General features: G+C 68.3%; 56 protein-coding genes, 1 tRNA gene and 1 pseudogene (1 of these 58 running past the window's edge). 30 read left to right on the forward strand and 28 right to left on the reverse strand.

Annotation, left to right across the window (positions count from 1 at the left end; genetic code table 11):
* Positions 1–289: 289 nt before the first annotated feature.
* Both Q5696_RS02370 and Q5696_RS02375 read left to right on the forward strand, forming a co-directional pair.
* A complete protein-coding gene (locus tag Q5696_RS02370) occupies positions 290–1,102 on the forward strand; it encodes a metal-dependent hydrolase (protein ID WP_305093643.1) in 813 nt (270 codons plus the stop codon).
* A gap of 168 nt (positions 1,103–1,270) precedes the next feature.
* A complete protein-coding gene (locus Q5696_RS02375; protein ID WP_305095105.1) occupies positions 1,271–2,992 on the forward strand; it encodes a cholesterol oxidase substrate-binding domain-containing protein in 1,722 nt (573 codons plus the stop codon).
* Between the two features lie 178 nt (positions 2,993–3,170).
* Here the strand turns inward: Q5696_RS02375 and Q5696_RS02380 are convergent, their stop codons facing one another.
* The 3 genes from Q5696_RS02380 to Q5696_RS02390 all read right to left on the reverse strand — a co-directional run bounded on the left by Q5696_RS02380 (position 3,171) and on the right by Q5696_RS02390 (position 5,523).
* Positions 3,171–4,205 (reverse strand): ABC transporter substrate-binding protein, encoded by a 1,035-nt coding sequence (locus tag Q5696_RS02380; protein ID WP_305093644.1) that lies wholly within the window; start codon positions 4,203–4,205, stop codon positions 3,171–3,173.
* A gap of 205 nt (positions 4,206–4,410) precedes the next feature.
* Positions 4,411–4,487, reverse strand: a tRNA-Pro gene (locus tag Q5696_RS02385).
* A gap of 55 nt (positions 4,488–4,542) precedes the next feature.
* A complete protein-coding gene (locus tag Q5696_RS02390) occupies positions 4,543–5,523 on the reverse strand; it encodes a metallophosphoesterase (protein WP_305093645.1) in 981 nt (326 codons plus the stop codon).
* A gap of 66 nt (positions 5,524–5,589) precedes the next feature.
* On the opposite strand from Q5696_RS02390, the gene Q5696_RS02395 reads away from it, so the two are divergent.
* Positions 5,590–6,066, forward strand: coding sequence for a GatB/YqeY domain-containing protein (locus tag Q5696_RS02395; protein WP_305093646.1), 477 nt, complete (start codon positions 5,590–5,592; stop codon positions 6,064–6,066).
* A gap of 7 nt (positions 6,067–6,073) precedes the next feature.
* Here Q5696_RS02395 and Q5696_RS02400 read toward each other — a convergent pair whose 3' ends face one another.
* Entirely contained in the window at positions 6,074–6,715 is a 642-nt protein-coding gene (locus tag Q5696_RS02400) for a hypothetical protein (protein WP_305093647.1), read from the reverse strand.
* 139 nt (positions 6,716–6,854) lie between these two features.
* On the opposite strand from Q5696_RS02400, the gene Q5696_RS02405 reads away from it, so the two are divergent.
* The 5 genes from Q5696_RS02405 to Q5696_RS02425 all read left to right on the forward strand — a co-directional run bounded on the left by Q5696_RS02405 (position 6,855) and on the right by Q5696_RS02425 (position 14,932).
* Positions 6,855–8,150 (forward strand): metal-dependent hydrolase family protein, encoded by a 1,296-nt coding sequence (locus Q5696_RS02405; protein WP_305093648.1) that lies wholly within the window; start codon positions 6,855–6,857, stop codon positions 8,148–8,150.
* Positions 8,144–8,884 (forward strand): hypothetical protein, encoded by a 741-nt coding sequence (locus Q5696_RS02410; protein WP_305093649.1) that lies wholly within the window; start codon positions 8,144–8,146, stop codon positions 8,882–8,884. The genes Q5696_RS02405 and Q5696_RS02410 overlap by 7 nt, the downstream gene beginning before the upstream one ends.
* Before the next feature lie 3 nt (positions 8,885–8,887).
* Positions 8,888–10,867 carry a YhgE/Pip domain-containing protein gene (locus tag Q5696_RS02415; protein WP_305093650.1) on the forward strand — a complete coding sequence of 660 codons (1,980 nt, stop codon included), beginning with the start codon at positions 8,888–8,890 and terminating at the stop codon, positions 10,865–10,867.
* Between the two features lie 48 nt (positions 10,868–10,915).
* Entirely contained in the window at positions 10,916–12,298 is a 1,383-nt protein-coding gene (gene gad / locus Q5696_RS02420; protein WP_305093651.1) for a glutamate decarboxylase, read from the forward strand.
* A 252-nt stretch (positions 12,299–12,550) separates the two neighbouring features.
* Positions 12,551–14,932 carry a helix-turn-helix transcriptional regulator gene (locus tag Q5696_RS02425; protein WP_305093652.1) on the forward strand — a complete coding sequence of 794 codons (2,382 nt, stop codon included), beginning with the start codon at positions 12,551–12,553 and terminating at the stop codon, positions 14,930–14,932.
* Between the two features lie 16 nt (positions 14,933–14,948).
* Here Q5696_RS02425 and Q5696_RS02430 read toward each other — a convergent pair whose 3' ends face one another.
* From Q5696_RS02430 to Q5696_RS02440, 3 genes are read right to left on the reverse strand one after another with little or no spacing between them, the layout of a single operon-like run.
* Entirely contained in the window at positions 14,949–15,500 is a 552-nt protein-coding gene (locus tag Q5696_RS02430) for a type 1 glutamine amidotransferase domain-containing protein (RefSeq protein WP_305093653.1), read from the reverse strand.
* A complete protein-coding gene (locus Q5696_RS02435) occupies positions 15,497–16,135 on the reverse strand; it encodes a DUF2231 domain-containing protein (protein ID WP_305093654.1) in 639 nt (212 codons plus the stop codon). Before Q5696_RS02435 ends, Q5696_RS02430 begins: the two co-directional genes overlap by 4 nt.
* A 45-nt stretch (positions 16,136–16,180) precedes the next feature.
* Positions 16,181–18,475, reverse strand: a complete 2,295-nt coding sequence (locus Q5696_RS02440; protein WP_305095106.1) for a penicillin-binding protein — start codon at positions 18,473–18,475, stop codon at positions 16,181–16,183.
* Between the two features lie 312 nt (positions 18,476–18,787).
* Between Q5696_RS02440 and Q5696_RS02445 the strand changes: the two genes are divergently transcribed.
* The gene (locus Q5696_RS02445; RefSeq protein WP_305093655.1) at positions 18,788–19,111 is read left to right on the forward strand and encodes a WhiB family transcriptional regulator; all 324 of its coding nucleotides are present in this window, start codon (positions 18,788–18,790) and stop codon (positions 19,109–19,111) included.
* Between the two features lie 23 nt (positions 19,112–19,134).
* On the opposite strand, the gene bagB is transcribed toward Q5696_RS02445, so the two are convergent.
* On the reverse strand, positions 19,135–20,292 hold the full coding sequence (bagB, locus tag Q5696_RS02450; RefSeq protein WP_305093656.1) for an ATPase BagB: 1,158 nt from the start codon (positions 20,290–20,292) through the stop codon (positions 19,135–19,137).
* Complete coding sequence (gene bagA, locus Q5696_RS02455) at positions 20,289–21,314, reverse strand: ATPase BagA (RefSeq protein WP_370654845.1); 1,026 nt, start codon at positions 21,312–21,314, stop codon at positions 20,289–20,291. The genes bagB and bagA overlap by 4 nt, the downstream gene beginning before the upstream one ends.
* Before the next feature lie 49 nt (positions 21,315–21,363).
* Between bagA and sp36 the strand changes: the two genes are divergently transcribed.
* On the forward strand, positions 21,364–21,528 hold the full coding sequence (gene sp36, locus Q5696_RS02460; RefSeq protein ID WP_305093658.1) for a Sp36 family protein: 165 nt from the start codon (positions 21,364–21,366) through the stop codon (positions 21,526–21,528).
* 5 nt (positions 21,529–21,533) lie between these two features.
* Entirely contained in the window at positions 21,534–22,019 is a 486-nt protein-coding gene (locus Q5696_RS02465) for a RidA family protein (RefSeq protein ID WP_305093659.1), read from the forward strand.
* Positions 22,020–22,062: 43 nt separating this feature from the next.
* On the opposite strand, the gene Q5696_RS02470 is transcribed toward Q5696_RS02465, so the two are convergent.
* Positions 22,063–22,746 carry a TetR family transcriptional regulator gene (locus Q5696_RS02470; protein WP_305093660.1) on the reverse strand — a complete coding sequence of 228 codons (684 nt, stop codon included), beginning with the start codon at positions 22,744–22,746 and terminating at the stop codon, positions 22,063–22,065.
* 138 nt (positions 22,747–22,884) lie between these two features.
* Here Q5696_RS02470 and Q5696_RS02475 point away from each other — a divergent pair, with 138 nt between their 5' ends.
* A complete protein-coding gene (locus Q5696_RS02475) occupies positions 22,885–23,652 on the forward strand; it encodes an SDR family NAD(P)-dependent oxidoreductase (RefSeq protein ID WP_305093661.1) in 768 nt (255 codons plus the stop codon).
* Between the two features lie 29 nt (positions 23,653–23,681).
* The gene (locus Q5696_RS02480; protein ID WP_305093662.1) at positions 23,682–24,467 is read left to right on the forward strand and encodes an MBL fold metallo-hydrolase; all 786 of its coding nucleotides are present in this window, start codon (positions 23,682–23,684) and stop codon (positions 24,465–24,467) included.
* On the opposite strand, the pseudogene Q5696_RS21400 reads toward Q5696_RS02480, so the two are convergent.
* Together Q5696_RS21400 and Q5696_RS02485 are read right to left on the reverse strand one after the other, a co-directional pair.
* Positions 24,389–24,637 (reverse strand): annotated as a pseudogene (locus tag Q5696_RS21400) (hypothetical protein); the annotation flags it as partial. The gene Q5696_RS02480 and the pseudogene Q5696_RS21400 overlap by 79 nt on opposite strands.
* A gap of 168 nt (positions 24,638–24,805) precedes the next feature.
* A complete protein-coding gene (locus tag Q5696_RS02485) occupies positions 24,806–25,018 on the reverse strand; it encodes a heavy-metal-associated domain-containing protein (RefSeq protein WP_305093663.1) in 213 nt (70 codons plus the stop codon).
* A 336-nt stretch (positions 25,019–25,354) separates the two neighbouring features.
* Here Q5696_RS02485 and Q5696_RS02490 point away from each other — a divergent pair, with 336 nt between their 5' ends.
* Entirely contained in the window at positions 25,355–25,558 is a 204-nt protein-coding gene (locus Q5696_RS02490) for a CDGSH iron-sulfur domain-containing protein (protein ID WP_305093664.1), read from the forward strand.
* Between the two features lie 465 nt (positions 25,559–26,023).
* Here the strand turns inward: Q5696_RS02490 and Q5696_RS02495 are convergent, their stop codons facing one another.
* Entirely contained in the window at positions 26,024–26,698 is a 675-nt protein-coding gene (locus Q5696_RS02495) for a Crp/Fnr family transcriptional regulator (RefSeq protein WP_072845440.1), read from the reverse strand.
* A gap of 161 nt (positions 26,699–26,859) precedes the next feature.
* Positions 26,860–27,177 carry a hypothetical protein gene (locus Q5696_RS02500; RefSeq protein WP_305093665.1) on the reverse strand — a complete coding sequence of 106 codons (318 nt, stop codon included), beginning with the start codon at positions 27,175–27,177 and terminating at the stop codon, positions 26,860–26,862.
* 175 nt (positions 27,178–27,352) lie between these two features.
* Here Q5696_RS02500 and nth point away from each other — a divergent pair, with 175 nt between their 5' ends.
* The 4 genes from nth to marP are packed head-to-tail and all read left to right on the forward strand — an operon-like array spanning position 27,353 to position 30,622.
* Positions 27,353–28,033: an endonuclease III gene (nth, locus tag Q5696_RS02505; protein WP_305095107.1), complete on the forward strand. Its 681-nt coding sequence runs from the start codon at positions 27,353–27,355 to the stop codon at positions 28,031–28,033.
* 5 nt (positions 28,034–28,038) lie between these two features.
* Positions 28,039–28,704: a TlpA family protein disulfide reductase gene (locus Q5696_RS02510; RefSeq protein ID WP_305093666.1), complete on the forward strand. Its 666-nt coding sequence runs from the start codon at positions 28,039–28,041 to the stop codon at positions 28,702–28,704.
* On the forward strand, positions 28,701–29,435 hold the full coding sequence (locus Q5696_RS02515) for an NUDIX hydrolase (protein WP_305093667.1): 735 nt from the start codon (positions 28,701–28,703) through the stop codon (positions 29,433–29,435). Before Q5696_RS02510 ends, Q5696_RS02515 begins: the two co-directional genes overlap by 4 nt.
* On the forward strand, positions 29,432–30,622 hold the full coding sequence (gene marP, locus Q5696_RS02520; protein WP_305093668.1) for an acid resistance serine protease MarP: 1,191 nt from the start codon (positions 29,432–29,434) through the stop codon (positions 30,620–30,622). Before Q5696_RS02515 ends, marP begins: the two co-directional genes overlap by 4 nt.
* A gap of 26 nt (positions 30,623–30,648) precedes the next feature.
* Here marP and Q5696_RS02525 read toward each other — a convergent pair whose 3' ends face one another.
* Positions 30,649–31,308, reverse strand: coding sequence for a response regulator (locus tag Q5696_RS02525; RefSeq protein WP_305093669.1), 660 nt, complete (start codon positions 31,306–31,308; stop codon positions 30,649–30,651).
* Between the two features lie 16 nt (positions 31,309–31,324).
* Positions 31,325–32,566 carry a sensor histidine kinase gene (locus tag Q5696_RS02530; protein ID WP_305093670.1) on the reverse strand — a complete coding sequence of 414 codons (1,242 nt, stop codon included), beginning with the start codon at positions 32,564–32,566 and terminating at the stop codon, positions 31,325–31,327.
* A 218-nt stretch (positions 32,567–32,784) separates the two neighbouring features.
* On the opposite strand from Q5696_RS02530, the gene Q5696_RS02535 reads away from it, so the two are divergent.
* Complete coding sequence (locus tag Q5696_RS02535) at positions 32,785–33,933, forward strand: alpha/beta hydrolase (protein ID WP_305093671.1); 1,149 nt, start codon at positions 32,785–32,787, stop codon at positions 33,931–33,933.
* Positions 33,934–33,937: 4 nt separating this feature from the next.
* On the opposite strand, the gene Q5696_RS02540 is transcribed toward Q5696_RS02535, so the two are convergent.
* Genes Q5696_RS02540 through nhaA form a run of 3 tightly spaced genes read right to left on the reverse strand, consistent with a single transcriptional unit; the run spans position 33,938 to position 36,649 of the window.
* On the reverse strand, positions 33,938–34,873 hold the full coding sequence (locus Q5696_RS02540) for an alpha/beta fold hydrolase (RefSeq protein WP_305095108.1): 936 nt from the start codon (positions 34,871–34,873) through the stop codon (positions 33,938–33,940).
* A gap of 19 nt (positions 34,874–34,892) precedes the next feature.
* A complete protein-coding gene (locus tag Q5696_RS02545; protein ID WP_305093672.1) occupies positions 34,893–35,417 on the reverse strand; it encodes a phage holin family protein in 525 nt (174 codons plus the stop codon).
* 23 nt (positions 35,418–35,440) lie between these two features.
* Complete coding sequence (gene nhaA, locus Q5696_RS02550) at positions 35,441–36,649, reverse strand: Na+/H+ antiporter NhaA (protein ID WP_305093673.1); 1,209 nt, start codon at positions 36,647–36,649, stop codon at positions 35,441–35,443.
* 227 nt (positions 36,650–36,876) lie between these two features.
* Between nhaA and Q5696_RS02555 the strand changes: the two genes are divergently transcribed.
* Complete coding sequence (locus Q5696_RS02555; RefSeq protein ID WP_370654846.1) at positions 36,877–38,274, forward strand: MFS transporter; 1,398 nt, start codon at positions 36,877–36,879, stop codon at positions 38,272–38,274.
* A 15-nt stretch (positions 38,275–38,289) separates the two neighbouring features.
* Here Q5696_RS02555 and Q5696_RS02560 read toward each other — a convergent pair whose 3' ends face one another.
* From Q5696_RS02560 to acs, 3 genes are all read right to left on the reverse strand, one after another.
* On the reverse strand, positions 38,290–38,640 hold the full coding sequence (locus tag Q5696_RS02560; protein WP_305093674.1) for a Zn-ribbon domain-containing OB-fold protein: 351 nt from the start codon (positions 38,638–38,640) through the stop codon (positions 38,290–38,292).
* A 149-nt stretch (positions 38,641–38,789) separates the two neighbouring features.
* Positions 38,790–41,120: an ATP-binding protein gene (locus tag Q5696_RS02565; RefSeq protein ID WP_305093675.1), complete on the reverse strand. Its 2,331-nt coding sequence runs from the start codon at positions 41,118–41,120 to the stop codon at positions 38,790–38,792.
* 69 nt (positions 41,121–41,189) lie between these two features.
* Complete coding sequence (acs, locus tag Q5696_RS02570; protein WP_305093676.1) at positions 41,190–43,118, reverse strand: acetate--CoA ligase; 1,929 nt, start codon at positions 43,116–43,118, stop codon at positions 41,190–41,192.
* 187 nt (positions 43,119–43,305) lie between these two features.
* Here acs and Q5696_RS02575 point away from each other — a divergent pair, with 187 nt between their 5' ends.
* Positions 43,306–44,055, forward strand: a complete 750-nt coding sequence (locus tag Q5696_RS02575; protein ID WP_305095110.1) for a Fic family protein — start codon at positions 43,306–43,308, stop codon at positions 44,053–44,055.
* A 467-nt stretch (positions 44,056–44,522) separates the two neighbouring features.
* On the opposite strand, the gene Q5696_RS02580 is transcribed toward Q5696_RS02575, so the two are convergent.
* Positions 44,523–45,350, reverse strand: coding sequence for an HAD family hydrolase (locus tag Q5696_RS02580; protein ID WP_370654898.1), 828 nt, complete (start codon positions 45,348–45,350; stop codon positions 44,523–44,525).
* Between the two features lie 467 nt (positions 45,351–45,817).
* Between Q5696_RS02580 and ssd the strand changes: the two genes are divergently transcribed.
* From ssd to Q5696_RS02620, 8 genes are all read left to right on the forward strand, one after another.
* Positions 45,818–46,936 carry a septum site-determining protein Ssd gene (gene ssd, locus Q5696_RS02585; RefSeq protein ID WP_305093678.1) on the forward strand — a complete coding sequence of 373 codons (1,119 nt, stop codon included), beginning with the start codon at positions 45,818–45,820 and terminating at the stop codon, positions 46,934–46,936.
* On the forward strand, positions 46,933–48,111 hold the full coding sequence (locus Q5696_RS02590; protein ID WP_305093679.1) for a TadA family conjugal transfer-associated ATPase: 1,179 nt from the start codon (positions 46,933–46,935) through the stop codon (positions 48,109–48,111). The genes ssd and Q5696_RS02590 overlap by 4 nt, the downstream gene beginning before the upstream one ends.
* On the forward strand, positions 48,108–48,929 hold the full coding sequence (locus tag Q5696_RS02595) for a type II secretion system F family protein (protein ID WP_305093680.1): 822 nt from the start codon (positions 48,108–48,110) through the stop codon (positions 48,927–48,929). The genes Q5696_RS02590 and Q5696_RS02595 overlap by 4 nt, the downstream gene beginning before the upstream one ends.
* Positions 48,929–49,510: a type II secretion system F family protein gene (locus Q5696_RS02600; RefSeq protein WP_370654847.1), complete on the forward strand. Its 582-nt coding sequence runs from the start codon at positions 48,929–48,931 to the stop codon at positions 49,508–49,510. Before Q5696_RS02595 ends, Q5696_RS02600 begins: the two co-directional genes overlap by 1 nt.
* A gap of 60 nt (positions 49,511–49,570) precedes the next feature.
* Positions 49,571–49,696 (forward strand): hypothetical protein, encoded by a 126-nt coding sequence (locus Q5696_RS02605; protein WP_305093681.1) that lies wholly within the window; start codon positions 49,571–49,573, stop codon positions 49,694–49,696.
* Between the two features lie 48 nt (positions 49,697–49,744).
* Positions 49,745–49,990 carry a hypothetical protein gene (locus tag Q5696_RS02610; protein WP_305093682.1) on the forward strand — a complete coding sequence of 82 codons (246 nt, stop codon included), beginning with the start codon at positions 49,745–49,747 and terminating at the stop codon, positions 49,988–49,990.
* Between the two features lie 596 nt (positions 49,991–50,586).
* Positions 50,587–51,846: a DNA cytosine methyltransferase gene (locus Q5696_RS02615; RefSeq protein WP_305093683.1), complete on the forward strand. Its 1,260-nt coding sequence runs from the start codon at positions 50,587–50,589 to the stop codon at positions 51,844–51,846.
* A 77-nt stretch (positions 51,847–51,923) separates the two neighbouring features.
* Positions 51,924–52,913: an ApaLI family restriction endonuclease gene (locus Q5696_RS02620; RefSeq protein ID WP_305093684.1), complete on the forward strand. Its 990-nt coding sequence runs from the start codon at positions 51,924–51,926 to the stop codon at positions 52,911–52,913.
* Positions 52,914–53,042: 129 nt separating this feature from the next.
* Here Q5696_RS02620 and Q5696_RS02625 read toward each other — a convergent pair whose 3' ends face one another.
* The gene (locus tag Q5696_RS02625) at positions 53,043–53,444 is read right to left on the reverse strand and encodes a Gp19/Gp15/Gp42 family protein (RefSeq protein WP_305093685.1); all 402 of its coding nucleotides are present in this window, start codon (positions 53,442–53,444) and stop codon (positions 53,043–53,045) included.
* 265 nt (positions 53,445–53,709) lie between these two features.
* On the reverse strand, positions 53,710–53,994 hold the full coding sequence (locus Q5696_RS02630) for a hypothetical protein (protein ID WP_305093686.1): 285 nt from the start codon (positions 53,992–53,994) through the stop codon (positions 53,710–53,712).
* Positions 53,995–54,145: 151 nt separating this feature from the next.
* Here Q5696_RS02630 and Q5696_RS02635 point away from each other — a divergent pair, with 151 nt between their 5' ends.
* Positions 54,146–54,499, forward strand: a complete 354-nt coding sequence (locus Q5696_RS02635) for a hypothetical protein (protein WP_305093687.1) — start codon at positions 54,146–54,148, stop codon at positions 54,497–54,499.
* Positions 54,500–54,506: 7 nt separating this feature from the next.
* Here Q5696_RS02635 and Q5696_RS02640 read toward each other — a convergent pair whose 3' ends face one another.
* The 3 genes from Q5696_RS02640 to Q5696_RS02650 all read right to left on the reverse strand — a co-directional run.
* Positions 54,507–54,809 carry a hypothetical protein gene (locus tag Q5696_RS02640; protein ID WP_305093688.1) on the reverse strand — a complete coding sequence of 101 codons (303 nt, stop codon included), beginning with the start codon at positions 54,807–54,809 and terminating at the stop codon, positions 54,507–54,509.
* A gap of 107 nt (positions 54,810–54,916) precedes the next feature.
* On the reverse strand, positions 54,917–55,741 hold the full coding sequence (locus tag Q5696_RS02645) for a phage major capsid protein (RefSeq protein WP_305093689.1): 825 nt from the start codon (positions 55,739–55,741) through the stop codon (positions 54,917–54,919).
* 156 nt (positions 55,742–55,897) lie between these two features.
* A protein-coding gene (locus Q5696_RS02650) for a hypothetical protein (RefSeq protein ID WP_305093690.1) crosses the window boundary here: on the reverse strand, positions 55,898–55,939 show its 3' portion. Its footprint extends 450 nt past the window's final position; only the last 42 of its 492 coding nucleotides appear in the window; its start codon lies off the right edge, out of view; the stop codon is at positions 55,898–55,900.

Below are 55,939 nucleotides of genomic sequence, written 5' to 3' on the forward strand. Positions count from 1 at the left end.
CCGTTCCGGAATGTTTCCGGGACGGGCCCTTCCCCTCTCACTCGCCGGTCAGGGGAGCATGCTCCACCAATAGACGAGTGTCGCCGCCACCCACAGCAACACAGTGCTCATGGCCGCCTCCCGTGCGTTCGATCGGACTCGGAGAACCTTCCTCCATCATGCCTGCCGAGTGCGTGAAGCGGAACGGCGGTCGACCTGTCGGTGGACGTTGCTAGCGTCTGCCGCGAGGGGCCGAGTGGTCGGGCCCCTCGCATCGTCTGTGCTCGGCGCTCGAAAGGTACGTTCCCCCATGGTGATGGGTGCAACCCATGCAATGTCCGGTGCCGCGGTCGGCCTCGCCGTCGCGGATCTACTGCCCGCGGACTGGGGAGGGCCCACCTCGACCGCCGAGACGTTCGCGTTCGCCGGGGTGTGCGCCGGCGCGGCGCTGCTACCGGATCTCGACACCGCCCAGTCCACCGTCGCCCGCTCGTTCGGCCCCGTTTCGAAGGCGCTGGCCTCCGGGGTCGACACGGTCTCGCTCGCCGTGTACCGGGTGACGAAGGGGCGCAAGGACCCCAACCGGCGCGGCGGGCACCGCACGTTCACCCACACCGCACTGTTCGCGGCCGGGCTCGGTGCAGGTGTGTCGGCGCTGGTCGGCCAGTTCGGCCGGCCGGCCCTGATCGTCACCCTGTTCTTCACGCTCGGGCTGGCGTTGCGCGGACTGTTCGGGCACTGGGCCCGGGACAAGGGCTGGCTCGCGGTCACCGTGGCCGCCGCGTTCCTGTCGATCCTCACGTGGCAGTGGTTCCCCGACGAGGTGGGCTCGACCGGACTCGGGGTCGCGGTCGCCCTCGGCTGCGCCGTGCACTGTCTAGGAGACATGATCACCAAGGAGGGGGTGCCGTTCCTGGCCCCGTTCGTGCCGTTCGGGGGACGGCGGTGGTGGGAGCTGCGGTTGCCGTCGTTCCTGGCGATCCGGGCCGGCGGCGGTGTCGAACGAGCGTTCCTCGGCCCGGCGCTGACGATCGTGACCGTCGCGCTCGCGGTGTGGTCGATCGACGGCGCACCCGAGGCGATCACCGACGCACTCCGGAACTCGGTGCAGATGTCCGAGTGACGGCGCTCCCGACGAATATTACGGAACCACTGGCATCGAAAGGGGATGTGCCCTAGTTTGGGCTCGTTGTCCCCGAGCGAGCGGAGTGAAGAAGTGGGTACCGACCGGCACGACGATCTCGAATCCGCCCCGCGGAACCTGCTGTCCCGCAGAGGCTTCCTCGGCGGCATGGCCGGAGCTGGTGCCGCCGCCGGTGCTGTCGCTCTCGGCGGGTGGACGCCCGCCGTCGCGCTGCCGGCCCCCGGCTCGGCCGGCAGCAGCCAGGCCTCGACGCTGCCCGTCCCGCCGGCCTTCCCCGACGACGTCCCACTCGTCCAGCAGGGCTACGTGAACTGGGCCGGGGACATCCGGTTCGACGCCGTCTGGACCGCCACCGCCCGCACCCCCGACGACGTCGTCCGGATCGCGAACTGGGCTCTCGACCACGGCTACCGGGTCCGGGCCAAGGGCACGATGCACGGATGGAGTCCGCTCACCGTGGTGCCGGGCGAGAACGTCGAGCGGACGGTGCTCGTCGACACCATGACGCACCTGAACGCGGTGACCGTGCACCCCGGCGCCGTGCCCGCCACCGTCACCGCGGCCGGCGGCGCGAGCCTCGAAGCGATCCTCACCGCACTGCAGGACCACGGGCTCGGCTGGGCCAATTCACCCGCGATCGGCGACCTCTCCATCGCCGGGGTCCTCGCGATCGGTGCGCACGGCGCCACCTACCCGGCGGCGGGCGAGACCGTCGTCCCCGGCCAGTCGTTCGGGTCGCTGTCCAACCTCGTCACCGCCCTCACCGCCGTCGTGTGGGACGCCGACGCCGCCCGGTACGGGCTGCGCGAATTCACCCGCGCGGACCCCGAGATCACCGCACTGCTGACCCATCTGGGCCGCAGCTTCGTCACCTCGGTGACGCTGCAGGCCGGGACGAACACGCGACTGCGGTGCCGCAGCATCATGGATGTTCCGTGGCAGGAACTGTTCGCGCCGCCGGGCGCCCCGGGCCGGACGTACGAGAGTTTCGCCGAGCAGACCGGACGTGTCGAGGCGATCTGGTTCCCGTTCACCGACAAGCCGTGGCTCAAGACGTGGACCCCCACCCCGGTCCGCCCGTCGGAGTCGCGAGAGGTGTTCGGCCCCTACAACTATTTCTTCACCGACCGGCTGCCCGAACCGCTCACCGACCTGCTCGGGCAGGTGGCGTCGGGTATCGGGGCGGCGACGCCGGCGTTCGGCATCGGCCAGCTGGCGGCCGTGCAGGCCGGGCTCGCGCTCACCGACACCGACGACCTGTGGGGCTGGTCCAAGGACGTGCTGTTCTATCTGCGGCACACCACGATGCGGGTCACCGCGGGTGGTGGCGTCGTCGTCACGGCCCGCAAGAACATCGCCCGCGTGATCCACGAGTTCACCACGTGGCACAACGAACGGATGACGGAGCTCGCGGCCCGCGGCGAATACCCGATCAACGGCCCGTTCGAGGTCCGCATGTGCGGCGTCGACGACCCGGCCGAGGTACTCGTCGACTCGGCCGGCCCCCCGAACCTGTCGCCCGTGCGCCCGCGCCCCGACCGTCCCGAATGGGACACCTGCATCTGGATGAACGTCGTCACCCTGCCCGGCACGCCCGGCGCGTCCGCGTACTTCCGGGACATGGAGCGGTGGATGGCCCGGAACTACTCGGGCGACTACGCGACGTTCCGGTCCGAATGGTCCAAGGGCTGGGCGTTCACCGGCGACGGCGGCTACCGCGACCCCGAATGGCTCACCGAAACCCTGCCCGCCGCCTACACCACCGGCATCCCCGCAGCGGGCGGGTGGACGGCCGCGACGGAGTCACTCGACGCCCACGACCCGCACCGGATCTTCGCGAACAGCTTCCACGACCGGCTGCTGCCGTAGATCGGGAAGGAAAAAGAAGTAGGGGACCGGCGGTTCGGTCGCCTCTCGGCGAAAGGCGCAACGCAGCTCCAGCCGAACGGAACTCTGCGAAGGCGGTAATTTTGAGCCCGGGGGACACGAACCGCCGATCCGGCCTGTTCAACCGCGCCCACGGCGCGGTTATTCCTACGGTCTGTTCCTACTGTCCGCCGAGCAGGTTCTGCAGGTCGTCGAGCACGATCATCGCGCCCGTCGGGCCGAGCGCCAGGAACCACGTCTCGTCGGACACCGGCACGGCCTTACCGTTGCGCACCGCACTCATCCCCGCCCACAGCGGGCCGCCCAGTACCTCCGCCTCGGCGGTGGTGTCGGTCTTGCCGTAGGTGGAGTAGAAGACCCAGTCGCCGTCGGCCTGCGTGATCGTTTCGGGGCTCACCTCGACGGCCAGTTCCTCGATGTTCTGGATGTCCGGCCGGCGCAGGCCGACGTCCTGCAGGATCACGCCGATGAACGACAGGTTGCCGTACAGGCGGGTCTTACCGGTCATGAACCGCACCAGTGAGATCGACGGATCGCCCTCGATGCTGTCGCGGACCTCGTTCGCGCGGGTCTGGTAGTCGTTGAGGACTGCGTCCGCTTTCGTCTCCTCACCCAGGGTGTCGGCGACGAGCAGGAAGTTCTCCTTCCACGGGAAACCGGGACGGATACCGAACACCGTCGGTGCGATCTGCGACAGCTGCGGGTACAGCTTGTCGGCGCGCAGCTTGCTGCCCAGGATCAGGTCGGGCTGCAGCGCGGTGATCGCCTCGAGGTTGAGGTTGTTGGTGGTGCCCACGTCGGGGACGCCGGCGAGCTTGTCCGCCAGATACGACGGCTGACCCGCCGCACCCTCGGGGCTGGCGATACCGACCGGGGTGATGCCGAGCGACAGGACGTCGTCGAGCTCACCGCCGTCGAGCACGATGACGCGCTCCGGCTTCTTCTCGATGACGGTCTCACCCAGCGCATGCGTGACGGTGCGCGGGAACTCGCCGGGCTGCGCGTCACTGCCCAACGCGGCGGTCGCGGTGTCGGCGGTCGCGAACAGGCGGCCCCCGGTCGCGACATCGGTGTTACCGGACTGATTGCTGCCGGCGTCGGACGAGCCGCACGCGGTGGCGGCGAACACGGTCGCGAGCGCGACCAGTGCGACCCGCACCGAAGCACGGGTACGGAGAGAGGAACGACTGAACATGAGGTGAGGCTAGCCTGCCCTGAGGGTGGGGTTGTCGGCGGTGCCCCCTGCAGTCGCACACCTTTTCCCGAGATCGCACACGTTTTCGACAGCGAATCGGTGTGTGATGCCGGGAAAAGGTGTGCGATGCCGGTCTATTGCCAGGCCCCAAAACCAGAAGAGGCCCTGTCCGATCTCTCGGAGAGGGCCTCTGCCTGTTCTTCACTGGTCGGGGTGGCGGGATTCGAACCCACGACCTCTTCGTCCCGAACGAAGCGCGCTACCAAGCTGCGCCACACCCCGGTGTTGAACCTCGGCTAGCTTACAACACTGTTTCACCAGGGGTTAAATCGGCTGGTCAGCGGCCCAAAACGGCACTTTCCACGGCGGCGGAACCGCGACCGGACACAGTCTCCTCGCGAGGAGCGGGGACGAGAGTGAGCAGTGTCGCCTCGGGGCGGCAGCAGAACCGGGCCGGGGCATACGGCGACGTGCCGACACCCGCCGATACGTGCAGGCGCATGTGCGAACCCCAGCGGGACGGCCCCTTCACCCGGGACCGGTCCAACTGGCAGTTGGTGACGAGTGCGCCGTAGAACGGCAGGCACAACTGGCCGCCGTGCGTGTGCCCGGCGAGGACCAGGTCGTAGCCGTCGTCGGCGAACCGGTCGAGCACCCGCGGTTCGGGGGAGTGGGTGATGCCCAGCTTGAGCTGCGCCAGCGGGTTCGGGGGGCCCGCGATGGTGTCGTAGCGATCCCGCTTCAGATGCGGGTCGTCGACGCCGGCGGCCGCGATCCGCACCCCGGCCACCTCGAGTTCCCGGTGCACGTGGGTGACGTCGAGCCAGCCGCGTTCGGTGAACGCCGCCCGCAGATCCGCCCACGGCAGCGGCGCCCCGAGCACCCGGCGATGCTCCTTCACGAAGTACTTGAACGGATTCTTCGGCTTGGGCGCGAAGTAGTCGTTGCTGCCGAACACGAACAGACCCGGACGGGCCAGCAGGCCGCCCATCGACTGCACCACCGCCGGAACCGACTTGACGTGCGACAGATTGTCGCCGGTGTTGACCACCAGATCCGGTTCGAGCCGGTCGAGTTCACGCAGCCAGTTCTGCTTGAGTCGTTGGTTCGGCATCATGTGCAGGTCGCTGATGTGCAGGACGCGCAGCGTTGCCGAACCCGGTTCGAGAACCGGCAACGTCGCCTCCCGGAGGGCGAATGCGTTCCGCTCGATCAGCGAGGCGTAACCGATACCCAGTGCGGCGGCGCCGGCGGTGGCGAACGCGGCCCGACTCAGGGCGCTGCGATTCGGGGTGCGGGCAGACAGATCAGACACCATTTCAGAATACGGGTGGACGCAACGAAGATGCAGGACACCGCGCTGAGCGCGTGTAGCGTTCGGCACATGGCCGATACCGCTTCCTCTCTCGAGTCCACGCTCCGCGCCGATCTCACGACCGCGATGAAGGAGAAGGATCAGCTGCGGCTCGCGACGATCCGCATGATCCTCGCCGCGGTGCAGAAGGAATCCACCTCCGGGAAGGAGGCCCGCACCCTCACCGACGACGAGGTCCTGAAGGTGCTCGCGAAGGAATCCAAGAAGCGCGGTGAGGCCGCCGAGATGTATACGCAGGCCGGGCGCGGTGAACTCGCCGCCAACGAGCGGGCCGAGGCGCAGGTCATCGACGCCTACCTGCCCACCCCTCTCACCGATGCCGAGCTGGCCGACATCGCGGACACCGCGATCGCGCAGGTCGCCGAGGAGATCGGGGAACGCCCCGGGATGCGGCAGATGGGGCAGGTCATGAAGGTTGCGACCGCGCTCGCCGCCGGCAAGGCCGACGGATCGCGGATCTCCAAGGCGGTCAAGGACCGTCTCTAGACGGATGTCACGACGCCGTCGCCGGTGCGGGTGACGGCGTCGTGTTCCGTCCGACGAACAGTATCGACGCGAGCAGGAAACACAGGGCGCCCACGAACGTCCCCAGGCTCGCGATGTTCGGATCGAGGCTCGCGCCGTCCTTCAGGACGAACGAGCCTGCCGCGGACACCCCGAACGCGATCGAGCCGAGCATGTTGAGCCAGGTGCTCTGCCAGTCCTTCGACCGTGGATCCCAGTAGCTGCCGGCCCGCCACAGGATCATCACGGCGAGAGCGCTCGAGACGAGGAACCCGATCGACCCCTCCGCGTTCGGGTTCCACACCAGGTGCATCTCACCGCGCACCGTGTGCGCGTGCAGCGCCGCGCCGGTGCTGACGTTGAACAGGATCGTGCCGAAGAGCTGGATCGCGGACGCCAGCCACACCGCGCGGATCGCGGTCGCACCGTTGTCGGTGGTGGTTGCCGCGCCGCTCAGCATCAGCTGGACGAAGGCCGCGGCGGTGAAGAACCACGAACCGACGAAGAAGGTGGTGTTCGCGCCTCCCGCCCCCAGCATCGACGTCAGGCCGGGTGCCGATCCGATCGCGAACAGTGCGGCACCGATCACGAAACCCCAGGACTGCATCCGCAGAGTCGGATGAATCAACATGCCCAGCAGTGTAATTCGAAGAAGGTCGGTTACGTCCCGGTTCGTCGGGGTCGTCAACGGATGAATTGGGGGATGAGGTTCGATTACACCTCCGGTGTTCGAAGAGCGAGAGGTCGGTGGTGCTGCTAGCGTCCGCCACATGACGGCCACATCGGAAACTGGAAATCGTTTGCTGTTCCGCAACGTTCGAGTGTTCGACGGAAAATCGGGGACGCTCACCGGTGGGGACGTTCTCATCGACGGCGATCGCATCGCCGCAGTATCGGAGTCACCTGTCGGGGACGATCCGGCCCGGAAGACCACGGTCGTCGACGGCGGTGGACGGGTCCTCATGCCGGGTATGAGCGACGCGCACGTCCATCTCGTCGGAAATGCCAACTCGTACATCGACATGGTGATGGGCACCGAGGCGCACATCGCCCTCAACGGTCTCGCCGAGGCCAAGAACATGCTGCACCGCGGCTTCACTGCGGTCCGCGACATGGCCGGCGACACCGGCAGTATCAAGTCGGTGATCGACCGCGGTCTGTTCGAGGGACCGCGCATCTACCCGTCCCAGGCCGCGATCTCCCAGACCAGTGGGCACGGTGACTTCGGATTCGTCTACGAGTGCCCGACCGCTCTCGGCGGCGACCAGAGCCGGGCCGAGCAGATCGGGTTCATGCGTGTGGCCGACGGCCCCGACCGCGTCCTCGCCGCCGTCCGCGAACAGCTCAAGAAGGGTGCGTCGCAGATCAAGCTCATGGTCGGCGGCGGAGCCGCATCCATGTACGACCCGCTGTACACCGTGCAGTTCGTCGACGAGGAGCTGCGCGCCGCGGTTCGTGCCGCCACCGACTACGGCACGTACGTCGCCACCCACGTCTACAACGTCACCGGTATCCGGCGGGCGATCGCGGCCGGCGTCAAGTCGATCGAGCACGGGCATCTCGCGGACGAGGACACCGTCGCGCTCATGGCGGAGAAGAACGTGTGGCTGTCGATGCAGCCGTTCGCGCTCGGGGACCACCACTACCCGGACCCGGACCGTGCCGAGAAGGACCGCGAAATCTGTTCCGGCACCGACAAAGTGTACGAGTGGGCCGAGAAGCACGGCGTCAAGACGGCGTGGGGCACCGACCTGCTCCTCGAACCGCAGATAGCGCCGCGTCAGAGCGAGATGGCGGCCCGATTGGGTGACCACTACAGCAACCTCGACGCGCTGCGGATGCTGACGTCCGGCAACGCCGAACTGTTCCGCATGGCCGGTGAGCGAGACCCCTACCGGCAGGCCGAGTTCGGTGTCGTCGCCCCCGGCGCGTGGGCGGACGTCCTGCTGGTCGACGGCAACCCGCTCGACGACCTCGGGCTGCTCGCCGACCCGGCGAAGAACCTGACGGTCATCGTCAAGAACGGTCAGGTCGTGAAGAACACGCTGCGAGGTGAATCTTGGTAGAGACGTTCGTCGGCGACGACCGGTCGCCGACCGAGCGGATCACCGGAACACTGGTGTCCGCCAGGGGAATCGAATTGCGCGGACCGTGGGGGCACGTGTTCGGCCCCCTCGACCTCGACATCGATGCCGGCGGGGTCACGGTGCTCGCCGCCCAGGCCGGTGCCGCCCGCACCGCGCTGATGATGGCGCTGTGCGGCCGGATGCGGCTCACCCGCGGATCGATCACCGTCCTCGGGCTGAAGGACAAGCCGAACAAGGTGTTCACCCGCTCGGCGATCGCCTGTTTCAAGGAGCTCGACGAGGTGAGCCCGTCGGTGACGGTGCAGGACCTCGTCACCGAGCAGCTCCGCTGGACGTCCCCCTGGTACAAACTCGTTCCGCGGGTGTCGGAGCAGGGCGTCGCCGACATGTGCGCAGACGTGTTCGGGGACATCCCGTTGCCCGCACTGCACGCGTTCGTCGACGATCTCCCCGAACTACAGCAGCTGCTGCTGCGGATCGCGGTCGCGAACACCCGCCGGCCCCCACTGCTCGTGGTGGGACGAGTGGACCGGATCGCCGACGACGCAGAACGTTTCGAGCTCCTCGAACGGCTCGTCGCCCTCGGTGAACGCCAGTCGATCATCACGGCGGACGTCAATCCGCTCCCGCCCGACTGCGGGATCGCCGGCGTGGTCGACCTGCGCGGACTGCTCGGCGCCGGCGACATCGGCGTCATGACCGAGGGGAGGTGACCGATGCTCGCCGGAATGTCACTGGGAAGCGACTCGAAGCGGTACTTCCGCGGCACCATGCCGCGGATCGCGATCGCCACCATCGTCCTCATGCCGTTGCTGTACGGCGCAATGTATCTGTGGGCCTTCTGGAACCCCTTCGGCGCGGTCGACAAGATTCCGGCCGCCATCGTCAACAACGACACCGGCCTCACCGCCACCGGCCAGCAGATCGACGCGGGCGACCAGGTCGTGGAATCGTTGATCACCTCCGGGCAACTCGACCTGCACGAGGTGTCCGAGGCCGACGCCGTCGAGGGACTGTCGACCGGCAAGTACTACTACACGATCACGATCCCGGAGAACTTCACCGAGGCCGTCGAATCCCCGAACGGCGACGACCCGGAGAAGGCCGACCTGATCTTCACGTTCAACGACGCCAACAACTACCTTGCCACGATCATCGGCCAGGACGCGTCGGAACAGGTCATCGCCCAGGTCAACTCCACGATCGGTGCGCAGGGTGTCGGCACCGTGCTCACCGGTCTGCAGAGCGCCGGATCGGGCCTGAAACAGGCCGCCGACGGTGCCGGGCAACTCGCGTCGGGCATCGATACCGCCAAGAGTGGAGCCGACCGACTAGCCTCGGGTGCAACCGAACTCTCGACGAACATGGTCACCGCCCGGGACGGGTCCGCACAGCTCGCCGCCGGTGCGTCCCAGCTCGCGACCGCGATCGACGGCGTCACCGGACCCCTGCTGACCGCGCTGGACAGCGGCACCGTCCAGAACATCGCCGGCCAGGTGTCCGCGCTGCGGCAGTCCATCGAGGCCCTCGACGCAGCGCTTCCGCAGCCGTCGCAGCTGCCGCCCGGCGTGCAGACGGCGGTCGATCTCCTCACCGGCAACCCCGATCCGGTCGCCCAGCAGGCCCTGGCCGCGCTGACCACCCTGGCGCCGCCGCAACTCCAGGCCGACACGGCCGCACTGCGCGCCGAGATCCAGCGGATCGGCGGCGACGCCCGCGCACTCGAATACCAGATCGTCGACCCGTCGAGCCCGCTCCAGCAGGGACTGTCGATGCTGCAGAGCGGTCAGATCACCGGCGACGTCGAACAGCTGCGCAACGGTGTGAACCAGCTGAACACCGGTGCCGCGACACTGCATTCGGGACTCGTCCAGCTGACCGACGGCAGTGTCCAGCTCTCGGGCGGCGCGAACCAGCTGTCGTCCGGCATGGTGGAATTGCAGACCGGTTCGCACCAGCTCGCGGACGCGTTGGCGAAGGGCGCCGGCCAGGTCCCCGACTGGAGCGACGAACAACGCACCGCGACCGCCGACACCCTGTCCACCCCGGTGGCCCTGAAGCAGAACACCACCAACGAGGCGTCCACGTTCGGCACCGGTTTCGCGCCGTTCTTCCTGTCGCTCGCCCTGTTCGTCGGAGGCATCATCACGTGGATGCTGTTGACGCCGTTGCAGTCCCGACCCATCATCGGCGGTGTCGGGCTGTACCGGACGGTCCTGGCGTCGTACTGGCCGGCGCTGCTGGTCGGGGTGCTGCAGGTGATCGTCATGTACACCGTCGTGCACTTCGGCGTGGGACTCGACGCCCGGCACGTCGCCGGCACCGTCCTGTTCCTGATGCTGGTGTCCGCGACGTATCTCGCGATGATCCAGGCCTTCAACGCCATGTTCGGGGTGGCGGTCGGACGTGTGGTCACCCTCGCGTTCCTCATGCTGCAACTCGTCTCCGCCGGCGGCATCTACCCGGTGCCGACCACTGCGAAACCGTTCCAGTACATCCACCCGTTCGATCCGATGACGTACACCGTCAACGGACTGCGCCAGCTCACCGTCGGCGAGCAGGTCGACTCGCGGCTGTGGATCGCGATCGCGGTCCTCGTCGGCATCCTGCTGGTGTCGCTCACCGCGAGCGCCCTGTCCGTGCGCCGCAACCGCCGCTACACGATGGAACGGCTCTACCCGCCGATCGAGGTCTGACCCCGAGAGCCCACAGCTCACCAGTTCGCATCACCGGAGGAGAAGAAGATGTCCGACAGCTTTGCCGCTCCCACCGAAACCCTCGCCCCCGCCTACACGGGCCGTCTCGGAACCGACCCCATTCCGGCACTGCGAATGCCCAAGTCGGAGACCGATCCGGAGGCCGCCTACCGGTTCATCCACGACGAGCTCATGCTCGACGGGAGTTCGCGACTGAACCTGGCGACCTTCGTCACCACCTGGATGGATCCGCAGGCCGACCGGCTCATGGCCGAGACGTTCGACAAGAACATGATCGACAAGGACGAGTACCCTGCCACCGCCGAGATCGAGACCCGCTGCGTCAACATGGTGGCCGCGCTCTTCCACGCCGACGGACTTTCCGCGACCGATCCGTCGTCGGCCACCGGCGTCTCCACCGTCGGCTCGTCGGAGGCCGTGATGCTCGCCGGGCTGGCACTCAAATGGAAGTGGCGGCAGGCCCGGCAGGCCGCCGGACAGGACGTGTCCCGCCCGAACCTCGTCATGGGCAGCAACGTGCAGGTGGTGTGGGAGAAGTTCTGCCGCTACTTCGACGTCGAAGCGAAATACCTGCCGATGGAGAAGGGGCGCTACGTCATCACCCCCGAGCAGGTGCGGGATGCCGTGGACGAGAACACCATCGGTGTCGTGGCGATCCTGGGGACCACGTTCACCGGCGAACTCGAACCGGTCGCCGAAATCACGCAGACGCTCGACGAACTGGCGGCATCGGGCGGGCCGGACGTGCCGGTGCACGTCGACGCGGCCTCCGGTGGCTTCGTCGTCCCGTTCCTGCATCCGGAACTGCAGTGGGACTTCCGGATTCCCCGGGTCGTGTCCATCAACGTCAGTGGCCACAAGTACGGCATGACCTATCCGGGAATCGGTTTCGTCGTGTGGCGTTCCAAGGAGCACCTGCCCGAGGACCTCGTGTTCCGGGTCAACTACCTCGGCGGCGACATGCCGACGTTCACCCTCAACTTCTCCCGGTCCGGCAACCAGGTGGTGGGCCAGTACTACAACTTCGTCCGCCTCGGCGTCGCCGGCTACACCGCGATCATGGAATCGCTGCGCGACACCGCCCTGATGCTGTCGTCGGAGATCGCGAAGATCGACGACATGCACGTCATCACCGACGGATCCGCGATCCCGGTCCTGTCGTTCGAGGTCGTCGGCGACCCCGGATACACGGTCTTCGACATCTCGCACGAACTGCGGGCCCGCGGCTGGCAGGTGCCCGCCTACACGATGCCCGCCGACGCCGAGGACGTCGCCGTCCTCCGAATCGTCTTGCGCGAAGGACTCTCCCGCGACCTCGCCCACCGTCTCGCGCAGACGATCGCGGAGGTCGTCGCCGCGCTACGGGAAGGACGTGGCGTCGGACATACGGCGCAGGCGTTCGCGCACTGAACGCCCGGTTCCCGGGCCGGACGCAGTAGTTTCGGCCCGGGAACAGTGGCCTATTGCCCGTTTCGGGAGGCGCCGACCCGCTCTGCCTCGTACGATGCCTGAAACGGTGGGCTTCCGGGGCGGTGACGTATGGCGATCGGGTTCGAGCCGAGGGACGGGTCGGCGCAGGAGTCTCGTCTCCGAGAGCTCTGTGCGGTGCTGGACGAGGGGTTTGCGCGCAGAGCGACACTGCGCACCCTGGTGTGTGCCCCGGTGGCCACAGGGAAGACTGCGCTGCTCGCGTGCTGGCGGGACCATCGTCGGGCCGAGGCGACCGCGTGGGCGACTCTCGACGCGTCCGACAACAACGTCGACTCGCTACGGAACCGGCTGAAACTCGCCGTCGACGGCCTCGAGCCGACGATGCCCGACGCTGTTCTCGTCCTCGACGACGGGCATGTGGTCGACGATCCCGCGGCCGTCGCGTATCTGACGGAGTTCGTCGACGCCGCACCGTTCCACGTGCTGGTCGCGGCCCGACGGTCCCCGAGACTCCCGTGGCCCAAGTTCGCCGCCGAGGGGCGCCTGTCGTTCCTGGGCTGGCAGGATCTGGCCTGGGATCGTGGGGCCGTCGCCGAGGAGTTCGCGCGGTACGGCTGCACCCTCGCGGACGACGACCTCGATCTGGTCCACGAGATCACCGGAGGATGGGCGGGCGCAGTCCGCAGTGCCGCCCTGCTGTTCGGTGCGGACGGACGGACCCGGCCCGCGATCGTGGAACTGCGCGACCGCCCCCAGCCCGTCTCCGGCTACGTGGTGGGGGAGACGATCGCTATGCTGCCGACGGATCTGGTACGAGCCCTGCGCTCGACCAGCGTGAGCGAACGGTTCACTCGACGACAGTTCGTGGCCGCGGGCGTCTCGAACGCCGACCCGGCCCTGTATCTGTGCGAGCAACACGGTATTCCCGTGAGCCGCGAGCGGACCGCCGAGGGGCTGGTTTACGCGTGGCATCCATTGGTGCGAATGCACATGAAATCGATTCTTCAGGAAGAAGATCCAGACGATTTCGAGCGGTCGGTGGTGGCCGAGGCGCACTCGCTGGCGCGTGCCGGCCGGATCGGTGACGCATTCGCACGCCTGCCCCCTACTGTGGGTGACGACGTCGTCGGCGACTTCGTCCACCGCTACGGCCCGGCCGCCGTGTTCGACGGCGCCGGCGACGCCGTCCTCGACACGCTCGGCGCGTCACACGACCACCTACCCGGTGTCCGATTGCTGCGTGCCCTCGCAGCGCTCGAGATCAACGACCCGAATGCGGCACGTGCACATCTTCATTCGGCCGGGCGCGGCACGTGCCTCCCCGGTGTGCTGCGGATGTTCGCGGTGGCACTCGGGATCGAAGCCGCGGTGTTGGCCGGGCGCCCGGTCCCGGAACCCGACACCCTTCGGAGGGAACAACTTTCGAGTACCGGAAGCGTCGACATCGACGGCTACGTGAACATACAGTTCGCCGCGGCACTCATGCTGTCGCGCCGATACCGGGCATGCGAGGATCTGCTCCGGGAAACCCTCGCCCTCGTCGGCGCCGACGGGCATCCACGCCTCGTACTGCGGGTGTTGGCGCGCCTCGCGATCGTCGCGGCACTGCGGGGCGACCGGGAGACGATGGAGCAGCGCGCGGAACGTGCGGTGGCGTACGCCGTCGACCACAATCTCGAGCGGCTGATCGATGCCGCGCAGAGTGCCGCGACAGTCGGGATGGCCCGGTACTACCGGGGCGAGTCGCTACCGGACAGTGGTCCGCTGTACATGCTCGCGTCCAACACTGAGGTCCACCTCCGTCCGGACGGGACCGAGGAACCGGTCGTCGGAGGCCACGCGGACGTCACCTTCGCGCTCCTGCGGGCCCGTCACAGTTCCCCGCCGATACCCGAGGACGCGGCGTATCTGGCACGGGCCCTCGACGGATTGCTCTCGCGAGGCGGGCAACCCGGGACAACCGACCGATACGTGCCCGAAGTGGTGGCAGTGCTCGTCGACGCCGGTCGGGTCGCGCTCGCCGACGACATCGTCCGCACGGCCCGCGACGTCCTCGGCGACAGCCCGGACCTGTCGGCAGCGCAGGCGATCGTGGCGTTGGCGAACGGCGACATCGCAGGCGCGGAAGAACTGGGCCGTCGCGTGCTGGACGGGGAGCCGCCCCCGAAACGGGTTCTCGCGGTGCAGGGGTGGGTGCTCGTGGCGGTGGCAGCGTTCCGTGACCGACGGACCGAACAGGCGTGCTCGGCGATCCGGCAGGCGCTGCTGCTCGCGGAGCCCGACGAGGTGGTACGCCCGTTCCTCAACTATGCCGGTGACACCGCGGAGATGCTGTCGGCCGTCCGCCCGGGAGACGGCGTCACCGTGTGCTTCCTCGACCGGCTCCGCGGCAAGCTGGTCGAGCACTCCGCCGGGCGCAACCCGGGTCTGACCCGGTCCGAGAAAACCGTTCTCGCGAAACTTCGGACGGGAAAAGTGTTGCGGCTCATCGCCGAGGACATGCACCTGTCAGTGAACACCGTCCGCACCCATGCCCGCAACGTGTACCGCAAACTCGATGTCGCCGGCCGGGAGGAAGCCGTCGAAGAGGCGGTCCGCCGGGGCCTGCTCTGACGGCCGGCACCGCACGCTACGTCGACGCCGCCGCGAACACCTCGACCAGCTTGTCGCAGAACGCCGGGAGGTCGCCCGGGTTCCGGCTCGAGACCAGATTGCGGTCGACGACCACTTCCTCGTCGACGACGGTGCCGCCGGCGTTGCGGATGTCGGTGCGCACGCTCGGATACGACGTCAAGGTGCGGCCCCGGACCACGTCCGCCTCCACGAGCGTCCACGGGCCGTGGCAGATCACCCCGACGGGTTTCCCGGAGGACACGAAGTCGCGGACGAACGTGACCGCGTGGGCATCCTGCCGCAGCTGGTCCGGGTTGGTGGTGCCGCCGGGCAGAACGAGTGCATCGAAGTCGCCGACCTGCGCATCGCCGACGACCAGGTCCACGTCGTGGCGGCCGGCGGGATGGACGTCGCGGTTCATCGCCTGAATCTGCCCGGGCGACAACGACAGCAGGCGGGTCGTCGCACCGGCCTGCTCGAGGGCTGTGCGTGGTTCGACGAGTTCGACCTCTTCGACGCCGCCGGTGGCGAGGACAGCGACGGTTCGTCCGGTGAGCGACGCGGTCATCGGTGTCCTCCTCCCGCAGTTACGTGATGACGGCCGCCGTGTTCCGCGACGGCCGGGGGAGCATCGTCGAGATCGGCGAGGACCGGATCGAACGCGGGCCCGCCGGTGGCGTCGGCCGCCGTCATCCCGGCGCCCTCGGCGAACACGAGATGCCCGCCCAGGGCCCCACCGACCCCGACCGCGGCCAGCGCCGTCGCCGACAGCGCGACCGCCACCGGATCGAAGGCGTCGGGGTCGTGTCGACGGCGCCGGAACGATGCGAGCGACAGCACGATCCCGACGGCGTTGGCGCCCGCGTGGATCAGGCCGACCCGGCGCTGCCGCACACTGCGTTCGCTCCAGTCCAGCCAGCCGGTACCCGCCGTCGGGGGAACCACGGCCAGCCCGATACCGAGCAGCCGACGGGCGGACCGGTGATCCCGGAACACGGCATCGAAGACGAGCGCACCGGTCCAGGCGCCGATCGGAAGCGACACCAGGACGGGATGGACGGGATGGCCGAGCCAGTCGCCGCGCAGACCGGCGGCGACGGGGCTACGGCCCGGACCCGACCGGACGAGGTGGGCGAGCGTGCCGGAGAATCCGTCCAGGGACGACGCCGACTCCGCCCGCTCGAGCAGGTTACGGATATTCATGCCGGACGGCTACCCGCCGCCCGGCCGCGGCAAACCTGCTCGTGGTCAGCCGCCCGGCGTCGGCGCCGCCGTCCCGCTCGGTGTGGCCGACACCGATCCGTCGCTGACGTAGATCGTCACCGGCGAACCGGGCACCGCCAGACCCGACGGTGAACTCGACGTCACATCGTCCTTCGGGGCGTCCGACTTCGTGGGCACCACGTTCACCGTGAAACCGGCGTCCTTCAGCGCCGACGTCGCCGCATCCTGCGACATGCCGACGACGTTCGGCACCTGCGCTCCCTGGGAACCCCTGACGTACTTGTCGTCGACGGGCGGCAGGGCGGTGGGTCCGTAGTTGCCGACCACCGGCATCATCGCCTGGAACCACGTCTTGGCCGGTTCGGTACCGCCGTACAGGTTGCCGTCACCACACGGGCGCAGCGGTCCGGAACAGATTTCGCCGGGCGTCGTCGAATCGCCGTAGACGAGGACACTGGCCGCCAGATTGTTGGTGAAGCCGAGGAATCCCGACGACATGTGCGACTCGGTGGTGCCCGTCTTACCGGACATCGGCAGCTTCCAGCCGGCCGCGTTGGCGGCACCGAACGACGTGCCGCCCGGCTGGTCGTCCTTGCTGAGCGCCACGGACAGCGTGTCCGCCAGACCCGGTGCCACCACCTGCTCGCAGGCCTGCTGGTTGATGGCGACCGGGTTGCCCTCACGGTCGGTGATCGAGTCGATCGGCGACGGCGGGCACCACTTGCCGTGCGATGCGAGCGTCGCTGCGACGTTCGCGAGTTCGAGCGGATTGACCCATGTGGGACCGAGGGTGAACGAGCCGAGGTTCTGCTGCTTCTGCATGTCGGCCATGCTCTGGTCGCCGAAGCCGGACGATCCCGGAACGGTGTACGACCGCAGACCGAGTCGTACCGCCATGTCGACGGTCGGGGTGACCCCGGTCGACTGGATCAGTTTCACGAACGCCGTGTTGGGTGATTGCGCCAGCGCATCGGTCACCGACATTTTCGGGGCGTAGCTGTTGGAGGCGTTCTGCACGCAGTACGTCGCCGGCGGGCAGCCCGCCGCACCACCGTTGCCCATGCCCCGCGCCTCGAACCGCTGCGGCACGTCCAGGACCGCGCTGGTGCCGAGGCCCTTCTCCATCGCGGCAGCCGTGGTGAAGATCTTGAAGATCGAGCCTGCGCCGTGCCCGACGAGCGTGTACGGCTGCGGCTGGACGGTCTGCTCGGCCTCGGTGTCGAGACCGTACGTGCGACTCGACGCCATCGCCAGCACCCGGTGCTGATCCTGCCCGGGCTGCACCACGTTCATGACGTTCGCGATGCCGTCGAGCTTCGGGTCGGCGTTGGCGACCAGCGCGGACTTCACCGAACGCTGCACCGCCGGGTCGAGCGTCGTCTTGATCGTGTAGCCGCCGCGGTTGATCTCGTCGCGACTCAGACCGGTCGACGCCAGGTACTGCAGCGCATAGTCGCAGAAGAAGCCCTGGTCACCGGCGGCGATGCAGCCACGCGGCAGCGTGTTGGGCTGGGGGAGCACACCCAGCGGGGTGCTCTTGGCGGCGCGGATCTCCTCGGCCCGGTCCGGGATGTTCGCGATCATCGTGTCGAGAACCGTGTTGCGGCGTTCGAGAACACCCTCCGGGTTCGTGTACGGGTTCAGCGCCGAACTGGACTGCACCATGCCGGCGAGCATCGCCGCCTGCGGCACGGACAGGTCCTTGGCGTCGATACCGAAGTACGTCTGCGCCGCATCCTGCACCCCGAACGAGCCGTTGCCGAACGGCACCAGGTTCAGATAGCGGGTGAGGATCTCGTCCTTGGTGAGCTTCTTGTCGAGCGTCAGCGCCATCCGGATCTCCCGGATCTTGCGGGCCGGTGTCGTCTCGATCGCGGCCCGGCGTTCGGCGTCGTTCTTGGCGACCACGAGCAGCTGGTAGTTCTTCACGTACTGCTGGTCGATCGTCGACGCACCCTGCTGGACCTCACCGGTCGTGGTGTTCGTCATGAACGCCCGCATCGTGCCCTGCCAGTCGACGCCGTGATGGTCGGCGAAGCGCTTGTCCTCGATGGAGACGATCGCGAGTTTCATCTCGTTGGAGATCTGATCGCTCGGCACCTCGAAGCGGCGTTGCTCGTACAACCACGCGATCGGTTTGCCGGTGACGTCGGTCATCGTCGTCACTGCGGGGACGGTGCCCTCGACGAGTTCGGCGGAGACGTTGTCGACGGCGTCCGTGGCGCGGTTGGAGGCGTACCCGAACCCCCCTGCCAGCGGAAACAGGACTCCGGCGAGCAGGACACCGGCGAGGGCGGAGCAGCCCGCGAGCTTGGCGATCGTTTTGGCTCTCGACACGTCCTACACAGTACGTCGAACCGGCCGTTTGCCCGGTGTACGCGACCATCTGGACATGCGTCCGAGCATGAACAGGGGCTTTGATCAGGTCAAATGCCGCGAACTTGGCACGTATGTACCAGAATCTTCCGTCTCCGTCTTGCATCCCGGACGTTCTTTACCTAAATTGACTCTCACCGGTGTGATACAGCTAACACTGGATTAGGAATGTGGTGCAGTTCCCACGTGATACTCGGGAACTGTCGGAGCATTCCGGGCGCCGTGGGGAACGGCGTTCGGACGAAGGGGAACCGAATGCACATGACCAGCCCCGATACGAGGCTCGACTACGAGAAGGCAGAAGCTCGAATCCAGTGGGTCGCCCAGGCTCGATGCCGAGAGGTAGACCCCGACCAGCTCTTCGTCCGCGGCGCCGCACAGCGCAAGGCCGCAACCATCTGCCGGCACTGTCCGGTTCTCATGCAGTGCGGGGCGGACGCCCTCGACAACCGCGTCGAATTCGGGGTATGGGGTGGTATGACCGAACGCCAGCGCCGGGCCCTGCTCAAGCAGCACCCCGAAGTCGAGTCCTGGGCCACGTTCTTCGAGGCCCAGCGTCAGCACCAGTCCGTGGTCTGAACGGGCGGACCCGGGCGGGGCGCTCAGCCCCGCCGGGTCAACTGATCTCCCACGGCGCGCAGCGCCTCGAGATCCGACACCTCGAACGGCAGCGACGGCACCCCGATGATCGGGACATGGGGGTGCGACGCCGTGAACCTGCTCAGCAGCCGTACCTCGCGCCGTGCAGTCACCGCCCGCTGGGCGTGGATCCGCAGAACCGCCGACGTCAGTTCGTCCACCGGGTCCGTCGTATCCGACGAACCCCGCTCGTCGAGAACGTCCGCGCTGGTGAGCGCATGATCGGCGGGCAGCGGACACAGCGTCGGATGCGTTCGGTTGAGAACCAGCCCGGCGAGCGGCATGTGATCGTGCGAGAGCCGGTCGACGAAGAACGCGGCCTCGCGCAGCGCGTCCGGTTCGGCGGCCGCGATCACGACGAACTGCGTGCCCGGCTGTTGCAGCAGCTGGTACGTGCGGGTCGCCCGCTCCCGGAAACCCCCGAACATCGAGTCCAACGACTGCACGAACGCCGACGCATCGGACAGCATCTGGCTGCCCACCACCGTCGACACGCCCTTCAGGGCCAACCCCATCGCCCCGGTCACGAGCCGTCCGATGCCCCGGCCCGGTGCGGTGAGCAGCCGGATCATCCGTCCGTCGAGGAAAGCGCCGAGCCGCTGCGGCGCATCCAGGAAATCGAGCGCATTACGAGACGGCGGCGTGTCCACGACGACGAGATCCCAGCGATCGTCGGCGGCGAGCTGGCCGAGCTTCTCCATCGCCATGTACTCCTGCGTTCCGGAGAACGAGGTCGCCACCGTCTGATAGAAGGGGTTCGCGAGGATCTGCTCGGCCTTGTCGGGTGCCGAATGCTCGAGCACCATCTCGTCGAACGTGCGCCGCATGTTCAGCATCATCGCGTGCAGTTCACCCGTCGAACCCGGTGCGAGCTGCACCAGCTGCGGCTCGTTGTCCAGGTCCTGCACGCCCAGCGCCTGCGCGAGCCGGCGCGCCGGATCGATCGTCAGTACCGCGACCCGGCGGCCCTGCTCGGCCGCCCGCAACGCCATCGCCGCCGCCGTCGTCGTCTTCCCGACCCCGCCCGCGCCGCAGCACACGACGACGCGCGTGCCCGGATCGACGAGCACGGAACCCAGATCGAGAGCCGGCGCGGACCGCGGCCGTGTCGTCGCCGTCATCGCACACCCTGTTCGCTCAACTGCTCGGCGAGCTCGTACAGCCCCCCGAGGTCGACGCCGTCCACCAGCGCAGGCAGATACATGCGGGCCACCTCCACCTCGTCCAGCTGTGCGGCACTCTCGTCCTGCGCGGCCAGCGTGGCCGCATGCTCGATCGTCTCGGTCAGCAGACCGGCGAAGTCGTCGTCCGACAGCGTCACCCCCGCCCGGGACAGCCCGGTGCGCACCGCGTCGGCGTCGATCCGGCCCTTCGCGGCGTCGGCCAGCGCATCCTCGGGCAGGAACGCCGTACCGGTCCGGTTCACGATCACCGTGCCCATCCGCAGATCGGCGGCCTCGAGCTCGGCGACCGCATCCGCCGTCTCCTGCACCGGCAACGCCTCGAGCAACGTCACCAGATGCACCGCCGTCTCCTCCGAATGCAGCAACCGCACCACACCCTGGCTCTGCGAATGGATCGGACCGCCCTTCGCGAGATCCGACATCGCCCGGGTGACATCGAGGAACTTCCCGATCCGCCCGGTCGGCGGCGCATCCACCACCACCGCGTCGTACACCCGCCGGCCCTCCCGATCGGTGCGGACCACGCACTCCTTGATCTTGCCGGTGAGCAGCACGTCCCGCAGGCCCGGCGCGAGCGTCGTCGCGAACTCGACCGCACCGATCTTCTTCATCGCCCGGCCCGCGAAACCCAGGTTGTAGAACATGTCGAGGTACTCGAGGAACGCCGTCTCCAGATCGACGGCCAGCGCCACCACCTCGCCGCCGCCCTCCGCGGTCGCGATCTTGGTCTCCTGTGGCGGCAACGGCGGCACGTCGAACAACTGCGCGATGCCCTGCCGGCCCTCCACCTCCACGAGCAGCACCCGGCGCCCGCCCGCCGCCAGCGCCAGCGCCAACGCGGCAGCCACCGTCGACTTGCCGGTGCCGCCCTTGCCGGACACGAAATGCAGCCGCGCCGCGTCTGCGCCGGGCGGCCACGTGCCCTGCACTGTCCTGTTCGTCGGTGTCGCCACGAGCACGAGCCTATAAGTCGAAGACGCGATCCGGGCGGAGGATAGGCTCGGCGGCATGAGCGAATTGACGACGTGGGAGTACGCGACCGTGCCGCTGTTGACGCACGCGACCAAGGCCATCCTCGACCAGTGGGGCGGCGACGGCTGGGAACTGGTGACGGTGCTGCCCGGCCCGACCGGTGAGCAGCACGTGGCGTACCTCAAGCGCCCCAAGGCCTGACGCGCATGGCAGAGAACACGCAGTCGGATACGACGCAGTCCTGGACCGCGCGCCTCGCGGAACTGGGTATCGAACTGCCCGCCGTGGCCGCTCCCGTCGCGGCCTACGTGCCGGCCGTGCGCACCGGTAACCACGTCCACACGTCCGGTCAGTTGCCGTTCGTCGACGGCGCACTCTCGATCACCGGCAAGCTCGGCGCGGACGTGTCCGACGCCGACGCCAAGGCCGCCGCCCGCCAGTGCGCCCTCAACGCGCTCGCCGCGGTGGACGCGCTCGTCGGCCTCGATTCGATCGTGCGGATCGTCAAGGTCGTCGGATTCGTCGCCTCCGCCGAAGGATTCACGGCGCAGCCCGGTGTGGTCAACGGGGCGTCCGAGTTCCTCGGAGAGGTGTTCGGGGACGCCGGCGTCCACGCCCGTTCCGCCGTCGGTGTCGCCGAGTTGCCGCTCGGATCGCCCGTCGAGGTCGAACTGATCGCCGAGGTGCGCTGAGTCGCAGCCACGCCTGAGGCGCACCTCTGGAAAGAGGTGCGCCTCAGACGTTTCCGGGGGTCGGTGACATTCCCGACCGCACCTGCTCGACGAGTCGCCGCATGCAGTCGACGGCCAGTTCCGCCGGGCCGCCCGGACCGGACGTCGGTGCGTCGCTCGCCGCCCATGTCTCGACGGCCACCCGCATCGCGGCGTTCGCGGACGCCGCGACCAGTCGGACCGTCAAGGGGTCGGCATCGGGCCCCATCAGCGGCCCGATCGCCGCCACCAGTCCCTCTTCCGAATCGTGTTGCACGCGAAGCCACACCGCCTGCAGGCCGGGTTCGCTGCGGACAGTCCGCAGCAGCCCGCGCGTCCACTGCAGCATCTCCTCGCTCACGTCCCCGGACGGGGTGAGGGCCCGCCGGGTCGCCCGTTCGAGGGCGTGTGCGAGTGGCCGTGCGGCCGAATCGGGTCCGTCCTCCCCGGCCCTTTCCGCCTCCTCGGTGAGGTAGTCGATCCAGGTGGTCACGCCGCCCGCCAGCAGCGGAGAGACGGCGTCCTCCTTGGTGCGGAAGTACCGATAGAACGTGCGCAGGCCGATGCCCGAGGCCGCCGCGATCTCCTCGGCGGTCACCGCCGATGCGCCGCGCCGCGAGAACAACTCGGCGGCGTGATGCGAGATGTCGACTTGCGTCTGCATCTTGCGGCGCTCCGTCAGTGACGGCACGGATCGGGTGCCGGGCATGGGGCTGCTCCTCGGGTCGGGTCGAATCGGCAGCGTACTCGGTCGAATCCGAAAAATTTCCGAAACGCCTGACACAGCGTGCCAACTATGCCTATTGTGCCATCAGTTCGATCCGACCCCCGCGAAAGAGGACAGACCATGAAGCGTTTCGACGGACGCCGCGCACTCGTCACCGGAGCCGGCTCCGGCATCGGCCAGGCCGTGGTGGCCCGGCTCCTCGAAGAGGGCGCCACCGTGGCCGCCGCCGACGTGTCCGAGGCCGGTCTGGCGGTCACCCGGGAGCGCGCCGACACCGCCGGCGCCGCCGACCGGTTGCGCATCGTCGTCGCCGACATCTCCGACGAAACCTCCGTCCGCGAGAACCTCGGCGGAGCCATCGCCGACCTGGGTGGCCTCGACGTGCTCGTCAACGCTGCCGGCATCCTGCGCTCGTCGCACACCGCCGACACCACCCTGGACTTCTGGAACACCGTCATCGGCACCAACCTCACCGGCACCTTCCTCGTCACCCGGCAGTCGCTGCCCGCGCTGCTCGAGAACGGCAAGGGTGTGATCGTGAACTTCAGCTCCACGTCGTCGGAGTTCGCGCACCCCTACATGGCGGCCTACGCGGCATCCAAGGGCGGCATCCAGTCGTTCACCCACGCCATCGCCCTCGAATACGCCAAGCAGGGCCTGCGGGCCGTCTCGGTGCAGCCCGGAAGCATCGCATCCGGGATGACCAGCAACCCCGGTTTCCCCGAGGAGGGTTGCGATCCGTCGCTCATCGGCAAGCTGTACCCGTGGATCGGTGAGGGCTTCGCGCCGCCGGAGACCGTGGCGAGCGTCGTCGCGATGCTCGCGTCCGACGACGGCGCGTTCGTCACCGGCACCGAGATCCGCATCGACGGCGGCACCCACATGTGACGGCGTCGTCCTCGACTAGGGTGCGGGACATGACGATTGCGCACCCCGCGTACGCCCAGCTCCGCCAGGTCACGCCCGTCGCGGCGGTGATGCTCGAGCACAATCCGGGCATGTACTCGCTCGACGGCACCAATACGTGGATCCTGAGGGCGCCCGGGAGCGACGACTGTATCGTCGTCGACCCCGGCGAGGACGACCCCGAGCATCTCGCGCGCGTCGCCGGCGCCGGCACCGTCGTCCTGACGTTGATCTCGCACCGGCACCACGACCACACCGGCGGCATCGATCGGTTCCACGAACTGACCGGTGCCCCGGTGCGCGCGGTGCGCGAAGAATTCCGGCGCGGCGGGGGCGGCGGCCTCGACCACGACGAGACGATCGAGGCCGCCGGCCTCACCCTGCGCGTCCTGCGTACCCCCGGGCACACCGCCGACTCGGTGTCGTTCGTGATCGAAGGCGAAGGATCGGTCCTCACCGCCGACACCATCCTCGGCCGCGGCACCACCGTCCTCGACGCATCCGACGGCAACCTCCGCGACTATCTCGACTCCCTGCGGATGCTCATCGACCTCGGCCCCGGACGTGTCGGCCTGCCCGGCCACGGTCCCGAACTGCCCGACCTGCAGGCCGTCGCCCGGTACTATCTCGCCCACCGTGAGGACCGCCTCGCGCAGGTGCGCGGCGCCCTCGACGTCCTCGGAGCCGACGCCGACGTCCGCGCCGTCGTCGAACACGTCTACACGGACGTCGACGAAACCCTGTGGCCCGCGGCCGAGCAGTCGGTGCGGGTGCAGCTGGAGTACCTGCGCAGCTGACGTCGAACTCGGTATGCGTTCGGCCTGAGCGATCCGGTGGCACCCGGCGAGGGTCGCCAGGTGAGGTCTTCCTGACAACGGGAGCCCGTAGCCCCGGATTCGACCTGGACGGTGGCGACATCCACATCGGTGGTGAGGGTCCACGCGTGCAGGTCGTGGACGTCGGCGACAGTGTTGTCGGACTGCGACGGAGGCGCGACCCGACGGTCCTCGGGGGCTTGTGGTGAATGCCGCTGCGGGACGCACTCGAACTGTGTGCGCGTAGGCCTCGGGCCTTGGATCTGTAACGAGCCGACCAGGCCCGAGGTCTACGAAGGGTTCGCGTAGCCGGGGGGTCGTCAGTTGCCGGCGATCCGGTACCCGGCCTGCTCGACGGCCTGCTCGACGGCGGCGTCGCTGATCGGGTCGTCGCTGGTCACGGTGATGCTGCCGGCCGCGAGATCGACGTCGACATCGGTGATGCCGGGGATCTGCTCGACCTTGCCGGTGACCTTGCCGACGCAACCTCCGCAGGTCATGCCGGTGACGCGGTAGGTACTTGTGTTGGACATGCGTGTCCTTTCTTTCTTGTGGTTACCGCCCGGGCGGAGATGCCCGGAGGTGATATCTCTGCCCGGCCTGGCGGCGAACCCCGAGGTGCGCCGCCAGGCCGGGCCGTTCCTGTTCGTATCCGCAGCCCTTGCCCCTGGGGGTGAGATCGGGTTGCCAGAGATAACCATACCCCCGTAGGGTAACCGGTCAATTGGAGCGGGCAGTCTGATCCCGATCGCGTGCCGCCGTGAGCGGTGACCGGGAGTCCCTCTCGCAGGGTGTTGTTTCGAGGATGAAAGGCCGAGTGCATGTCCCACCGTCAGGGAGTCGACGATCGGAACGCAGGGCAGCCGCCCGTGACGGTCACAACGGTCGACAACGGTCCGCTGCAGATCAAAGGTCCTGTGCGCGTGGTGGATCACGGCGGCGCCGTCTACGAGTTGAGCGGTGGAAAGACTGTTTTCCTCTGCCGTTGCGGCGCGTCTCGATCCAAACCCTTCTGCGACGGCACACACGCGAAAGTGGGCTTCACAGCCACCGAGCGCGCCGAATCGCCGTGAGTGCCGCCCCTTTCGTCCCGGCACGAAGCATCAGGACCTCGTAGCAAGGAGTGACCCATGGGCATCGGTAGCGATCTCGGTCGAACTGTGGCGTCAGCCTCTCGGTCGCCCGTCGTCCGCGTACTGGCGCGTTGTCTGGTCGGCTGCGCGCTGGCAGCCGTATCCGGTCGAGTGGCATCCGCTCCCGAAGCGCGCTCCGATGGTGGATGCCACTGACTTCGGCCCACTCCGAGGAACGCGGATTCGTCAGGCTTGCCGAGGAACTGCGATTCGGGTGGGGGCGTCGGGGTTCCGGCGCCGCATCAGCGTTCCGGGAAGGACGATCGCTGCACATGTGATCGTGACGAGACCATGAAGGCTCATGCCACTGTGCCGCCGAAGTCCGCGATACAGCGAAGCCGCCCCGTCTCTGTGGGAGACGAGGCGGCTTCGAACGCGAATCTTCAGATGTAGATCCGGTCGCGATCAGCGGGCGCGGCGTGCCAGGCGCTCCGAATCGGAGATGAGCACGCTCTTGCCTTCGAGACGCAGCCAACCGCGGTGCGCGAAGTCGGCGAGTGCCTTGTTGACGGTTTCGCGGGACGCGCCGACCAGCTGCGCGATCTCTTCCTGCGTGAGGTCGTGCGTCACGCGGAGCGAACCGGCCTCCTGGGTGCCGAACCGCTGTGCGAGCTGCAGCAGCGCCTTGGCGACACGACCCGGGACATCGGTGAAGATCAGGTCCGCGAGGTTGTTGTTGGTGCGACGCAGCCGGCGGGCGAGGACGCGCAGCAGCTGCTCCGCGATCTCGGGGCGCTGATCGATCCACGACTTGAGGGCGTCACGATCCATCTGCACCGCACGGACCTCGGTGACGGTGGTGGCCGTCGACGTGCGGGGACCCGGGTCGAAGATCGACAGCTCACCGAACATGTCGGACGGGCCCATGATCGTCAGCAGGTTCTCACGACCGTCCGGCGACCGCCGACCGAGCTTGATCTTGCCGGAGACGATGATGTACAGCCGATCACCGGGCTCACCCTCGTTGAAGATGACGTGCCCGCGTGGGAAGTCGACCGGCTGAAGCTGCTTGACCAGCGCAGCCACCGCCGAGGGCTCGACTCCTTGGAAGATGCCGGCTCTGGCGAGAACCTCGTCCACGTGCGCTCCTAAAAACTGTTCGTCGAATGCAAGTTTCGGCACGGCGACACGGGAGACATGCAACCGGTGCGTACGAAGTCTACTTGTAGTGGCTGTGTGACGAGTCACGGACACCACAGCGAGTTTCGCGACTTTTCCGGCAATCCGCTCCGGACCCGGCGTCAGCTCGCGCGGCGGTCGGCCTGCGGGCCGTCGTCCGGGTCGTCCCCGGGCGCAGGGACGGCGTGCAGATCGTCGCGCGATTCGGTGTCGGCGGAGCCGTCCCGGCCACGCTTGCGGCGGCGATTGAACCGGGCCATCGCGTGCGGGAACCCCTCGTTCGCGAGGGTCGCGACCTCGTCCTGACTCGCCTGGTCGAGGAACTCCTCGACCTCCTGCTCACGGACCGTCAGCCGACGGAGACGGAACTCGACCCGCTCCATGGCCAGCGCGAACAGCATGAGCAGCACAGGAAACAGCACGACAGCCAGACCTTGCATACGGGGAAGTAAACACTGCGAAGGTCTCGGATGCGACACAGTCCGGAAACCGGCCGGGTACGCAGTCCGTAGAGTTGTCGGGGTGCACGAGACCAGAGCAGACAACGACGAATCGGGCGCGCAGACGACCGTCACGGGCGAATCCCGGCTCGCGTTGGTGCGCCGCGCCCGGCGGATGAACCGCCGACTGCAGGTGGCCTTCCCGCACGTCTACTGCGAGCTCGACTTCACGAATCCGCTCGAGCTCACGGTCGCCACGATCCTGTCCGCGCAGTGCACGGACGTGCGGGTCAACCAGGTAACTCCGGCCCTGTTCGCGCGCTACCGGGACGCCCGCGATTACGCGGAAGCGGACCTCACCGAACTCGAGGAGTACATCCGCAGCACCGGTTTCTACCGCAACAAGGCCACGTCGATCATCGGTCTCGGGCAGGCGCTGCTCGAACGCCACGACGGTGAGGTTCCGCGCACGCTGAAGGAGCTCGTGGCGCTGCCCGGGATCGGCCGCAAGACCGCGAACGTCGTCCTCGGCAACGCGTTCGGCGTGCCCGGAATCACAGTCGACACCCACTTCGGGCGGCTCGTCCGACGCTGGAAATGGACCGACGAGACCGATCCGGTCAAGGTCGAGCACGCCGTCGGCGCGCTCGTCGAACGCAAGGAGTGGACCGACCTGTCGCACCGCGTGATCTTCCACGGCCGCCGCGTGTGCCACTCCCGGACGCCCGCGTGTGGGGTGTGCGTGCTCGCCAAGGACTGCCCGTCGTACGGTCTCGGCCCCACCGACAAGGTCACGGCTGCCAAGTTGGTGAAGGGGCCCGAAACCGAACATCTACTCGAACTGGCAGGTGTGTGAGCGGCATGCGGATATCGAGCGGAGCGCGGTGGAGTCTGGCCGCGCTGATCGTGATCGTGGCGTTGGTCGTCGCGATCTGGCCGCGCGACAACGGCGGAGAACAGGTCGGCGACTACCCCGGATCGGGCCGGTCGACCGCCCAGTTGGAGCGGCGGGCCGCCGACACCCCGGAAGCCCTCGCACCGCTGCGCGCCGACGCCGACCTCGCCGCGTGCCCCGCCCCCACCGGCCCGGCCCCGGACGGTGCGGTCCTTGCGGGCATCACTCTCGAATGCCTCGGCGACGGCAGCCCCGTCGACCTGGGGGCGGCACTGGCCGGCACCCCCGTCCTGCTCAACATCTGGGCCTACTGGTGCGGACCGTGCCGGGAAGAACTGCCGTATCTGCAGCAGTACGCGGATCGGGCGTCCGGCGCGGTTACCGTGCTGACCGTGCACACCGACCCCCACGAGGCCAACGGACTGAGCCGCCTCGCCGAATACGGCGTCCACCTGCCCGGCGTCCAGGACGGGTCCGCCCGCGTCCAGGCCGCCGTCGGATCGCCGTCGGTGCTGCCGGTGTCGGTGCTGATCCGGCCCGACGGCACGGTCGCGAAGATCCTGCCGCAGCAGTTCCGCAGTGTCGACGACATCGCCGCCGCCGTCCACGAGCACCTGGGAGTCACCGTATGACCGGGCGTCTCGTGGATCCCGCGGCCGCACCGGAATGGTTGCGCGCCGTCACCCACACGCTTCCCTCCGACCCCAACCGGGTCAACCCCATCCTGAACCGGCGTCCCCCGCACGGCCGACCGGTGCGTCCCGCGTCGGTGCTGGTGCTGTTCGGCGGATCCGTCGACGCCGACCCCGTCGCGGTCGGTGGCCTGCCCGCCGACGCCGACATCCTCCTGACCCAGCGGGCGTCGACGATGCGCCAGCACAGCGGCCAGATCGCCTTCCCCGGCGGCGCCGCCGACCCCGAGGACGACGGCCCCGTCGACACCGCACTGCGGGAAGCGGAAGAAGAGACCGGGCTGCTCCGGTCCGGTGTCCGACCGCTCGCGACACTGCCCGAGATCTTCATCCCGCCCTCCGGATTCGATGTCACCCCCGTCCTCGCGTACTGGCACGACCCCAGTCCCGTCGGCGTCGTCGACGCCGCCGAGGCCGAACGTGTGGTCCGGGTACCGGTGCGCGACCTGATCGACCCCGACAACCGGTTCCAGGTCCGGCACCGTGCCGGCTACCAGGGGCCCGCATTCGAGGTCGACGGCATGCTCGTGTGGGGGTTCACCGCCGGCGTCCTCGCCGGCCTGTTCGCGGTGTCCGGGTGGGAACTCGACTGGGACCACCGCGACGTCCGGGACCTCGACGTCACACTGACCCGGATCGCGACCGGCGTAGGTGAAGAGGGGGAGCGTTGAGCGGATCCGGATGGATCGACCTGGCCGTCGTCCTGGTCGCGTTGCTGGCCGCATCGTCGGGATGGCGGCAGGGGGCGGTGGCGTCGGCCCTCGCGTTCCTGGGCGTCGTGCTCGGCGCCGTCGCCGGCATTCTCGTCGCCCCGCACGTGCTCGTCCACGTCGACGAGGGCCGGATGCGGGTCCTCGCCGGGATCGCCCTCATCGTCGTGCTCGTCGTGATCGGCGAGGTCGCCGGCATGGTGCTCGGCCGCGCCGCCCGCGGCAGCATGCACAGTCCCGTCGCCCGTGGTGTCGACAGCACCGTCGGTGCCGGACTGCAACTCGTCGCGGTCCTCGCCGCGGCCTGGCTGCTCGCGATCCCGCTCGCCACGTCCACACAGGCGAACGTCGCGACCGCCGTCCGCGGCTCGAAGGTCCTCAGCACCGTCGACGACGTCGCCCCCGACTGGCTGCGGCAGGTACCCGGCGAATTCTCGGCGCTGCTCGACACGTCCGGCCTGCCCGACGTCATCGGACCGTTCGGACGCACCCCGATCACCGACGTGGAACCACCCGACCCGAGTGTGCTCGCGAGCCCGATCGCCCAGCAGCTGCAGCCGAGCGTGCTGCGGATCCGCGGTGCCGCCCCGAGCTGCCAGAAGGCGCTCGAAGGCTCCGGTTTCGTCGTCGAACCCGGACGGGTGATGACCAACGCGCACGTCGTGGCCGGCACCACGACGGTCGTCGTCGACACGGCTGCCGGACCGCTCGACGCCCACGTCGTGGTGTTCGATCCGGCCGTCGACGTCGCGATCCTCGACGTCCCCGGGCTGTCCGCGCCGACGCTGGACTTCGCGCCCGATCCGGCCCGGACCGGTGACAGCGCGATCGTGCTCGGCTACCCGGGCGGCGGCCCGTACACGGCCAGCGCCGCTCGCATCCGCGAGATCCTGAACCTCCGTGGCCCCGACATCTACCGAGACGGCACCGTCGAACGTGAGGTGTACACGGTGCGCGGGTCGATCCGCCAGGGCAATTCGGGGGGCCCGCTCGTCGACGAGCAGGGCCGGGTTCTCGGTGTCGTGTTCGGTGCCGCCGTGGACGACAGCGACACCGGGTTCGTCCTCACCGCGAACGAGGTGTCGCGCCAGCTCGAGCAGGCCGACGGCTCCACTGCTGCCGTCGACACCGGGGTGTGCATCGTCTGATCCGGAAGGGACCGGGAATACGTCTCCTAGCCCTTGGGGCGGACGAGTCCGGACTCGTAGGCGTAGACGGCGGCCTGGGTGCGGTCCCGGAGCTGCAGTTTGCCGAGGATCCTGCCGACGTGGGTTTTGACGGTTTCCTCCGAGACGAAGAGCTTCGCCGCGATCTCGTTGTTGGACAGACCGCTCGCGATGAGGACGAGCACCTCCGACTCGCGTGCCGTGAGAGCGTGCACCCGCGCGGTGTCGTCGCGAGGCTGCTCCAGGCGGCAGAACTCGGTGATCAGCCGCCTGGTGAGATCGGGCGAGAGCAGTGCGTCGCCACGTGCGACGGTTCGGACGGCGTCGGCGAGGTCGGCGGCGGATGCCTCCTTGAGGAGGAATCCGGCCGCGCCCGCCCGCAGTGCCTGATAGACGTACTCGTCGAGGTCGAAGGTGGTGAGCACCAGGACGTGGGGTGCCGACCCGCCGGCGGCGACGATCCGGCGGGTGGCCTCGATGCCGTCGAGGAACGGCATCCGGATGTCCATCAACACGACGTCCGGCTCCAGTTCCGCCGCCAACGCGACAGCCTCGACCCCGTTGCCCGCGGTTGCGATCACGTCGATGTCCGCTGTCGCGCCCAGCAGAACCGAGAAGCCGTCACGAACCATCGCCTGATCGTCGGCGATGACGACTCGGATGCTCATGCTCGGAGATTGTCGTTCACGACGTCGCCGCCCGGGTGGGCAGCTCGGCCCGGACCTCGAATCTGCCGGACTGCGTGGGACCCGCGGTCAGGTGACCTCCGAGCATCACCGCGCGTTCGCGCATGCCGATCAGCCCGTGACCGTCGGTGGGGGACAGGTCCATCGTCGGGGTGGGCTGCGGCGGCCTGTCGTTGGACACGCACAACGTGACCGCCTCCCCGGTGTGGACGAGTTCGACGCGGGTGGCTGCCCCTGACGCGTGGCGCACCACGTTGCTCGAGGATTCCTGCAGAATTCGGTACAGCGCCAGCTGAACCCCATCGGGGAGGGTGTCCAGAGGGCCGCGTCGATCGAGGGTGACGGTGACGCCGGCCGCGCGCATCGAATCGACCAGTGCCGGTATGTCGTCCAACGACGGCTGGGGCGTCGTCGGAGCGGCACCGTCCGGGGTCGGCCGGAGCACCCCGAGGAGGGCCCGTAGCTCGGCGAGACCGTCGAGTGCCGTCTCCCGAATCTGCCGGAACTGGTTCACGAGCTCGTCCGGGGGGTTCTCGACACGGTACGGCGCCGCCTGGGCCTGGATGGAGATCACCGACATGTGGTGCGCGATCACGTCGTGGAGTTCCCGGGCGATCGCCGATCGCTCCTCGAGAACGGTTCGCTGGGCCCTCTCTCGGGCGTTCAGCTCCATCTGGGCGGCCAGATTCGCCCGGTCGGTCCGCCACCCGTGCGCCAGGATGCCGAGGGCGACCGCACACGCGAACTCCATGGCCGCGGCACCCACGACGAGCCAGGACCCGATCTGCATCCCGAGCAGTTCGAGCACCACCGCGACAGCGACACTCACCACTGCCGCAACGAGGGCGGTGGCCGTCCGGACCCGGAAGGCCAGCAACGCCAGGACGATCGCGTGGACCAGCCACATCCACTGCTGGTTGTCGTAGCTCGGTGGATGGGCGACAGCCTGCACGACGACGAACCCCAGCGAGATCCACCAGGCCGGCACCGGCCACCGCAACGCCACGACGATCGTCGCCGCGTGCGCCGTCGCCAGCACCATCGCGGTGTCGTCCGCCCCCGTCATCGACAGCAGAACCGCGAGGACGACGAGAAGTACGTGAGGGAGCCACCGCAGTGCGCGTGGCCACGAGAGCCCGGGCAGCGGCATCGGCTCGAGGGTGAAGAGTTCACCGGAACCGGCCCGGACCGCATCGGCCAGGCTCGATCCGGACGGGTTCGGGTGCGGTGCGGCTTCCACGTCGTCGATTGTCGGCCACCCGTGCGGGTGGGCGCGTCCCTCGTGAGAGCTACCCGGGAAGTTGGCTCTCTCGGGGGAGGTGGACGCCCGGCCTCGCGGCCGACAGTGAAGGGGTCGATCGACCCTCACATTTCTTCACACCCACAGGAGCGGAAACCACGATGCCGACCGATTCACCCGGCCTACCCACACGTATTGCACGCGCAGTCGCAGCGACGGTGGCCACGCTCATCGCCGTGCTGCTCGCGACCGTCATGATCGGCGCCTACTTCCCGTCGATCCCGAAGGTGGGCCTGTTCGGCCCTGTCCTCGGCGGCCAGTACCCGTTCCACATGGCCCTCTTCGCGCTGTGCGGGACCGTCCTCGCGCTGCTCGCCTGGCGCGCCGGGCTCCGCCGATGGGGTGCCGCGATCACCGCGATCGGTTCCGTCGCACTCGTTGCGGCGCTGGGGATCGGCAGCACCCAGATCGTCGCGGCGGCCGGAGCCGACACCGACATCTCCTGGCGGGATGTCGGCACGCAACTCGCGTACCCGGGAACCACACCCGACGCGATCCGTACCTACACCGTCCGCGACGGCGAACCTCTCGATGTCGACGTGTACCTGCCGGCGGGCCACGACCCGGCCGACCTGTCGGCGGGGAAGATTCCTGCCGCGATCCTCGCGCACGCCGGTGGTTTCCACACGTTCGACAAGGCGGACCTGCGGGGGACGGGCCGTTGGCTCGCCGACCGCGGCGTCGCCGTGTTCGCCGTGCAGTACCGGCTGGCCACGCAGGACCGACCCACCTGGGAGGCGGCACCGCAGGACCTGGTCACCTCGTTGCGCTGGGTGCGCGAGCACGCCGACGAGTACGGACTCGACCCCGATCGGATTGCCCTGGGCGGAATGTCTGCCGGCGGCACCCTGGCGATGAACACGGCCTACCGCCTGCAGAACGGCACGCTGACCGCCACCGACGGAGGCCCGACTCCGCCCCCGCCGGCATCGGTCGTCGGCTTCTATCCGGGCAACGACGTCACCGAGATGTGGGAACGGGACGTTCTCGGCAGCCGTAACGCCGCGGAACTGTTCACCGGTGGCACCCCCGATCAGGTCCCGGACCGCTACGCGGAGGTCTCCCCGCTCGCTGCCGTCGGGCCCGGTCTGCCGCCCACCCTGCTGGTTGTCGGCGACCGCGACCACAGCGCGCCACCGGCCTCCGTCCGTCGACTCCACGACGAGCTCCGCGCCAACGGTGACGATTCCACCCTCGAGGTGCTGCCCTTCGCCGATCACGCCTTCGACGACGCGTACGGCAGCCTTCCCGCACAGCACAGTCGGCAGATCCTGCTCGACTTCCTGACCTCCGACAAGAACGGTTGACCGCTCAGCGCGACGCGAGCGCGAAGCGCAGCATTTCGGCCGTCACCTCGGCGGGTGCCTCCTGGTGCGCGAAGTGGCCGACGTCGGGGATCGAGTGCAGCTGCTGACCCGGTGCGTGCCGGGTGGAGCGTTCGACGGTCCGTTTCAGTACGTACGGGTCGAGGTCGCCGTGGATCTGCAGGACCGGGATCGACACCTGCTGATCCATCGCGGTCATGAACCGTTTCCCGTCGGGACGGAACTGGCTGCGGAATGCCCACCGCTGATATTCGAGCGCGGAGTGGGCGACGCGGGGGATGCGGATCGCGGACCGCAGCCGGGCGGCCACGTCGGCGAACTCGGTCGTCTCCGGCCAGACCGGCCCGGACCGTGCGCGCAGCAGCCGCTCGACCTCGAAGCCGTCGTCGCGCACCAGACGCCGTTCGGGACGCCACGGCACCTGGTAGTCGAGGAACGTCGGCAGCAGTGCCCGGCGTTGACCGCGATCGCGCAGGACGGCTTCCTTGAGCGCGATCGGGTGCGGTGAACCGACCAGCCCGATGGAGCGCACCAGCCGGGGGTGCAGGAGCGCGGTGGCCCAGCAGACCAGGCCACCGTCGGCGTGCCCGATCAGGGTGGCGTTCGTGTGCCCCATCGCCCGGATCAGGCCGGCGATGTCCCCGGCGAGGGTCCAGCCGTCGTAGCCGCGGGGCGGGGTGTCGGTGTCGCCGTAGCCGCGCAGATCGACGGCCGCGGTCCGGAAACCGGCGTCGGCGAACACCGGCAACTGGTGTCGCCACGACCACCAGAAGTCCGCGAAACCGTGCAGCAACAACACCAGGGGCGCGTCGGGCCGGGACGGCCCGGTTTCGGCGATGTGGATGCGGATGCCGTTGGCATGGATGTCACGATGCGTCCACGGTCCGTCGAAACGGACCGTGGACGGGTCGGGTTGTGTCACGGGTACGGTCACGGCCGAATCAGCCGACGGCGCCCGTTCCCGAGCCGAGCGGCGAGCCGGCCTCCGGGCGCTGGCCCGGCAGCACGGTCGCGGCCTGCTTGAGGGAGTCGATGGTCTTGTTCGGTGCCCGCAGCTTGCGCACCCGCAGGTAGCCGAGCAGGGCGAGAACGCCGGTGACCGCGAGCATCAGCACGAACACGATCAGGAACGACGCCCACCGGTCGAGCCACACGCTGAGCAGTTCGGCGAGGAAGAAGAAGAAGAAGAACGCGCTGAAGATCAGCACCGCCAGCGCGAGGATGAAGAACAGGCTGCCCTGCAGGCCCTTCTTCACCTCGCTGGTGACCTCGGCCTTCGCGAGCTCGACCTCGGCCCGGAACAGCGTCGAGACCTGGGCGGTCGCATCGCGGACGAGCGTGCCGATCGACGCCGACTGCGGATCGTGGAGATCGGTGAGCGGGATCGAGGAGACCGTCGTCGGGACACCGTCGCCGGTGGGCCGGCTTCCGCTGCCTGTGCCGCCGTTGCCGTTGGTGAAGCTCACTTGTCGACCCCTCCAGGTTCTTCTCACGCGTCGGTGACAGTGGTGCGGGCCTGATGGACCCGTCCGCGTCGCAACAGTAGCGCCGATCCGATCAGTGACGCAGCCAACGATGTCATGAGGACTGCCGCTTTCGCGATGTCCGCCTCGCTGCCGTCGCCGACACCTGCGAGTGCAAGATCGGCCACCAGAAGGCTAACGGTGAACCCGATCGCGCCGAGCACCGACAGGGCGAACATGTCGCGATAACCGAGCCGGCTGGGTTTCGTGGCGATCCCGAGGCGGATCGCGAGCCACGAGACGCCGAAGATGCCGACGGTCTTGCCGACCAGCAGGCCCAGGACGATCGCGAGCGAGATCCGGTCGGTGAACAGCTTGCCGAGCACGTCCCCGTTGATCGGGACGCCCGAGGCGAACAGCGCGAACAGGGGCACGCACAGTGCCGCCGACCACGGCTGGAGTCGGTGCTCGAGGCGGCCGGCGGGTGCGGTCTTCTCTCCGGGATCGGTGCGGACGCGGGTGAGCAGGCCCAGCGCGACACCGGCCAGGGTGGCGTGGATACCGGCCTCGTGCATGCTGTACCAGGTGAGCAGGGCCAGCGGAACGTAGAGCAGTGGTGTGGTGACGCGTTTGCGCTGGGCCACCCAGTAGACGACCAGGCAGGCCACGGCCGACAGGATCCACAGCAGTGCGATCGAACTGGTGAACAGCACCGCGATGAGGAGGATCGCGAGCAGGTCGTCGACGACGGCGAGGCTGAGCAGGAAGACGCGGGCGCTGGCGGGGATGCGGGAACCGGTGAGGGCGAGGACGCCGAGCGCGAATGCGATGTCGGTGGCGACCGGGATCGCCCAGCCGCGGTCCATGCCGGGGGCGCCGGCGCCGACGACGGCCGCGATGATCGCGGGCAGCACGACACCACCGCAGGCCGCGATGATCGGCAGGGCGGCCTTCTTGCGGTCGGCGAGTTCGCCGATGACGAGTTCGCGTTTGAGTTCGATGCCGGCGACGAAGAAGAAGACGGCGAGCAGGCCGTCCTGCGCCCATGTGCCGAGGCTGAGGTTCAGGTGCAGGGCGCTGGGACCGATCTGCCAGTCCCGCAGCGCTGTGTAGGCGTCGGAGAAGGGGGAGTTCGCCCAGATCACGGCGACCGCGGCGGCGATCAGGAGGATCGAGCCGCCCACTGTTTCGGTGCGGAGGTAGCGGCCCAGATCGGTACGTGCGGCAGTGGTCAACGAAAGCCTCTCGTCTGGATGTATACGGGTACGACGAATGCGTCGCCGACCAGACTTCCCGGCACTCCTGCCTCGGATCTTAACGGGTTCTTTGTGGGTGAATGCGCCGGACCCCTCGTTTGCGCTGCCGACTGCACACGGTGTTCAATTCCTACCTATTGGGATGATATTCCAATACTCGAGATATGCCTGTTTTGTGGGCAGGTGAGTGCGTAGGAGTGTGCAGCGTGAGCGAACGCGTGGAAGCCGTCGAACGCGGCGAGGAACGAACAGCGGCCGAGGGGGACGGGGACACAGTCGCGGGCGTACCTCGGCGGCGGATCGTCGTGGCCAGCATGGTCGGCACGTCGATCGAGTTCTACGACTTCTATATCTATGCGACCGCCGCGGTGTCGGTCTTCCCGCACCTGTTCTTCCCCAAGGGCAACGACTCGACCGCCCTGCTGGCGTCGTTCGCGACGTTCGGTCTCGCGTTCGTCGCCCGCCCGCTCGGTTCGATCGTGTTCGGTCACTTCGGTGACCGGGTCGGCCGGAAGGCCACCCTCGTCGGGTCGCTGCTCACGATGGGTATCGCGACGTTCCTCATCGGACTGCTGCCCACCTATCACGCGGTCGGACTGTGGGCGCCGGCACTGCTGGCGCTGATGCGGTTCTGTCAGGGACTCGGTCTCGGCGGCGAGTGGTCCGGTGCCGCGCTGCTGGCGACGGAGACCGCGAAGAGCGGCAAGCGGGCATGGGCCGCGATGTGGCCGCAGTTGGGTGCGCCCATCGGCTTCTTCCTCGCGAACGGCTTGTTCCTGCTGATCACGTTGATGCTCGGCTACACCAGCAGTGCCGATCCCGATCTCGACAGCGCGTTCCTCACCTGGGGTTGGCGAATCCCGTTCCTGCTGAGCGCACTGATGGTGATGATCGGTCTGTACGTGCGCCTCAAGCTCGAGGAGACGCCGGTGTTCGCGCGGGCCGTCGCCAACGGCGAGAAGGTCAAGACCCCGCTCACCGAGGTCTTCAAGACCAGCTGGCGTCAGCTGATCATCGGCACGTTCGTGATGCTCGCGACGTACACGCTCTTCTACATCATGACGACGTGGGTGCTCAGCTACGGCACCGGCGAGACCGCGGCCGAGGGCGGGTACGGGGCGGGCTTCCAGTACCGCGACTTCCTGGTGCTGCAGCTGGTCGCAGTGGTGTTCTTCGCGGCGACGATCCCGGTTGCGGGTTGGCTCGCGGACCGCTTCGGCCGACGCAGCACGTTGCTCGTCATCACCGCCGCGATGATGGTGTTCGGCCTGGCGTTCGGTGTGATCCTCGATCCCGAGGGCATGGGTGACGCCCGCATGCTGGGATTCCTGATCGTCGGCATGATCCTGATGGGCCTGACCTTCGGCCCGATGAGTGCGGTGCTCCCGGAGCTGTTCCCCACGAACGTCCGCTACACGGGGTCGGGCATCGCGTACAACACGTCGAGCATCCTGGGTGCCGCGGTGGCCCCGTTCATCGCGACGTGGCTGGCCACCGAGTACGGAGTCGGCTGGGTCGGGATCTATCTGCTGATCGCGTCGGCGCTGACGTTCGTGTCGCTGCTCGTCATGCGGGAGACGAAGGACCAGTCGCTCGACAGCTGACGGACACCGCGTAGGTCACTGCTGGACGAACAACGGGTAGAGCTCACCCGGGATCATCTGGTCGTACCGGACGCGGATGGGCATGTGCCGGGTGTCGGGGGCGCCCTCGATCCACGCGTACGTCCATGGGCCGTCGTCGAGGGCGACGATCGCGATCGTGTACGACGTGAGGTCGGTCCACGTGCGATCGGAGATCTCGACGACGGTCCACGAGACGATCGAACCGGTGCCCGACGACGGTGCTCGACCGATCTCGGTTCCGTGACACCTCGAGCAGACCGAGGCGTCCGGTGCGAGTAGTTCGCTGCAGTCGTCGCAGCGGCCGATCGTGAAGGTGTCCACGGTGGTGATGTGGTGAGCGTGCATCGGGTGACCTCGACTTCGAGTGGCTTGGGGAAGCTTGGGCTGTCCGACTGCCACTTTTCCGTGGAGGGTGCCACCCCGGCGACGGTAGAAGTACCGGGACGGCTACCTGTTTTCGAGGCGGGTACCTACCCGGAACCGGGTTTTGCAGGTCAGTCCGTTCCGGTATGGGGGTTACGGTCGCGTTCGACCACCCATGCCGCGATCTGCGTCCGGGACGAGAACCCGAGTTTCGACAGGATGTGCTCGACGTGCCCCTGGACGGTGCGTGTGGAGATGACGAGTTGATCGGCGATCGCCTGGTTCGTCAGACCCTCCGCGACCAGTCCGGCGACCTCCTGCTCCCGAGGGGTCAGCACGGAGACCTCGCGGTCGGCGGGAGCGGCGTCCGGTAGCCGGTCGTCGATCGCGAACGTGACGATCTCGTCGACCGTCATCCGTGATCCCCGGCGGGTGGCGGCGTCGAATCCACGGTCGCCGAGACTGCGCCGGTCCACGTAGACGGCCTGGTCCCGGTTGTAGCGCAGCGCCGGTATCACGACGCCCGGGTTGCCGACGGCGGTCCAGAGCGTGTCGGCGGCGCCGAGCAGGATCACGCCGCGCCGGTACTCACGTCGGGCGGTGGCGGTCCAGGCGAGCGCTTCCACACAGATCGCCGTGCCGATGAGATCGTCGAGGTCCCGGCTCAGCCTCAGCGACTGCTCGAACAGTGGCCGCGCCCGCACCGGATCGTCGTGCCACAACGCGATTCCTTGCATGCTCAGCGCATAGGAACGGTAGAGCGACTCACCGTGGGTCCCGGTGATCTCGAGGATTTCCGTGGTGTACGCGTCGTTGGCGGCCCGATCGCGCAGCACCGCGGTCGCGGTGGCGAGGCCGAGGAGGGTGGACAGGAGGATCAGCAGGTCGTCTCCGGCCCGGACGGCCTCGAGGATTCCTCCCAGCAACCGGATCGCCTCGGCCTGGTCGCCGGCGTAGATCCGCACGTGTCCGGCGGCATGCGTGGCGAGGATCTCGGCCGCCCGGTCCCCGAGCCGGGCCGCGGTGTCGTGTGCCTCGATCACCGTGGCGGCTCCCTTGGCGATGTCACCTTGGTTCGCGGCGAGGATCGACACTGCGGCCAGTGCCTGCACGCGTTCGAGTGTCGGTGTCCCGCCCTGCGCGTCGAGCAGTCGCCGGAACCAGAGTCGTCCCTCGTTGAAGAGGCCGCGGGAAACCCAGAAGACGTAGAGCATGTTCGCGATCCGCAGTCCGTTCCCGGCCTCGCCGGGCTGCGTCGTGCAGTATTCGAGCGCGTCCCGGAAATTGGACCGCTCCCGGGTGAGCCGCGCGAGCCACGCGGGCTGCGCCGGACCGATCCATTCCCTCTCTATCCGCCGGGTCAGCTCCTGGTACCAGTCCCGGTGCCGTCTGCGCTGCGTCTCGTACTCGCCGGCCTCGACGAGTCTCGCGAGCCCGTACTCCTGCAGTGTCCCGAGCATCCGGTACCGGACGACGCCGGAGTACTCCTCGCGGATCAGGATCGACTTGTCGACGAGGGACACGACGACGTCGAGCAGATCGTCGGGGTCCAGGCCGTCGGCCGCGATCGCCTCCGCGGCGTCGAGTTCGAATCCGTGCGAGAAGATCGACAGCCGCCGCCACAGCTCCTGTTCGGTGGTGGTGCACAGGTCGTGGCTCCAGTCGATGCTCATCCGCAGCGTCTGCTGTCGTCCGGGGGCGGTGCGGCTGCCGCCGGTGAGGAGCCGGAACCGGTCGGTGAGTCGTTCCAGAATCTGATACACCGACATGGACCGCAGCCGGGCCGCGGCGAGCTCGATGGGCAGCGGAAGCCCGTCCAGTTCGGAACAGAGAGCGGCGACCGTGTCCCGGTTGTCGTCGGTCAGCGCGAATCCGGGTACCGCGGTGGCGGCCCGCTCGACGAACAGCTTCGTCGCCTCGTACTGCGCGAGGTCCCGCGGCGGGAGGGGGTCCTCCCGCCGCGGGACACTCATCGGCGGCACCCGCAGCACCGTCTCGCCGGCGATCGAGAGCGGTTCCCGGCTCGTCGCGATGATCCGCAGCCCCGGACTCGAGCGCAGCAGTGTCTCGGCGAGCTTCGCGATCGCGTCGATCAGGTGCTCACAGTTGTCGAGAACGAGCAGCAGATTCCGGGTGCTCAGGTATTCGGTGACGATCTGGGCGGTCGGGACCGCGGTCTGCTGCCGCAGGCCCAGAGCACCGGCGACCGTCTCCGCCACCAGTTGCGAATCGCGGCGTTCCCCGAACTCGACGAGCCAGGCGCCGTCGTCGAACGCGTGCCGGATCGACGACGCCACCTGCAGGGCGAGCCGGGTCTTGCCGACTCCGCCCGTGCCGGTGAGCGTCACCAGACGAGATGCCGAGAGCAGCCGTCGCACCTCGGCCACCTCGCCTCGGCGGCCGACGAAACTGGTCAGATCCTGAGGCAGGTTCCCGATCCTGCCGCGCACGGCGCGTGACATCCGTGGCCCTTCGTTCGGTCCCCTGCGGTCACGGTACGCCGCGATCGGGGCCCGCGCGGCGGGAACGCGTTACGCGCCGCGGATCGCGTCGAACACCTTCGGATCGACGAGCGTGGACGTGTCACCCAGGTCCCGGCCCTCGGCGACGTCACGCAGCAGCCGTCGCATGATCTTGCCGGAGCGGGTCTTCGGCAGTTCGGGGACGACGGTGATCTGCCGGGGCTTGGCGATGGGGGAGATCTCGGTGGCGACCTGCGCGCGCAGTTCCGCGACGAGCGTGTCCCCGGCATTCGTGACACCCTCGCGCAGGATCACGTACGCGACGATGCCCTGACCGGTGGTCTCGTCGAACGCGCCGACGACGGCCGCCTCCGCCACCGACGGATGCCCGACGAGCGCCGACTCGACCTCGGACGTGGAGATCCGGTGCCCGGAGATGTTCATGACGTCGTCGACGCGGCCGAGGACCCACAGGGCGCCGTCGTCGTCGTACTTGGCGCCGTCACCGGCGAAGTACCAGCCCTGCTCCGCGTAGCGGGACCAGTAGGTTTCCCGGAAACGGTCCATGTCTCCCCACACCCCGCGCAGCATCGCCGGCCACGGCTGGTCGAGGACGAGGTACCCGGACCGGCCGTTGCCGAGGACCTCGCCGAAGTCGTCGACGACCTTCGCGGAGATCCCGGGCAACGGTGCCATCGCCGACCCCGGCTTGGTGGCGGTGACGCCGGGTAGCGGGGAGATCATGATGGCGCCGGTCTCGGTCTGCCACCACGTGTCGACGATCGGGCAGCGGCCCGCACCGATCACCTCCCGGAACCAGCGCCACGCCTCCGGGTTGATCGGCTCACCCACCGACCCGAGCAGCCGGATCGACGACAGGTCGTGGGCGTCGGGGATCTCGCGACCCCACTTCATGAACGTGCGGATCAGCGTCGGGGCCGTGTAATAGATGCTGACACCGTACTTCTCGATGATCTCGAAGTGCCGGTGCTCGTTCGGCGAATTCGGGGTGCCCTCGTAGACCACCTGGGTGGCACCGTTGCTCAGTGGCCCGTACACGATGTACGAGTGTCCGGTGACCCAGCCGATGTCGGCGGTACACCAGTACACGTCCTGACCGGGTTTGTGGTCGAACACGTAGTGGTGGGTGTACGACGCCTGCGTCAGATAACCGCCGGACGTGTGGACGATGCCTTTGGGGCGGCCCGTCGTGCCCGACGTGTACAGGATGAACAGGGGATGTTCGGAGTCGAACGACTGCGCCTCGTGTTCGGGGGACGCCTTCTCGACGGTGTCGTGCCACCACAGGTCCCGGCCCTCGGTCATGTCGACGTCGATCCCGGTTCGCTTGACCACCAGCACGTTCCGGACCGATTCCGCGCCGTCGACCGCCTCGTCCGCGGACGGCTTCAAAGCGGCGGCCTGCCCGCGTCGCCACTGGCCGTCGACGGTGACGACGAGCTTGGCCTCGGCGTCGTCGACGCGGGAGCGCAGCGCGGTCGCGGAGAATCCGCCGAAGACGACCGAATGGGTCAGACCGAGCCGGGCACACGCGAGCATCGTGACGATCGCTTCGGGGATCATCGGCATGTACACCGCGACCCGGTCACCGGCCACCAGTCCGAGATCGGTGAAAGTGTTTGCTGCACGGCACACTTCGTCGAGCAACTGCTTGTAGGTGATGCTGCGGCTGTCGCCGGGCTCGCCCTCGAAATGGATCGCCACCCGATCCCCGTTGCCGGCCAGCACGTGCCGGTCGACGCAGTTGTAGGCGACGTTCAGCCGGCCGCCGACGAACCACTTCGCGACGGGCGCATCGGACCAGTCGAGCACCTCCGTCCACGGAGTCGCCCAGTCCAGACGCCGCGCCTGGTCGCTCCAGAACGCCGACCGGTCGCGGTCGGCCGCGGCCTGCAACTCGGGGCCGGCATTCGCCGTGGCCACGAACTCCGCGCTGGGCGGGTAGACCTCGGGGGCGTCGGTAGCACTGCTCGTCATCTCGGCTTGCCTTCTTTCCGGGTATCGACGGTGTCGCACGTGTGAGGGTAGTCACAGGTGACGGGCGTCGCAGAATGCCCTCCCGGGGAGTGGGCGTCACATGCGCCGATCGGTCGGATCCGTGCGACGGGCGGTCGATCGGGGCGCCCCGGTCGGGCCGGGTAGCGTCGAAGCCGTGACTGTTCCCGTGACTGATCCCCTGCGTCCGCTGACGGACCTGCCCGGAGTGCTCGACGCGGCGGATCGTGCACGTGACGCGCTCGGTGAAGCGCATCGGCACCGGACCAACCGCCGCGGCTGGCCGCAGACCGCGACCGAGGCGTCGGTGCGCGCCGCCCGGGCGTCCGCGTCCATCGACGGCGGATCCACCGAACTACCCGTCCCCGGCACCGTCGGCGACCCGGTCCTGTCCGGTGCGCTGCGCGTCGCGCAGGCACTCGACGGCGAGGCCTTGACGGTGATCCTGCCGACCTGGCAGCGGGCACCCCTGCAGGTCCTGGCCCGGCTACACGTGCTCGCCGCCGCCGACCTCGTCGACGACGACACGGTGCTCGGACGCCCGCGACCCGATCCCGGCGTGGGGGAGCGACTCGACGCGCTCGCGCAGCTGATCACCGGAGGCACCCAGGCGCCCGCACCGGTCCTCGCGGCGGTCGTGCACGGAGAACTGGCGGCCCTGCGCCCGTTCGGTGTCGCCGACGGTGTCGTCGCCCGCGCCGCATCCCGCCTCGTGGCCACGTCGACAGGTCTCGATCCGCACAACCTCGGCGTACCGGAGGTCAGCTGGATGCGTCGCATCCCGGCCTACCGGCACGGCGTCACCGGTTTCGCGTCCGGAACCTCGGAGGGCGTCGGCGGTTGGGTGATGCTCTGCTGCGGGGCGCTGGAGGCCGGCGCCCGCGAAGCCCTGTCGATCGCGGAGGCCGCCGCGCCCTGACGCCCGGTGTCGGTGTTCCCGATGTCGACGTAAATCCTGGGCGCGCAACGGATTTCCTGATCTTTCCCCGAGCATGCGAAGCGGGTGGCGTTGCCGATCGTGATCGGTAGCGCCACCCGCTAGCACAGGACCTCCAGGTTACCATGCGTGCAAGGTGGGTTGTGTGTCAACGGCCTCGGCGTGGTGCACGGTGGTGCCGGTTCGTCCCCGCAACCTGTACGGAGTCCTTGCCGACAGTCATCCGAGTCACGCAAGCCCACAACGCTTCTGCCCTTATAGTGGCTTGTGCTCCGCGTGGGTACCTGGTGCCCGTGCTGGGAAGTCCGTGCGGGGGATCGGCCCTTCTCTTCCGGATCGATCCTGGCCTTCCGGCCTTCCGTAACTCCTTTGTACCCTGTGCTCCACCCCACTTCAAGAGCCAATTTTCCTTTGTGGGAGAGAATCGTTCGGTGGCGCAGCTGTGAGCGTCAGGGGCGTCGGCGCAACAGCGCATAGGTGAGGGCGGTGGCTGCGGCGGCGCCGGACAGGATGGCGGCACCCGCAGCCATCGCGGTACGCGGCGACGTCTGTAGTCGTGCACGCAGCGATACAGGGTTCGAGAAAGTCAGTATCGCCCAGCGTTTTTCGGTTGCAGCCCGGCGCAGCGCCCGGTCCGGATTGACCGCTGTCGGGTGGCCCACCGCTTCGAGCATCGGCAGATCCGTCACCGAATCCGAGTAGGCGTAACAGCGCGAGAGGTCGTATCCGTGTCGCTCCGCGAGCTCGCGCATCGCCTCGACCTTGCCGTCGCCGTAACAGTAGAACTCGAGCTCGCCCGTGTACCGACCGTCCTCGACCACCATGCGGGTCGCGGTGCTGTACGTGGCGCCGAGTGCCGCCGCGATGGGCGTCACCACCTCCTCCCCGGACGCGGACACGATCACCACGTCGTGGCCACGTGCCTTGTGGTCGGCGATGAGGTCGGCGGCCTCCGCATAGATCAGAGGGTCGACGATGTCGTGCAGGGTCTCGGCGACGATCGCGCGGACCTGCGCGACGTCCCAGCCTGCGGTCATGCTCGTCAGATGGGCTCGCATCCGCTCCATCTGATCGTGGTCGGCGCCGGCGAGCAGGAACAGGAACTGCGCGTAGCTGCCCTGCAGGACCGATCGGCGGGTGATGAGTCCCTGTGCGAAGAACGGCCGGCTGAACGCGAGTGCACTCGACTTCGCGATGACCGTTTTGTCCAGATCGAAGAAGGCGGCCACTCGGCCGCGTTCGGAGGATGCGCTCGGCTGCCCGGTCACGGCACCCAGGATAGGGGAGTGCCGGTGGGCGTGCCGTCAGGTCCGGCGACGGGCGGGTCGTGCCGGAGGTGTGCGGTGCCGCGTTGTCCGTGCAATCGCAACTTGCACTGTCGAGCGGATGTGGGTGTAGTATCAATTTCACCTGGACGCGATCCAGGCGTGTTCAGCCCGACCCCCCGGGGCTGAACTCCTGACGACCCCCGCCTCCTCCCCCCCTGGCGGGGGTCGTCCCTTTTCTCTCCTTTCTTCTCGGTCCTTTGTCGACCTTTCTGTCCCGGCCTTCTTTTTCGTGTCTTTCCGTGCAGGTGGCCGAGATGTGCTGCCACGACGGTTGTTTCCCGGCCGCCCGCTCGACGGCGACACGGCATTCCGGCACAGTGGTACGGCCGTACCGGAAATTGTCCACAGCCCCCGAAACCATCCACATTCGCCGAGCAGAGGCCCCGGACGGATGCCTGCCAGGGCAATCTCGGGGCATGTCCATCGACCACATCGACCTTCCCGGCCGGGCCGGAGTGCTGGGCGTCGTGAGTGCGCCGGACGTCGTTCGGTGCCTGCGATCGATCGCGGCCGCAACCGATCAAACATTCGTTGAAGCATCGGGACCGGTCGGCCGCACCGACTGGATGTCGGCCGACCTCGTCGTCGTCGACACCCCGGGCGCCCGGGATTGCCCGTCGCTCCCGCGCCGAGACCGCGTCGTCCTGGTGTGCGACGGCGCGCCGACCCTCGACGACTGGCGCGCCGCCACCGAGATCGGCGCCGACCGGGTCCTCGGTATCCCGGACGACGAACCCGCGCTCGTCGCCACGTTCGGGGAACGCCGGGGCCACACGGTCGCGGACGGGACGGTCGTCGCGATCGTCGGCGGCTGCGGAGGTGCGGGAACGTCGACCCTCGCCGCCGCCGTCGCATCGGTCTCGGCACGGAGACAGGGCGCCGGCCGCCCCTCCGAATGGACGTTGCTGCTCGACGCCGACCCGTTCGGCGGTGGGCTCGACCTGCTGCTCGGTATCGAGGACCGGCCCGGCCTGCGCTGGTCGGGACTGGAGGTGGAGGGGGGACGCGTCGCGGCCGATGCGCTACGTGCCGCACTGCCGGTACACGCCAGTGGGCTCAGTGTGCTTTCGTGCGGGCGCGGGGACGACCGCACCGGAGGTCCGACCCCGGCCGCGGTGAGCGCAGTCCTGGACGCGGGCCGATCCACCGGCGCCGTCGTCGTGTGCGACGTGCCGCGACACCCCACCCCGGCCGGGGACCGGGTACTCGAGGACGCGGACCTCGTCGTCGTGGTGGTGCCCGCAACCGTCCGCGGCGGTGTCGCCGCCGAACGTGTCCTCGAGCGGGTCGGAGAACGAAACGTCAACCGCGGGCTGGTGATCCGCGGACCGGCACCGGGCGGGCTGCGGGCCCGCGACCTCGCCGACAGTCTCGGAGTGCCGCTGCTGGCGTCGGTGCGGCCGGAACCGCGGATCGCGACGATGCTCGACCGCGGCGGGCTCGACCTCGGCCGCCGATCCCCGCTGGCCGACGGAGCCGGGGCCGTCCTCGATGTGCTCGCGTCCCGTCCCCGTCGCGGACGGACGGCGTCGTGAGCACCCTCGCGTCCCCGGACCTGCTCGAGCGGGTCCGGGAACGGCTCGCGGTCGCCGACGGCGTCCTGACACCGGCGGCGGTCGCGGCGGCGATCCGCACCGAATCCGGTGGCGTGCTGGGCGACGTCGATCTGCTCGCCGCACTCCGGACCCTGCAGACCGAACTCACCGGCGCCGGCCCGCTCGAGGCGCTGCTCGCGGCACCCGGGGTGGCCGACGTCCTCGTCACCGCACCCGACGAGGTGTGGATCGACCGCGGAGCCGGGCTCGAACGCACCACCGTGTCCTTCCCGGACGAAGCCTCCGTCCGGCGGCTGGCACAGCGCCTCGCACTGTCCGCGGGCCGCCGCCTCGACGACGCGCAGCCGTGGGTCGACGGCCGCCTCGACGGAATCGGCCACGGCGACTACGGAATCCGGCTGCACGCCGTCCTCGCCCCGGTCGCGCAGGGCGGGACGTGCGTGTCGCTGCGGGTCCTGCGGCCCGCGACACACAGCCTCGACGACCTCGCGGCGCGCGGTGCGGTGAGCCCCGATGCCCACCGGCTCCTCGACGAGATCGTCCGCGCCCGCCTGGCCTTCCTCGTGACCGGCGGCACAGGTGCGGGAAAGACGACCGTCCTCGCCGCGATGCTCGGCCGGGTCGACCCGGCCGAACGGATCGTGTGTGTCGAGGATGCCGCGGAACTGGCGCCCTCGCACCCGCACGTCGTGCGACTGGTGGCCCGCGCCCCGAACGTCGAGGGCGTCGGTGAGGTCACGGTGCGTGACCTGGTGCGGCAGTCGCTGCGGATGCGCCCGGACCGGATCGTGGTGGGGGAGGTGCGCGGCGCCGAGGTCGTCGATCTGCTCACCGCACTCAACACCGGTCACGACGGCGGCGCCGGCACCGTGCACGCGAACTCGCCCGGTGAGGTGCCGGCGCGACTCGAGGCGCTGGCCGCACTCGGTGGCATGGACCGCGCCGCACTGCACAGTCAGCTCGCCGCGGCCGTGCAGGCGGTGCTGCACGTGCGCCGAGACGCGTCGGGGATGCGGAGTCTCGCCGAAATCGGTGTGCTCGAACGTGATCCGTCCGGCGCGGTGTGCGTCGCCGCGGCCTGGACCCGGGACGGTGGCCCCGGCCCCGGAGCCGGGACACTGCGAGCACTGCTGGATTCCCGGCGGCTGCGATGACGGCAGCACTGATCTGTGTGGCGGCCGCACTGATGACTGCACCGGCCCATCCCGCCCGCACCCGGTTCCGGGCCGTCACGACGTGGGTCGCGCCCGCACCGATCGGGTGGGCTCGGCAATGGGCGACCCGGCACGGACTCACCCCGTACGACCTCGGCTTCCCGGTGTGCGCGCTGCTCGCCGTGGCCGGTGCGATCGGACCGGCGACGGCCGCCGCGATCGTCGTCGGCACCCTGCGGCGACGGCACCGCCGCCGCACGGCCACCGCGGCCCGGGAACGGGCCCGCGACGGTGTGCTCGCCGGACTCGACATCGTGATCGGGGAACTGCGGGTCGGCGCGCACCCGGCGGTCGCATGCGAGACCGCCGCCGAGGAGTCCGGCATCGGCCCCGACGCCGTCGCCGCCTTCCGCGGTGCCGCGGCCCGAGCCCGGCTCGGTGGTTCGGCCGCCACGGGTTTCGCGGCCCGCGACAGCGTCGTCGCCGACGACCTGCAGCGGATCGCGGCGGCATGGTCCGTCGCGGAGGCCCGTGGGCTGGCGCTCGCCGATCTGCTGCAGGCGGCCCGGACCGACCTGCAGGGGCGCAAACGTTTCCGCAACCGTGCGGAGGCCGGACTGTCCGGGGCCCGGGCCACGGCTGCGGTGCTCGCGGGACTACCGGTGCTCGGCGTCGGCCTCGGACAGATGATGGGTGCCGCTCCGGTCCGGGTCCTGCTCGGCGGCGGCCTCGGCAGTGTGCTGCTGGTCGTCGGAACGGCGCTGGTGGCTGCCGGGCTGGCATGGACAGACCGCATCGTCGACCGGGCGGTGACCTGATGTGGCTGTCGATCGCCCTGACGGCCGCTGCCGTGCTGACGGTCCCCGGCGGGACGCGGGTGCGTCACCGGTTACGTGGATCCGCCGTCGTCCCGTCCGACGACCGGGTTGCGGCGCCGACCGCGGACGCCGACGACCCACTGGCCGTCGCCGGCACGTTCGACCTGCTCGCGGCATGCCTCGAGGCCGGTCTGCCACCGGCCGCCGCAGCCGCCGCTGTCGCACCGTCGGCGCCACCGCCGTTGTCGGAGTCGTTGCGCCGCACCGCGGACCTGCTGGCGCTCGGCGCCGATCCCGCCACCGCGTGGGCGGCGTCGGACACGGATCCGGCGACGGAAGCGCTCGCCCGGATGGCGCGGCGCTCCGCACGATCGGGGGCCGCCCTGTCCGGGGCGATCGCGGAACTGGCGGTGGGACAGCGCACCGACGCCGAGGACCGGGCGCTCGCCGCCGCGGAACGCGCCGGTGTGCTCGTCAGCGGCCCGCTGGGCCTGTGCTTCCTGCCCGCGTTCATCTGCCTGGGCATCGTCCCGGTGGTGATCGGGCTCGCCGGCGGAGTCCTCTCGGGAGGGCTCCTGTGACCGGCAGGGGGAACGCCGGTGCGGAACCGCCGCACCGGCATCGAATGGAGGGGGACAACCATGTGGACGAAGAAGTTTCACGAGATCCAGGCACGGATCGTGCTCGCGGCGACCGCCGACGACGGCATGAGCACCGCCGAGTACTCCAAAACCTCGGTTTACTCCCGTAAGACAAGCGACCCCTAAGGTGCTGGAACACCTACGGGGTCTTGGCCACAACGGAGAGAGCCCGTTATGAACCGTTTCACGAGTGTAGCTGCACAAGATCGCTTTGTCGTCGTAGCCAGCATGGCTGGTGGTACGAACCTCGGCACCTTCGATTGCATCACTGAAGCTCACGCCCGGATCACTCGGCACATCGAGCACGTCTGCAACTTGTTCCCTGGCGAGGAAGTCCAGATCTGCCAGGAAGGGCCGTCCGTCGTCTGCGACTGGACCAACGGCCAGCACATCACCTACACGGTGACGGCCTCCCGCTAACGACCCGTTCCGTCTCCCAGGGAGCAATCCCTGGGGGCGCGGTGCGGGCCTTTGGCCTGCCGTCGTTCCAAGTGCCGTCCGACGCAAACCAGCGGCACCCGGTGTTCTTCTTCTTGTGAACCGGCACAGGGCCGACTCCCCAGCGGATCGTGGGGCGCTCTCTTGGATGGACCGGCCGGACGCCTTGAGGGTCAGCGACAGCCTGCCCGCTTTCAGCGGGTGGGCTAGCTGCCGTGAACAGCTAGCGGGAATTGGTGCTGGGGACCAGCTAGAGCGGGGACGACCCGCTAGGGTCGGGGAAACCTCACTCCGGAAGAGCCCTGCCGCCCGCAGGGCGTCCGTTGGGTCCGGCACAGCCGCCGCAGGCGTCCTTATCTCTCGGACCTCCGGTGCAACGACAGTTCCCAGCGCACGAAGTCGAGTGCAGCGATCACGTCGGGGTCGTCCGGGTCCAGGCCCTCCTCAAGCAGGGCCTCACGCTCTTCGTCATCCATACGAGCACAGACGCAGCCGAGCGGGCATCGGTTCCACCGAGGTCGTTGAGGCCACCGTGTTGGTCGCATGGGCGTGACGGTGCGGCCAGATATGATCCGCGCATGAGTAATGCCAGCGCAGGCCCACCGGTCGTTATCGATCTCTTCTCGGGCGCTGGCGGCCTATCCCAAGGGCTCCACCAGGCCGGCATCCGCACGGCCGTCGGCTCGGACTTCTGGACTCCTGCGGCCGACTCGTACGAGGCTAACCACGTCGATGTCCCGTTCCTTCGGGTAGACGCGCATGACCTCGACGCAGCGACTCTCATTGCTACCGCTGGACGGATCCCGGATGCGATCGTCGGTGGACCACCCTGCCAGGGTTTCTCCTCGGCTGGTGCAAAGGACGCAGCAGACCTGCGGAACAGTCTGGTTGGCGTGTTCGCTCGCCTCATAGCTGAGGTTCGTCCCTCGATGTTCCTTTTCGAGAACGTCGAGGGATTCCTCACATCAGCGGGGGGCGACTACGTCGTCGCTCTACTCGATCCGTTGATCGAGGCTGGCTACAAGATTTCTATCGAGAAGTTGAACGTCGCAAACTACGGTGTCCCCCAACTTCGGAAGCGAACGATCGCGATTGGTTCCCTGAATACGGCTCCGCAGGTTCCCGAGCCCACGCACCGGGCGTTCGGCGCTCCCGGTTCGGCCAAGGTTGGACACGGTGCCTTGCCGTTCACCCCTTCCGTGGAGAAGGCCTTGGCGGACCTCCCCCCTGCGGCGTTCTCGGCTGCGGAGGCGAGCCTTCCTGAGCATTGGGCTAAACCGCCAAGCGAGCTGGCTGCCCGCCGCTACGAGATGCTCGAATGGGGCCAGACGATGCGGGATCTTCCCCCTGAGTTGCAGCACCCCAGCTTTAGGCGCAGGGCGAACCGTCGTGTCGCAGACGGAACACCGACAGAAAAGCGAGGTGGTGCGCCGGCCGGGCTCCGAAAGATGCGCCCGGATGAGCCGTCACGAGCGATCACGAGTGCCGCCTCACGTGAGTTCGTCCATCCGTTTGAAGCTCGCACCCTGACCCTGCGTGAATGTGCGCGGCTACAGACGTTTCCCGATGCGTACGTGTTCAAGGGCTCGAACCAGCAAAAGGCAACTTTGATCGGAAATGCGATCCCGGTGCGCTTTGCCGAAGCGCTCGGCGATGCCCTGCTAAAGACGCGTGACGCAGGGGACGATCTCTCGTCCGAGCCTGGCGCGTTGATGCGGTTCGAGGTGACTGTTGGTGATTTGATGAGCCCAGCACTGCAACGCGTGGCTGAACGGATTGCCAGCCGTTACGGAAAGACCAACATCGACGAGCCGGAGGAACTGACGCTGTGGGCCTAACTCAGAGTCAACGGTCCACATTCGAGCGCATCTGCAAGATCTCGAGCGGAGACCTCGGTGTAAGCCTGCCCGGTCCAGTGGCGAAGGCGCTCCTTCACCTGAGCGCGCGCGATTTGAATCTGGCGGGGTTCTCGGCGGGGCGTGCCGACGCCCTTCAAGAACTATTCAACGTCGATCCACCAAGTTCCTTCCAATGGGACGACGACGAGGATCCGCTCAAGACGTTCGAGCGGTTTATCGAGGCGACTGCCGGCGATGGCGATACGTACTTTGCTTGCATCGGCATGCTGCATAAGGCTCGCCTGAAGTACGAGAAGATCCTTAGCTCTCAGCCGATCCCCACGATGGAGCAGGTTGGTCCGCGAGGTCTGCTCCAGTATGGCGCGATGGACGGCTCAAGCCTCGCTGGCCTGCTGCTCTGGCGAAAGTGGATGTACGACATTGACAACCGGGCTGCCCAGGAGACCGGCTACTTGTTCGAGCCGATCCTTGCCAGCGCGATCGGAGGTGCGTCAGCACCTGCATCGAAGAGCCCGGTCCGTCGACGTGCCGATAGCAAGAAGGGGCGGCAGGTCGATGTGGTCAAGGGAGATTTTGCGTATGAGATGAAGCTGCGTGTGACTATCGCCGCCTCCGGTCAAGGCCGGTGGCGCGAGGAACTCGACTTTCCGCTTGACTGCGTAGAGAGCGGCTACACGCCCGTCCTAACCGTGTTGGACGGTACCGCCAATCCGAAGCTCTCCGAGTTGGTCGAGGCATTCACAAGCGTCGGCGGTAAAGCGTACGTCGGCGAGGATGCTTGGCGGCATCTTGAAGACTCGGCTGGCCCTACCATGGCTACGTTCATCGATAAGTACGTGAAAGAGCCATTGCAGGACTTGTTGGCGTCAACTCCCAACGGCTCCAATCTTCCGAAACTGTCATTGACTCAAACCGCAAGGGGCATACGATTCGACGTTGGTGACGAATCGTGGACGGTGGAGCGCAATCAGATTGATGACAGCCTTTCGACCGGAGGCGACGAGCTCCCCGATGACGTGGACGATGGAGTGCTTGGCGGTCTCTGATGGGATGCCTCGGTTAGCGATCTGCGGCACCACTCGCTCGGTCGTCGAAGCGGTTCCCAGCGCCGCTAGGCGCTCGGATCCGCACGTGACTAGTCGACAAGTCGAGTAGTCGAGTAGTCGAGTAGTCGACTAGCCCCCTGAATCGAACGACGAACCCCGAATGGGTGCAACGAGATTGGGGGCGATGGCGAAGGCCTTGCGCGGTCGGATCCCGAGCGTCTGCCATTCCTCGGGGAGGATCTCGAGCTTGCCCGAGGATGCCTCGCGGTTGAACTGGTACGAGTACCCGCCGTCGGTTTCCGACGCGTATCCGTCGGGGTTGCGGACGACCCGTAGGACGGCCTCGGCCTCGATGTCGGCCACGTCGGCCTCGTCGATGTGTCCAGCGACGATCCGGTCGGCCAGATCCGGGATACGGCGCAGGATCATGCGTTCTACCTGTTCGAGCCGGCGCTCGATAAGCGCCATGACCTCTGGCTCAGGTTCCTTGGCCCACAGCGTGGTTACGTCAGCGGCTGCGGCATACGTCATTGAGTGAGCGCCTTTCGGTAGAAGTCAGCGGCCGCTAGACCGGCTGCGTCCATCACGGGTGCGGCCAGGTTCTGGCCCTGGTCTGGTACGGCGTGGTTGAGCCAGTCGACGACGTGGCCTCTCAGCGCCTGGTAGTCGCCGGGGGTACCTAGACCCTCGAGCGACCGGAGATCGTCCGGCAGGAGGGCAGCCAGGGCCTCGGGGCTCGAGGCTGTCGGCTTGCGATTGCGTCGCCTGGTCGGCGACATCCCAGTACCTCTGGGCATCAGTCCTCCTCGGGAGCTGCGAAGTTGAGTCGAGCGAGTAGCTGGGCGAGTAGCGCCCGCTGGAATCGAACCTCGGAGATCAGCGGATGGATCACCATTTGGCCGGCACTTCCTCGGACAGTGAGCGGCTCGTTGGCAGTCGCACGGTCCAGCTCCGCGATCGTGTCGGAGACCCGGCACCCGTGAGCGAGGATCTCGAGCTTGGCAGGCTCGTTGTCCAGGTCGTACTCGTCCAGGACGGTTTTCCAGAGCTTCTGGCCTGCCGAACCGAAGCCCTTCGGCATTCGTGGCCTCATAGGCGTTTCAACCCCTTAATCAAACGTTGGAAATAGGCCCTGATCAGGGCATCTAGTGAAAAATCAGGTTCTGAAGACCGCACAAGATGTGGCGACCGCATAACCACCCGGTCTGAGACGGGGGTACGGGGAGTCTCCCGTGGGGGTGTCCCGCCTGATCTGCGACGATGTGCGGGTGATCAACTGGGACGACAAGGTCGCCAGCCAGGCGACGGGCATCGTGGCCATGGACGACTTCAAGGCGCTGCCTCGGACCGGACCTGGTCGCTGGGCGCAGCCGTACGAGGGCGTCACCCTCTACACCAACGACGACAAGGTCTTGTTCCCGCTGAGCGACGGCACTCCCGCCGCTGACGGCGCACGTAGCCTGCTGATCCACGCACTCGACAAGGCGTACAAGGCAGGCGAGACCTCCACCCAGGCGTTCGAGCGCCTCTGCAACGGAGCACCCGTCACTACGGGTGATCTGTCAGAGCTACCGGGTACGTACTGAGCAGCTCCTAGCCGGCTCGACCCTTGTGGAACGAGTTCCACTGTCTGTGGGTGATGCCCGACTCGAGCGCCAGCAAGCGAAGGCGGAAGTTCAGTTCGAGGTACCTGCTGAGTGTGTCGCTGAGTTCGACCACCTCGGTCCACAACTCGGTGGCCAGCTCCGAGTCACCGATCGCCTTGCAGACCCTCTCGGTGTTCTCCAGTTCCTGCGCGATGACCTTGCAGGAGTAACAGCAGTACGGGTGGTCGCCGAACCTGAGGCCGGGGCAGCCTTCGCGCTCACACGGCTGGGCGCTGCGGTACTTGGTCATGTGGTTGGTCTCTCCTCGTTCGCGGGTCTTGAACAGCAGAAGGGGCCGGTGGTGAGACCGGCCCCTTCGCTGGGTGAATCTATTCAGTTATGTTGCAGCTCAATCGATTAGACAGCGTCGTACAGACGCACGATGCCAGCCGGGTTGGCGTAGCCGAAGGCCACACGCGAGGTGGCGCGAAGCTGAGTCGCATCGGAGTCGAACGACGCGCTGGCGTCCGCGACGATGGTCGTGCCCAGGCGACGGACGGTGCGGATCTGGCGCTTGTCCAGGCCCCAGACGTTGCCGGCCGCGACGGCACGCGAGACGTACACCGGGACGCCCGCGAGGCGGACACCGTCGTCCACAGTCTCGAGCAGGCCAGCGTTGGAGCCGCTGGTGGTCTTGACCTTGGCCAGAGTGTTGGCGACATCGGGAGCCATGACGAAGTGCGTCAGCTCGGCACCGTTGTTGAACGCCTGCAACTTCGCGTCGTGGAACGGGTCGAGGTTGGCGAACGCACCAGCGTCGACCACCTGGGCGTCGGTCAGCGAAAGCAGGCCGCTCGGGCCGTTCGTGACGGTGTCACCGAAGAACGCCGAGTCAATCCGCTTGGCGAGGCTTCGACCGAGACCCTTCGCGGTCTCGTCCAGAACCGCCGGATCGGAGTCCATGACGGACTCGTTGGAGAGTTCGACTCGGCCGGCGACCTTCTGGGGGGTCACCACCAGCTCGGCGGTCTCGGGATCGGTCAGCGGGATGGTCGCCTTCTCGGCGACCCAGCCGGTCGCGGCGTCATCGACCAGGATCGGGAACCGGATCGTGTGCTTGTCGGTGTTGGTCACGGTCGCGACCAGGAAAGCGATGGACTCGGCGTCGACGACGAGGTCGATTGCCTTGCCGTAGTCCTCGGGGGTCCAGGCGTTGGCGAGGTTGGTGTTCAGAACGGTCATGGTGTCCTCCTACGGACATGAGAAAGGCCCCTGGCTCGTTGCCAGAGGCCTGGATTAATGCTGGAAGTCACCGAGCCACGGACTCGGATCCTGTTGCCTCACAGAGGTTTTGTCGCTCTCTTGCCGTCACGGACGGCGTGCAGAGCAGAAGTTCGGTTACCGCTGTGGCGACCAGGGATCGGCCACAGTGCCCTTGAT

The organism is Prescottella sp. R16, assembly GCF_030656875.1.
Classification (GTDB): Bacteria; Actinomycetota; Actinomycetes; order Mycobacteriales; family Mycobacteriaceae; genus Prescottella.

Bases quoted from the DNA above. Each gene is read 5' to 3' on its own strand.
- Q5696_RS02370 (WP_305093643.1), top strand. From the start codon at position 290: ATGGTGATGGGTGCAACCCATGCAATGTCCGGTGCCGCGGTCGGCCTC.
- Q5696_RS02375 (WP_305095105.1), top strand. From the start codon at position 1,271: ATGGCCGGAGCTGGTGCCGCCGCCGGTGCTGTCGCTCTCGGCGGGTGG.
- Q5696_RS02380 (WP_305093644.1), bottom strand. From the start codon at position 4,205: ATGTTCAGTCGTTCCTCTCTCCGTACCCGTGCTTCGGTGCGGGTCGCA.
- Q5696_RS02390 (WP_305093645.1), bottom strand. From the start codon at position 5,523: ATGGTGTCTGATCTGTCTGCCCGCACCCCGAATCGCAGCGCCCTGAGT.
- Q5696_RS02395 (WP_305093646.1), top strand. From the start codon at position 5,590: ATGGCCGATACCGCTTCCTCTCTCGAGTCCACGCTCCGCGCCGATCTC.
- Q5696_RS02400 (WP_305093647.1), bottom strand. From the start codon at position 6,715: ATGTTGATTCATCCGACTCTGCGGATGCAGTCCTGGGGTTTCGTGATC.
- Q5696_RS02405 (WP_305093648.1), top strand. From the start codon at position 6,855: ATGACGGCCACATCGGAAACTGGAAATCGTTTGCTGTTCCGCAACGTT.
- Q5696_RS02415 (WP_305093650.1), top strand. From the start codon at position 8,888: ATGCTCGCCGGAATGTCACTGGGAAGCGACTCGAAGCGGTACTTCCGC.
- gad (WP_305093651.1), top strand. From the start codon at position 10,916: ATGTCCGACAGCTTTGCCGCTCCCACCGAAACCCTCGCCCCCGCCTAC.
- Q5696_RS02430 (WP_305093653.1), bottom strand. From the start codon at position 15,500: ATGACCGCGTCGCTCACCGGACGAACCGTCGCTGTCCTCGCCACCGGC.
- Q5696_RS02435 (WP_305093654.1), bottom strand. From the start codon at position 16,135: ATGAATATCCGTAACCTGCTCGAGCGGGCGGAGTCGGCGTCGTCCCTG.
- Q5696_RS02445 (WP_305093655.1), top strand. From the start codon at position 18,788: ATGCACATGACCAGCCCCGATACGAGGCTCGACTACGAGAAGGCAGAA.
- bagB (WP_305093656.1), bottom strand. From the start codon at position 20,292: ATGACGGCGACGACACGGCCGCGGTCCGCGCCGGCTCTCGATCTGGGT.
- sp36 (WP_305093658.1), top strand. From the start codon at position 21,364: ATGAGCGAATTGACGACGTGGGAGTACGCGACCGTGCCGCTGTTGACG.
- Q5696_RS02465 (WP_305093659.1), top strand. From the start codon at position 21,534: ATGGCAGAGAACACGCAGTCGGATACGACGCAGTCCTGGACCGCGCGC.
- Q5696_RS02470 (WP_305093660.1), bottom strand. From the start codon at position 22,746: ATGCCCGGCACCCGATCCGTGCCGTCACTGACGGAGCGCCGCAAGATG.
- Q5696_RS02475 (WP_305093661.1), top strand. From the start codon at position 22,885: ATGAAGCGTTTCGACGGACGCCGCGCACTCGTCACCGGAGCCGGCTCC.
- Q5696_RS02480 (WP_305093662.1), top strand. From the start codon at position 23,682: ATGACGATTGCGCACCCCGCGTACGCCCAGCTCCGCCAGGTCACGCCC.
- Q5696_RS02485 (WP_305093663.1), bottom strand. From the start codon at position 25,018: ATGTCCAACACAAGTACCTACCGCGTCACCGGCATGACCTGCGGAGGT.
- Q5696_RS02500 (WP_305093665.1), bottom strand. From the start codon at position 27,177: ATGCAAGGTCTGGCTGTCGTGCTGTTTCCTGTGCTGCTCATGCTGTTC.
- nth (WP_305095107.1), top strand. From the start codon at position 27,353: ATGAACCGCCGACTGCAGGTGGCCTTCCCGCACGTCTACTGCGAGCTC.
- Q5696_RS02510 (WP_305093666.1), top strand. From the start codon at position 28,039: ATGCGGATATCGAGCGGAGCGCGGTGGAGTCTGGCCGCGCTGATCGTG.
- Q5696_RS02515 (WP_305093667.1), top strand. From the start codon at position 28,701: ATGACCGGGCGTCTCGTGGATCCCGCGGCCGCACCGGAATGGTTGCGC.
- Q5696_RS02525 (WP_305093669.1), bottom strand. From the start codon at position 31,308: ATGAGCATCCGAGTCGTCATCGCCGACGATCAGGCGATGGTTCGTGAC.
- Q5696_RS02560 (WP_305093674.1), bottom strand. From the start codon at position 38,640: ATGCACGCTCACCACATCACCACCGTGGACACCTTCACGATCGGCCGC.
- Q5696_RS02565 (WP_305093675.1), bottom strand. From the start codon at position 41,120: ATGTCACGCGCCGTGCGCGGCAGGATCGGGAACCTGCCTCAGGATCTG.
- acs (WP_305093676.1), bottom strand. From the start codon at position 43,118: ATGACGAGCAGTGCTACCGACGCCCCCGAGGTCTACCCGCCCAGCGCG.
- ssd (WP_305093678.1), top strand. From the start codon at position 45,818: ATGTCCATCGACCACATCGACCTTCCCGGCCGGGCCGGAGTGCTGGGC.
- Q5696_RS02595 (WP_305093680.1), top strand. From the start codon at position 48,108: ATGACGGCAGCACTGATCTGTGTGGCGGCCGCACTGATGACTGCACCG.
- Q5696_RS02600 (WP_370654847.1), top strand. From the start codon at position 48,929: ATGTGGCTGTCGATCGCCCTGACGGCCGCTGCCGTGCTGACGGTCCCC.
- Q5696_RS02605 (WP_305093681.1), top strand. From the start codon at position 49,571: ATGTGGACGAAGAAGTTTCACGAGATCCAGGCACGGATCGTGCTCGCG.
- Q5696_RS02610 (WP_305093682.1), top strand. From the start codon at position 49,745: ATGAACCGTTTCACGAGTGTAGCTGCACAAGATCGCTTTGTCGTCGTA.
- Q5696_RS02615 (WP_305093683.1), top strand. From the start codon at position 50,587: ATGAGTAATGCCAGCGCAGGCCCACCGGTCGTTATCGATCTCTTCTCG.
- Q5696_RS02625 (WP_305093685.1), bottom strand. From the start codon at position 53,444: ATGACGTATGCCGCAGCCGCTGACGTAACCACGCTGTGGGCCAAGGAA.
- Q5696_RS02630 (WP_305093686.1), bottom strand. From the start codon at position 53,994: ATGCCGAAGGGCTTCGGTTCGGCAGGCCAGAAGCTCTGGAAAACCGTC.
- Q5696_RS02640 (WP_305093688.1), bottom strand. From the start codon at position 54,809: ATGACCAAGTACCGCAGCGCCCAGCCGTGTGAGCGCGAAGGCTGCCCC.
- Q5696_RS02645 (WP_305093689.1), bottom strand. From the start codon at position 55,741: ATGACCGTTCTGAACACCAACCTCGCCAACGCCTGGACCCCCGAGGAC.